The organism is Nocardia sp. 852002-51101_SCH5132738 (assembly GCF_001665695.1).
Lineage (GTDB): Bacteria > Actinomycetota > Actinomycetes > Mycobacteriales > Mycobacteriaceae > Nocardia > Nocardia nova.
On record NZ_LZML01000098.1, the window covers coordinates 1 to 56599 of the forward strand.

A 56599-nucleotide genomic window follows, 5' to 3' on the forward strand; every position below is an offset into this window, starting at 1 on the left:
CCCACCACCCCCCCCCCCCCGACCACGTCCGGCAGCGCGACCCTGCCCGGAGTATCGCCGCCCGGTTTCGACCTCGGGCCGAGCGTCGGCGGCTCCCTGGGCCTGTCCGAGAATCTGGACGCGAACATCGGTCCCGGTCAGGTCACCACCGCCACCACCGCGACGGCCACCCTGGACAACACGACCACGTTCCCCTACCACATCGCCTTCAACAACGCCGCGTTGAACGTCTCCCAATGCGCGTCCCCGGTTGCGGCCGTCCCGTTCGTCTCCACCACGGTGTCGACGGCGACGGGTCTGGTCCAAACCACCGCGTACGGCGATCAATTCACGTTCTGACACGCACTGCCCATCGATACAGCCTGGGCCGCCCGCAGTGCGGGCGGCCCAGGTGCATTCAGGTCAGGACATGGCCTCGCTCACCGCGTTCGGTCCGTCGAACATACGGTCGGGCATGCTCTCGAGCGCGTCGACGATCTCCGCGCCGGCGCCGTTGTTCCGCGCCGCGCGCACGATATCGCGGCGGTCACACGGATAGTCCACGCCGGAGAGATACTTCTGCACCTGAATGGGATTCACCTTCTGGCTCATCGTTTCTCCTCTCTCGGTACTGTCCGTTCGGGAATGGAACGACGGGGCGATACCACCGGAATCGGGGCCGAAACATCGCAGTTGCCGAATCGCTGCCGCGATGACCTGACCGGTCCCGATCTGCAGCAGTCCGGAGTCCGGTTCGGTGGCGTGCGGATCGCCGATATGCCCCGCCCCCGTCGCCGCGACCAGTCCGGACGCACCACCGGGGATGACGACATTGCCGAGCGGGCATGTCGGTTGATTCTCCGCGAGCGCCTCCTGATGTCAGCGAGCGGACGACGCGATGGCGCCCGCAGCGGCCGTGGCGGCGGTCCGCCGATAGGCCGCCGAGGTATCCCTGGAGATCCGATCCCACGAATAACGTCCGCGGGCTCGTTGCAGACCCGCCTCGCCCATCACCCGGCGCGCCTGCCGGGTGTCGAGCAAGCCCGACAGGACCTCGGCCAGAACGGCGGGGTCCCTCGAGGGGACCAAGTGTCCGGTCACCCCATCGAGAACGGTGTCGAGCATTCCGCCGACCGCGGTGGCGACCACGGGCTTCGCGCACGACATCGCTTCGAGGGGAACGATGCCGAACGGCTCGTACCACGGCGTGCACACCACGGCGTCGGCCGAGCGCAACAGCATCGGCATCTCCGCCCGCAGTACCGGCCCGCGCAGCCGGACTCGTTGCGACACACCGTATTCCGCGGCCACGGCCCGCAATCGCGCTTGCTCGGCTTCGTCCTCGGCGCTCGCCGAACCGCCGGCGATGACCAGTTCGGTATCGGGGACCTCCGACAGTGCCGCGATCGCGGTGTCGAACCCCTTGCGCCGCACCATGCGGCCGACCGAGACGATCCGCCGCGGCAGCTCGGGTTCCTCGGCGGGGCCGTCGGGAGTGAACAGCGACAGGTCGACACCGCAGGGCACCACCGATGTGCGCTCGCGCGGCACACCCATCCTGCCCAGCTCGCGGACCTCGTCGGAACAGGTCGCGACGATATGGGTCGCTCCCGCCGCCACCCGGCGCTCGGATTGGACACGGGAGCGTGGGCTGGTGTCGGCCAGCCCTTGAAAGCGCCGCTTCACGGTGCCCAGCGCGTGGAAGGTCAGAACGACCGGAACGGCGAGGTCGCATGCGGCGCGTTCGGCGGCGATCCCCGACATCCAGAAATGCGCGTGCACGACGTCAGGCCGATCGGCACTCCACTGGGCGCGCAGGAAGGCGGCGAACTCGCCGAGGAACGGCAGAATATCGTCTTTCGAGATGTGCTCCGGCGGACCGGCCGGAACGTGGATCACGCGATATCCCGCCCCCACCAGCACTTCGGGGGGAATGTCGGGGTCGTCTCGGCGGGTGTATACCCGCACATCGTGCCCCAACCGGGCCAGTCCCGCAGCGAGCTCGGACACGTGCACGTTCTGCCCGCCCGCGTCCACACCACCCAGGGGAGCCAACGGGCTCGCGTGCTCGGACACCATCGCAATCTTCACGCTTCCTCCGATCCGCGTCGCCGCCGGTGGATCTCGCGCTCTCGAACTGCGCCATAGCCGGCGGAAACCGTGCCATGGATGTTGGGACTCGCTGCGCCCGGCTCGATCGTCGACTTCTGAACCGGTTCGTGGTCGTCATGCCCTCGCAGCGGCGATGCAAACGGTCCGGAGCAGAACCATCGGGCAACCGGGCGGGCGGCGGATGTGACAGTCCAGCCGCACGGCGGCGGCTCCCGGCCGAATCCCCCTGTGCGCCATTAAATCCGTGGGCAAGCATCGGTTCGCGCGCCGCGGGCTCGTCGGCACTGGACCGCAACTCGCCCGGCCGCGCGCAGGTAGCCGGCCGTGTACAGGTAGGTTGTCTTCACTCCGCAGCGGCGCGGCGAATTGCGCAGGTGGGCGCCGTGCTCGTCGGCTCCGGCAAGCGGGACCAGCCACGCTTCGACGCCCAGGGCCGCGGTAGCGGCCGCCCCGCCCGGCAGGTGACTCGGCGTGTGCACGTCGACGACGGGGGCGGCACCTCTCGGCACAGTCGCTCCGAGCGCACCCACACCAGACGTCGGGGACCGCGTCCCGAGGACGACGACCGCGGCGCGCTCGTCATCGTCAGCCCTAGAACCGGGCCCAGTACCGGACTTCCCGGCACCGGCCCAGGAAGTCGGCCACCGATGCGCCCGCCGCGAGATCCATGACGCCGGCATCGAGTTCGCCGGTCAGTCCCGCGGCCGCGAACAGCGCGCCGGCATTGCGGTGGGCGATGAATTTGCCGTGCGCGTAAGCGTCGCTGACGAAGTCGCGCGCCGGCGGCACGGTGGCGAGTTCGGCGGCTCCGGCCTCGGACGCGAGAATCACGACCGCGTCGTAGAGCACCGAGGGTCCGCCGTCGATCTTCTGGTCCGCTTCGACAGTTTTGCCGTCCTCGGTAGTGACACCGCCGACCTTCGGCGCGACGATCTCGAGGATTGCCTTCTCCGCCTGCACCGCCTCACGGACCTCGGCCAATGCCTCGGCATCGACCCCGTCGGTGACCAGCACGCCGATCTTGCGCCCCGCGATGCTGTCCGGGCCGTTGCGCACGATACTCAGCGCGGGCGAGGGCGCCAGATCGGTGATCGGCTCGCGGGCACAGCGAGCCGGTTCCGGAAGCTCCGCGAGGCCGAGCCCGTCGGCGACCGCCGTGGCCAGATCCTCGTGAACATTGCGCAGCGCGGCGACGACCCGGGCACGGATCTCGACTCGATCGCATTTGCTCAGCTCGAAGACGAACGCCTCGACGATGTGCCGCTGCTCGATACTCGTCTGGCTCACATAGAACTGACGAGCCTGGCTGTAATGGTCGGCGAAGCTTTCCGCGCGCAGCCGGCGTTTGGGACCGGAAACAGTCTCGGGAACCGTCGTGAAGCCCCGTTCGGGGTCCTCGCGCGGGCCCTTGATCTCGTCGGGCCACGAATTGGGCTCGTAATTGGCCCGGCCCTTCGGATTGACCATAGCCATGTGGCCGTCCTGCTGGAACGTCGCGAACGGGCACTTCGGCGCGTTCACCGGCAGATGGGTGAAGTTGGGGCCGCCGAGCCGCTTCAGTTGGGTGTCGAGATACGAGAAGTTGCGGCCCTGCAGCAGTGGGTCGTTCGTGAAATCGATGCCCGGGATGATGTTCTGCGTGCAGAACGCCACCTGCTCGGTTTCGGCGAAGAAATTGTCGACGACCCGGTTCAGCACCAGCTTGCCGACCGGGCGCACCGGCACTTCCTCCTCCGGGATGATCTTCGTCGGATCGAGGATGTCGAAGGCGAAGCGATCGGCGAAGTCGTCGTCGAACAGCTGCATGCCCAATTCCCATTCCGGATAGTCACCGGACTGAATGGCATCCCAGAGATCGCGGCGGTGGAAATCGGGATCGGCGCCGTTGATCTTCAGCGCCTCGTTCCACACCACCGACTGCATGCCCTGCTTCGGCTTCCAATGGAATTTGACGAACGTGGAGCGGCCCTCGGCGTTCACCAGCCGGAAGGTGTGGACACCGAATCCCTCCATGAACCGGAACGAGCGCGGAATCGCTCGGTCGGACATGATCCACAGCAGCATGTGGGTCGATTCGGGAGTGAGCGAGACGAAGTCCCAGAAATTGTCGTGGGCCGTCTGAGCCTGCGGAAAGCCACGATCGGGCTCCTGTTTGGCGGCGTGGACCATATCCGGGAACTTGATGGGGTCCTGAATGAAGAAGACCGGGATATTGTTCCCGACCAGATCCCAATTGCCCTCGCGCGTATAGAGTTTCACCGCGAAACCACGGACGTCGCGAGCCAGATCGAACGAACCCTTGTTACCGGCCACCGTGGAGAATCGGACGAATGCCTCGGTCCGGCGACCGGCCTCCTGGAACGGATCGGCCCGGGTCAGATCGGACAGCGAATCGTAGTTCTCGAAATAGCCGTGCACGCCGAAACCGCGGGCATGAACCACCCGCTCCGGAATCCGCTCGTGGTCGAAGTGGAAGATCTTCTCGCGGAAGTGGAAGTCCTCCAGCAGCGCGGGCCCGCGCTCCCCCGCCCGCAATGTGTTCTGATCGTCTCCGACAACCACACCCTGCTGAGTGGTCAGCCGCACGTCCTCACCGGTTGCCTCCTGGTGAGTTTCGCCGCCGTTGCCCGGCCGACCTGCCACATCGTCCGTCATCTCCCGACCTCCTGCCGCTGTACGCCGAACCGCTCGGTCACCGAGCCGATACCCGCCCGGTCCGGAGACAAACGTTCGCTCGGCTACCGAAAGGGCCGTGCGGCGAACTTCGACGAGCAGACCCTCCGGCCCGCGACGGCGAGCGAAAGTCGTTGCAGTCCTCGAGATCCCGATCGCTCAACGAACGGCACAGCTTGGGCCGGTCCCGAGCAGGACAGCTGCGGGCGGCCTCGGCGTTCGATCCCGGTCTTCGGACGCGTTTTCCCTCCCCATCACGCGCACTACCCGAGCCGATCGCGACTATTCCTCGGCAAGTGACCGAAGACCCTATGAACGGCCGGCATCCTGTCCGTAGAAAAGGCTGCAGCGACATCGCAGGCGGTAGGGAGGAGTGACGCCGAGGGCGCCATGGCCGAGCAGATGAAGAGATCGATCATCGCAACCGCGCTGTTGGCCGGAGCCGTCGTCCTGGCGGCGCCGGCGGTGGCTCCCGCCGATTCGCCCGCCCGGGCGGTGGGGCCCGGCACCTCGCTCGGCCTCTGCACGATCACCGCGGCCGGACACGACGCAGGGGCAACGCGGTGGCGCTCACCGCCGGTCACTGCATGTTCAGCCCCGGGCAGAGCGTCGTCGCCCCCGCCATCGGCAGGATCGGGCACTACGCCAGCTGGACATCGAAATGGGCGCTGCTGCAATCGGATTCCACCAGCGACTGGGCCGTCATCGCACTGCGCCCCGGCATCGACATCTCGACCGTGGCCCCGAACGGCGCCGTGATCGATCACGTCGGTGCGGTCCCGGCCCCCGGCAGCCGCCTCGACAAATACGGCAGCACCACCCGCTCCACCAGCGGCCAGGTCGATTCGGTCACCGACAATGTGATCCACACCTCCGTCCCGGGCCTCAACGGCGACAGCGGCTCCCCCGCCTACCAGGGCACGGGTCTGGTGGGCATCGACTCGCAGATCAACCCCACGACACCGGCCGGCCCGTTCTGGTTCTCCGGCATCGAGGGTGTGCTGGCCGAGATCAACTCCCGTCCGGGGATCGTCGGCTACGGCTTCCGGATCGGCTGATCCGATGCGCCACTCATACAGATCAACGTCTGCTGGCCGGTCGCGATCAGTGTGCGCCGATCGTCGCGGACCCCGAACACCTCCAGCCTGCACACGGTCAGCGTGCGCCCCGATTTGAGGACGACACCGACCGCCTCGAGGTGATCCCCCTCGGCCGGGGCGAGCAGATTGATCTTGTACTCCACTGTCAGCACCGAGGAGTCGTCGGGGAACAGCGTGTATGCCGCATATCCGCCGGCGCTGTCCGCGATGGCACTGGTGGCGCCGGCATGCACATACCCGTGCTGCTGCGTCACCTCGGGCCGGTGCGGCAGTTCGATGTGCACCCGACCCGGACCGATATGGGCGAGCCGGGCGCCCAGATGACGCATCAGCCCCTGCCGCTCGAAACTCTCCCGGATGCGCGCCTGCACAGCGGGACTCGCCTGCTCGTATGCCGCCTCGTCCATCGATCTCCTCGTGAGCCCGTTCGCGGCGCACATCGTATCCCCGCGCCCTGCGACCGCCCGGCGGTGAGGATCCCGAATCGGACGGCCGGCGTTCGCCCAGGCCAGGGCTCTCAGAACGAGAACAGCCGCTGGTCTGTGGTACGTTCCCACAGGCCAGGGGCTGTTTTCTGCTCCCCCATCTGGACTCGAACCAGAAACCTGCCGATTAACAGTCGGCTGCTCTGCCAATTGAGCTATAGGGGATTGCTCCGGTCAGCCCGTGCGGGCCGGCCGAGCACAAACTTTAGCTTATGTCCGGTCCGCTCCCCAAATCGGCCCGGGAGCTGGGGAAATGCGGAACGGAGCGGCGTGTCGGGGGCGGGCGGCACGGCCCTGACCGCGGTCTCCAACCAAAGTGTGCCGGTGGGGAATTCGAGAGCCCGGCGGTAAGGATCGGAAATTGTCGGTGGGGTCTGGCAAGGTGGTGCCGGATCGACAGTCCGACTCGATGTCGGGCAGGATGTACGGCGCGGACAGCTACTGGGAGGAGCCCGAAAGAATGCTGCGGTTGATCATCGGCGTCGCAGCCGGTTATGTGCTGGGGGCCAAGGCGGGGCGGGCTCGCTACGAGCAGATCAGCAAGACCACCCGTGCTGTCGCCGCCAGCCCGGTCACCCGCAAACTGGTTCAGGCCAGCCGCCAGAAGCTGTCGGACCGCCTCAATACCCAGCCGCGGCTCGAACCCATGGAGCCGATCGACGAGCGCACCACCGTCCTCGTCCCCCAGGACCAGCTCCGCCGCTGAGCCACGATCCCGGTGACACGCTGCCCGACGTTTCCACCGGGCAGCGTGCCACCGGATCGCCCAACTACCGGCCGAGCCGATTTTTCCCGGGCTCCGCTTCGGCCGGCGAGCCCGCGCGTACCGCCGCGGCGATGTGGCGGGCGAGCAGGTGCGGCGCCTGCGCGTGCGCCAGATGCCCCTGCCCCGATAGCCGGTCGATGCGGGCCCGCGGCAGTGCGCCGGCGATGCGGTCGAATGCGGCGCCGTAGGGTGCGGCGTTCGCGTTGAGTTCGCCCAGCAGCAGGGTGACAGGGACGCTCAGCGCCCGATACCGCCGCAGGTCCACCCGGTAGGCCTCGATTGCCGCGAGTTCCGTCGGCAGCGGCGCCGCCAGCGGGCGCAGCACCGCCCACACCGGCGATTCCCGCAGGGCGGCAACATATTCCGTAGAGAAGCCCGATACATCGGTGTTGACCAGCCGGACGGCCGCATCCAGATCACCGCGGTCGACGGCGGCGCGCAGCGCGGGAATCGCGGCGGGGGCGAAGGGCGCCGATACCGGTTCGTAGGCGATCACCGACCGAAGATCCGACCGCTCACAGGCCGCCTCCAGGGCGATCAGTCCGCCGTAGCTCCATCCGAACAGCTCCACCGCCGCGCCGAGGGCGTCGAGGATGTGGTGCAAGTCGTCGATCTCGGTCCGTACGGAGTAGTCGGCTCCCAGCGGGCCGCTCGGCACCCGTCCGCGGCGATTGATCGTCACCACCGGATTGGACAGTCCGAGCCGCTCCACGACGGGCCGCCAGGTGGCGGCATCGGACATGACCCCCGGAACGATCACCAGCGGCGGGCCGTCACCGTCGACGATCTCGGCGGTCAGTTCGGTCCCGGAGCGATGGAAAGAGATCGATCTCATTCCGAATGGAACGATCAGGCCACGTTGAAATCATCCGAGTTGCCCATGGCCTGGGTGAGCAGGCTCTTGCGGTACTGCTCGAGGGCGACCAGATCGCCGAACAGGGCCATGTAGTCGTCCGGCTGTTCGGTCGACGAGACCCGCTGCAGTTTCGACTTGAGCGCGGCGACCTGGCGCCCGACCCACGCCTCCTGCACCCGCGCCAGCACGCCGGAGATGAACCGGGGGATGTCGTCCATCGATTTGACCGGGAGCGGCTCGGCGGCCAGTTCGGAGACCAGTGCGCGCAGCATCAGATCGTCGGTGTGATCGGCGACGCGCGAAACCCATTCCGCGCCACCGAGTCCCGCTGCCGTGCCACCGGCGGCGGCGAGGGCGGCGCGCACGGCGGTGTAAGCGGGGTGGGTGAACGCTTCGGGCTCGAGGCTGTCGAAGATCGGTCCCGCGGTCGCCGGATACTGCAGGGCGGCGGCGAGTACTTGCCGCTGCGGCAGCAGCACCGGATCACCCGGATTCGGGCGGGCGGCGGCCGACTCCGCGACCGCTGTCTCGGCGGCCGCTTCGCGGCCGGGCACGCCCTTCACCGGCTTACCGCGGCGGGCGTGGTCACCGACCCGTCGCACCACCAGCTGGATGTCGTCCCAGCCGACCCACCCGGCCAGTTTCGTGGCGTACGCCTTGCGCAGCGCGTTGTCCTTGATCTGCGCCACCACGGGCACCGCGCGCCGCAGCGCCTCCACCTGCCCCTCGGGGGTGTCGAGGTTGTGGTCGGCGAGCAGGCCGCGAATCACGAACTCGTACAACGGGACCCGCCGGGCCACCAGGTCGCGGACCGCACCGTCGCCGGAACGCTGACGCAATTCACACGGGTCCTGCCCGTCGGGGGCGACCGCGATATACGTCTGCCCGGCCAGTTTCTGGTCACCGGAAAAGGCCTTCAGCGCCGCTGCCTGGCCGGCGGCATCACCGTCGAAGGTGTAGATGATCTCACCGCGCCAGAAATTGTCGTCCATCAGCAACCGGCGCAGCATCGACAGGTGCTCGTCGCCGAAGGCGGTGCCACAGGAGGCGACCGCGGTCGTCACACCCGCCAGATGCATGGCCATCACATCGGTGTAGCCCTCGACGACCACCGCCTGGTGGCTCTTGGCGATCTCCCGCTTGGCGTGGTCGAGCCCGAACAGCACCTGAGACTTCTTGTACAACACCGTTTCCGGCGTATTGATGTACTTGGCGGTCATCTGGTCGTCGTCGAACAGGCGCCGGGCGCCGAATCCGATGACGTCGCCGCTCAGATTCCGGATCGGCCACAGCAGCCGACGGTGGAACCGGTCGATCGGGCCGTGCCGGCCGGGCTTGGACAGCCCCGCCGCCTCCAGCTCCTTGATGTCGAAACCCTTGCGCAGCAAGTATTTCGTCAGCGTGTCCCAACCGGCCGGGGCGTAACCGCAGCCGAAATGCCGCGCGGCGTTGGCATCGAAATTGCGGTCGGTGAGGTACTTGCGAGCCACCTCCGCGCCCGGTTCGCGCAGTTGCGCCTGATAGAACTCGTGCGCGGCCGCATTGGCGGCGACCAGCCGGGAACGGGTGCCGCGGTCGCGCTGCACCGAGGTTCCGCCGCCCTCGTAATTGATCTTGTAGCCGATCCGGTCGGCCAGCTGCTCGACCGCCTCGACGAATCCGACATGGTCGATCTTCTGCAGAAACGCGAACACGTCGCCGCTCTCGCCACAACCGAAGCAGTGGAAGTGGCTGTGGTTCGGCCGCACGTGGAACGACGGCGACTTCTCGTCGTGGAAGGGGCACAAGCCCTTCAGCGAGTCCGCACCGGCCCGCTTGAGCGACACATACTCACCGACGACATCCTCGATGCGTACGCGTTCACGTATTGCCGCGATATCGCGATCCGGAAGTCGACCTGCCACGGCATCCGAGTCTAAAGCGTGTCGAACGACCATGGTTGATCGGTCGGCACCGCCCTTCTCGGGCGTCGTCGGTCTCCACCGCGGCAAACGGCGTGAACGTCGGTTCCCACGTCTCTCGGGAAGGTTTCACCGGCATTCGACGGTGCTGGTCAGAGCCTTCCCGTCAGCGGGCGTTGATGACCCGGCCTCCTGCTTGGGGGTCCGGGGGTTCATGCTGGGCGGCCGCCCAGCGTGCGAGATTTATCGCGGCATTGAGGTCTCGATCGAGCCGGTAGCCACATCCGCAGGTAAAGACGCGGTCAGCCAGCGTCAGTTCTGCGTTGCGCCTCCCAAAGTCAGGGCCCACGCCGACGACCGGGGTCAGTGGGCCGCGATCCGTTCCAGCCTGCTCTCGGTGTAGGAGGCGATCTGGTCGACGATCACGCGCACGCGGGCGGTGTCGTCGGTGGCCGCCTCCCACCACGGCAGCAGGATCGGGTCGAGGCCCTGGGGGGCGCCGGCCAGCAGGCGGTCGGCCACGAATCGGATGCGCTCGCGCTGTTCGGCCTGGCGTTTGTGATGTTCGGGATCCGACATCACGTACCGCAGGGCGACCGTTTTCAACAGCGCGACCTCCGCGGCCACCACGGCCGGCACCTCGAGGTCGGCGGCGTAGCGGCACAGCGACTGCCCGGTCCATGCGGCACGGGTCGCCTCGACCGCCGCGGTCGCGAACCGGCCGACCAGATCGCTGGTCAGCCGCTTGAGCGCGACCGAGGCGCGCAGGGTGCCGTCGTAGCCGGCGGCCTCGGCGATCACTTGCAGCTGCGAGAGCCGCTGACCGGCCGCGATCAGATCGTCGGCGGACAGGTCGCGGTGCTGGCGCTGGCCCAGTTCGGCGAGGGCGGCCTGTTCGGCCGGATCGGCGAGCGCTCGCAGATCGATCCGGCCCGCGATGACCCCGTCCTCGACATCGTGCACCGAGTACGCCACATCATCGGACCAGTCCATGACCTGCGATTCCAGCGACTGCCGCCGCTCGGGCGCACCCTTGCGGACCCAGCTCAGCCGGTCCAGATCGGCGTCGTAGGCGCCGAACTTCGCACCGGAAGCCGTTCTGCCCCACGGATATTTGACGGTGGCGTCGAGGGCGGCGCGGGTCAGGTTGAGGCCGTAACTCTCCCCCGCCGCATCGAAGACCTTCGGCTCCAATCTCGTCAGAATCCGCAGATTCTGGGCGTTGCCCTCGAACCCGCCGTAGGCGTCGGCGAATTCGTCGAGGGCGCGTTCGCCGTTGTGGCCGTACGGCGGATGGCCGATGTCGTGAGCCAGCCCGGCCAGATCGACCAGGTCCGCGTCACAGCCCAGCCCCTCGGCGATGCTGCGCCCGATCTGGGCGACCTCCAGCGAGTGGGTCAGCCGGGTGCGCGGCGTGTCGCCGTCGCGGGGACCCATCACCTGGGTTTTGTCGGCAAGTCGCCGCAACGCCGCCGAATGCAGCACCCGCGCCCGGTCCCGCGCGAAGTCGCTGCGCCGCGCCGGTGCGGGCGACCACCGCAACCCCGCCGTGGGCGAGGTCTCGGACACCATGCGCTCGTGATCACTGTCGACATACGGGCATTCGGGCATCGCGTCGAAACTCATGGGAGATACCGCCTGGTACGTTTCTCACTGCTCCGCGGTGTATTTGAAATCCGCGGAGAAGTGAGTGAGCTGATACCACAGCAGCGCACCGGTTTCGCGGGCGATGCCGTGGAATTGGGACTCCCGGGTGTAGACCGCCGGGCCGGTGCGCGTCGGCGCGGTCCACGCGTCCAGACCGGCGTCGCGGGCCATGGTGCGGGTGCGCAGCGAATGCCACGGATCGCTGACCAGCACCGCCGAGGACAGGTCGCGAGCCCGCATCGCGGAGGCGACCGCCTCGATACTCTGCAGCGTGTCCGATCCGGTCTCCACGGCCACTACCCGGTCGGCGGGCACGCCGCGATTCTTCAGATAGTTCTTACCGGAGGCGGCCTCGGTGTAGTTGTCTCCCACCTGTTTGCCGCCGACCGTGATCACCAGCGGCGCAACACCTTTGGTGTACAGATGATAGGCCTGGCCGAGCCGGGCCTCGAAAACCGAGGACGGGGTGCCGTCGTATTGCGCGGCGCCCAGCACCACGATCGCGTCGGCGCGGCTGTAGTCGTCGATCCGAGCCACCTGCCAGACCCGGAAAGCGGTGCCGCCGACGAGCACGACCCCGATAAGGACGGTGCCGGCGATCACCCGGCGCACCCAGCGCGCGACCGCCGATCCGCGCGGACGGCGCGGCGCGACGGGCGTGCGGGTCGGGGCGGGATGGGTGAGGGCCGAGGGCATTCCCCGAGTGTGCCAGTGCTCGGTCACGCCACGATTGCGGAGCGCCGGATCCTCACCGCTGCCGGGCACCGGAACCGCTCACCAACCGCGTTGCCGCCACTGCGCGAGCTGCGGACGCTCGGCACCCAGGGTGGTGTCGTCGCCGTGGCCCGGGTAGACGACCGTATCGTCGCCGAAGCGGTCGAACACCTTGGTGGTGACGTCGCTGTAGAGGGAATCGAAATCCTCCGGGGAAGTGGTGCGCCCGACCCCCCCGGGGAACAGGCAGTCGCCGGTGAACAGATGGGTGCGCCCGGAGCCGTCGGTGAGCGCCAGCGCGACCGAACCCGGGGTGTGTCCGCGCAGGTGGACGACCTCGAATTCCAGTTCACCGATCGAGACGGTGTCACCGTCGGCCAGCAGCCGGTCCGGCCGCACCGGAAGCGGTTCGGCATCCAGGGCGTGGGCGGCGGTCGGTACGCCGGTGTCGGCGACCACCGCGCTCAAGGCCTGCCAGTGGTCGAAATGCTGATGGGTGGTGACGATCAGCCGCAGCCGCCCGGGCACCTCCTGGTCCAGCAGGGCCTGGATGCGTTCGGATTCGTTGGCGGCGTCGATCAGCACCGCGTCACCGGTGGCGGTGTCCTGCACCAGATAGACGTTGTTGTCCATACCGCCGACCGACATCTTGACGATCCGGGCGCCCGGCACATCGCGCTGCTGCGGATTCGAACCCGGCGCGACGTGGCCCGTATAGGGGATATCCAGCGTGATCACCCTGCCGATGGTAATCATCGGTTCCGACACGGGTCGGACGGATCAACGCCCTTTACGCCGTGTCGGCGGATACATTCGTGCTATGCCGCCGGACTCGCGTCTTCGCCGATCACAGCCGCCGACGCTGCTCGCGGTGCTGCTGTCGATCGTGTTCGGGTTCGTGCTCGGCTGCTGCGGCCCGGCCGTCGCCGACGAGCCGATGCGGCTCAACGAATACGTCACCGATTCCGCCCAGGTTCTCGACGGTCCGCAGCGCGACACCGTGCGCGCGTCGGTGGACGCGCTCTACACCGCGCACCGGGAGCGGCTGTGGGTGGTCTACGTCCGCGATTTCGGTGGCGTGGATCCGCAGACCTGGGGTCAGCGCACGGCGACCGCGTCCGGATTCGGCGAGCGCGATGTGCTGCTGTCGATCGCGACCAGCGACCGCTCCTATGCCTTCACCGGTGCGCTCCCGCCCTCGGTGAGCGATGCGGAACTGAATTCGCTGCTCACCGATCAGGTGGAGCCGCGGCTGCACAACGGCCAGTGGGCCGAGGCCGCGGTGGCCGCGGCCGACGGATTGTCCACTGCCATGGGCGATTCCGGTGGTGTCGGGATCTGGCCGCTGATCGTGATCACTTTGATCGTGCTGGGTGTGATCGGCCTGGTGCTGGGCTATTCGCAGTTGCGCCGGCGGGCACGGGGGCGCACCGAGGCCGACGCCGCCCGGGCGGTCGACCCGACCGACACCGCCGCGCTGGCCGGGCTCCGCCCGGATCTGCTCGAGGCTCGCTCGGCGCAGGTGCTGGTCGACACCGACAACGCGATCCGGGCCAGCGCCGAGGAACTGCGCCTGGCCACCGACGAATTCGGCACCACCGCGACCGCCCCGTTCGCCGCCGCGCTCGAGTCCGCGAAACAGGCGATGGCGCATGCCTTTTCGATTCGCCAGCGGCTCGACGACGAGATCCCGGAAGCTCCTGATCAGCGCCGCGATCTGCTGGTCGAGCTGATCACCACCTGTGGGCGGGCCGATGCCGAACTCGACGACAAGGTGGCCGAATTCGACGCCATGCGCAATCTGCTGATCGACGCCCCGCAACGGCTGGACGCGCTGACTCGCGATGTGGTCGATCTCACCGTGCGCCTGCCGCGCTCGGAGGAGACGCTGCGGCGGCTGCTGGCCGCACAACCGGAATCGGTCACCGCGCCGGTGCGCGACAACGTGACGATGGCGCGGGAGCGAATCGGCTTCGCCGAGAACACGATCGAACAGGGCAGGCAGGCCGCGGCCGAGCCGGTCGGACGCCAGGGTGGGGTGGTCGCGGCGATTCGCGGCGCGGAGGCCGCGGTGACCGCCGCCCGTACCCTGCTCGACGCCGTGGACACCGCCGAGACCGATATCACCCAGGCGCGGGCCGGTCTGCCGGCGGCGATCGACGAACTGGGTCGCGACCTCGAGACCGCGCGGGGGCTGACCGAACATGGCGGCCCGGAATTGGCGGACGCGATGTCCGGCGCCCGCACCGCATGGGAGGCGGCCCGGACCACCGGGGACCGCGACCCGCTCGGCACGTTCCACCGCGCGGTCGCGGCCGATACCGCACTGGATCGCGCGGTCGCGGCGGCCGGTGAGCGCAAACTCGCCGCCGAACAACTGCGGCGCCGCCTGGACCAGGCCGTGATCGCCGCACAGAGCCAGGTCCGGGCGGCCGCCGACTTCATCGACACGCGCCGCGGCGGTATCGACGCCGCGCCCCGCACGCGCCTGGCCGAGGCCCAGCGGAATCTGGATCGGGCGCAGCAGCTTTCGGCCACCGACCCGCAGGCGGCACTGGACAGTGCGCAACAGGCCGCCGATCTGGCCACCCGCGCACTGCACGCCGCCGAGGCCGATGTGCGGGAGTGGCAGGCGCGCCGGCCGGTGTCGGGGACCTCGCAGGCCGGCGCCGTATTGGGCGGAATTCTGATCGACAGTCTGCTGCGCGGCGCGGGCAGCGGCTATCGCGGCCGTTCGATGGGCGGATCCGGCTGGGGCCCGGCCTCTTTCGGGGGATCCGACAGTTCCCGCCGGATCAGCCGGGGCGGGCGGTTCTGATCCGGTCGTCTCACCGTACCGGTGGTACGGCATCACCGGTGCGGGTCGCGAGCCACTGCTGGAGTTCGATCAGGTTGCCCTCGGGGTCGCGCAGATAGGCGCAGCGGAGACGGCCGTCGTATTCGACCGGTTCGTCCGAGATTTCGGCGCCGCGCGCGGTGATCTCGGCGAGATAGGCGTCCAGATCGTCGACCCGCAGCGACACCATCGCCGCGTCGGCGGGCGGGACCGGCGCCACGTCGCTGCCCGACGGCGATCGCGGGCCGGCCTCGGACCGCAAGGTATCGCCCAGCGCCGCAGCCAGATTCGCGCGCTCGTGCAGAGCGAGCGTGCTACCCAGCTCGGGTTTGAAGGCCGCGTAGGGCGGGCGCGGGTCGTCGGTTTGCGGTGTGAGTCCGACAATGTCGCGATAGAACGTCACGCAGCGGTCGAATTCGGACACGATCAGGCGGATCTGCGTCAGGTGCACATCGGCGAATCTACGCCCGCGGCAACCTGGGCCGCTCACAACCAGCCGAGGCGTTCGGCGGCGCGGACGGCCTCGGCGCGGGTTCGGGTGCCGGTCTTGCCGATCGCGGCCGACAGATGGTTGCGGACGGTCCCCTCGGACAGATGCAGGCGGCCCGCGATGACCGCCGCCGTCGATCCGTCGGCCGCGGCGGCGAGCACCTCGCGCTCGCGTGCGGTGAGCGGTGAGGTTCCCGTGGTGAGGGTTTCGGTGGCCAGCGCCGGATCCACCACCCGCAGGCCCATGTGCACGCGCCGCACCGCATCCGCCAATTCCCGTGCGGGCGTGTCCTTGACGACGAATCCGCCGGCTCCGGCGTCGATGGCGCGGCGCAGATAGCCGGGCCGGCCGAACGTGGTCACCATCAGAATCCGGATGTCCGGGAATTCCGCATGCAGACGCGCCGCGACCGAAATACCGTCCATTCCGGGCATTTCCACATCGAGAAGCACCACATCCGGTGTGGTGCGCCGCACCGCGTCGAGAACCTCGTCACCCCGGCCCACCTCGGCCACCACCTCGAGGTCGGACTCCAGCCCCAGCAGTGCTGCCAATGCGCCCCGCACCAGCGCTTGGTCGTCGGCGAGCAGCAACCGGATCACCGCCGTCGCCCCCGCCGTGATTCACCGACCGACATCATCCATCGCACACCTGCGACCCTAATCCGGACGGCAGGCTCGCCGCCGCCCGACCGGCCGAACCTCGGCCGCGGTGGTGAAGTCCACGGCGATCACGGTTCCCCCGGAGGGAGGTGTGTCGACCGTGAACACACCGCCCGCGTCGCGCACCCGGTCGCGTAAGCCGCTCAGTCCCGAGCCGAAGACACTGCCGGACAGCCCTTTTCCGTCGTCGAAGATGTCGATCCGCGATTCGCTCGCCCGTACCCGGCAGTGGCGGGCGCCGCTGTGGCGCACCACGTTCGTCACCGCCTCGCGCAGGACCCATCCGAAGATCACCGCGTATCGCTCGGGGAGTTCGGCCGGGTCCGGGAGCTCCGCCTCGATACCGGCGGCGCGCAGGGCCGTACGCGCGTTGACCAGTTCACTCGCGAGCGACACCTCGCGCAGGCCGCCCACCGTATCGCGCACCCCGGCCAGCGCCTCCCGGGCGAGTCGCTCCACATCGGCCATCTCCTGCCGGGCCCGGGACGGATCCGAATCGAGCAGCCGTTGCGCCAATTCGGTTTTGACGGTGATGACGGTCAGCGAGTGCCCCAGGATGTCGTGCACGTCGCGCGCCACCCGGTTGCGTTCCTGCACGATCGCGAGCTCGCCCTGCTGGCGGCGAGTCAGTTCCCGCAACTGGCCACGCCGCCGGCCGATTTCGCGACCGGTCCACATCACCACCGGAATGAAGGCGAAATACAGCGGGGCGCTGCCGTAATGCAGCGACAGGCCGATCAGCAGCGCGGCCGTACCCGCCACCACCGCACCGGATTTCGCGGTCGGAAGGACGAAGACGGCGGCGGCCGCGACGTAGATGGCGGTGCCCAGGCCGGTGACACCCAGCAGTACGGTCATCGCGGCGGCGAGCGCCGCCAGCGCGCCCACCACGAGCCAGCGCGGCCACTCGTACGAGACCGGCAGCACCGCCTGTGCGTGTCCCTCGTCCCAGTCCGGTTGCCGGAATGGACCGAAGCACGAGGCCGTCAGCACCCAGAAGACCGCGAGGCATACCGCCGCCGCGACGGCCCGCATCCTATGCCCGTCCTGCCATTGCGAGACGATCGGCGCGATCAGATAGAGCAGCCAGATCAAAGCCAGCACCGCGCCGAAGAACAGGCGTCGATGCTGGATGGCGGTATGCGGGGCGGGTTCGCGGTCCATCCTGCGGGCGATCCGGTCCAGCGCTCCGGATATCGGCCGATCGACCGGAGGTACCCGCATCCGCACGCTCCGTCTCCTGCCCTGGCCGCCGCCGGATTCCGACGCTACCGCACCGTCCACCGAGGCGGACGGTGCGGCGCGGCGGTCAGCGAGCGGTGTCACGCCGGAACAGAACCGCGGCTCCCAGGGCGAATACCGACGCCCACACCGCGATATTCAGCACGGCCAGTGCGGCGGAACCGGCACCGGTGTCGCCGAGCGGCAATCGGGCCAGGGTCGCGACGCCGTTGGTCGGGAAGACCTTCGACACCGTCTCGAACCAGCCGTGCAGCGGCATGAACAAGCCACCGGCGAACGACAGCAGCGCCAGGACCGGGCCGAGGATCTGCATCACATTCTCCGAGGGCAGCACATAGCCCATGAACAATCCGAAGGCCGCGAAGACCACCGAGGTCAGCCAGGCGATCAGGAAACAGCCCACCCAGGCCGCCGTGGTCAGATGCGCGCCGGTCACCGCGCCGGCGACGAAAACGACGACGACCGAACACAATCCGAGCACCATCGCGCCGGCCACTTTGGTGGCGACGTAGGCGGCCGGGCGCAGCGGCGTGAGTCGGAGCTGGCGTACCCAGCCGGCGGCGCGCTCCACCGCGACCATGGCGCCGCCGCTGGTGGTGGCCAGCATCGCCCCGTAGACGGCCATCGACACCATCACGTAGGCCGTGACATTCGCCGAGCCGTAGGTTTCGTTGCGGGAGGAGTTCTGGGCGCCGAAGATCACGAAGAACACCACGGGCATCACCAGCGCGAAGATGACGGTGCGGCGGTTGCGCAGCATACGGCGCAGTTCGAGCAGCAGGAATCCCCAGCTGAATCCGCCCGCGCCCGGGCGGGCGGCATGCGATGCGGGCACGATCGATGTAGTCATCTCAGTGGTCTCCGGTCAGTGCGAGGAAGGCGTCTTCGAGATTGCGGCCGGTGATTTCGATGTCGACGGCCGGTGTCCTGGTCAGCAGATAGCGGGCGACCGCGTCGGAGTCGTTGCCGTGCACCAGCACTCGATCACCGCGCTGTTCGACCCGGTCCACGCCGGCGAGGGCGAGCAGGCTCGCGGGATCGGCGTCGGGCAGCGTCGCCGAGACGGTGCGGCCGGAGGCCAGATTCTTCACCGACGCGGCACTGCCGTCGGCCACGACCCGCCCGCCCCGCACCAGCACGATCCGGTCGGCGTAGGCGTCGGCCTCGTCCAGGTAGTGGGTGGCGAAGACGACGGTGCGGCCGAGATCCGCGTCGGCGCGAATGGCGTTCCAGAAATCGCGGCGGCCCTCGACGTCCATACCGGTGGTCGGCTCGTCGAGGATCAGCAGATCCGGATCGGGCAGCAGCGCGAGCGCGAACCGCAGGCGCTGCTGCTGACCGCCGGAGCATTTGCCCACCATGCGGTCGGCGATGCCGTCGATTCCGGCACGGACGAGCACCTCCCGGGCGGGGCGCGGATTCCGATGCAGGGCCGCGACGACCCGCACCGTTTCGCCGACGGTGAGATCCGGGAGCAGACCCCCCGACTGCAGAACGGCCGAAATCCGGCCCGCCGCAACCGCTTCCGCCGGCGTTGCGCCCAGAATGCGGACGGTTCCGGCGTCGGGCCGCAGCAGGCCGAGCATCATGTCGATACTGGTGGACTTCCCGGCACCGTTGGGTCCCAGGAAGGCGACCACCTCACCCGCGGTGACGGTCAGATCGAGTCCGTCGACCGCGCGGACGGGACCGGCGGAGCTGCGGAAGGTTTTGGTCAATCCGCGAAGCTCGATCACCGGTGCGGCGGCGACCCGTTCCGCCGAACCGGATGTCATTGCTGATGTCATGGTTCCACTGTCGCGGGGAACCCGGCGCCGTACCTGGCCCGAGCGTCACGACTGTGCCATGACAGATGTCATGGCAGCAGGACGATCTTGCCCCGGGTGTGGCCGCGCTCGAGTTCGGTGAACGCCGCGCGTACCTCGCCGAGCGGATAGGTGGCGGCGATCGGAATCCGGACGGTCCCCGCGGCGGCCAGTTCGGCCAGCTGGGCGAGCACGTCGATGGTGTCGGCGGCCGCATTGCCCTCCGCCTTGACGCCGTACTTCTCCACGGCGGCGAAATCGATGATCGTATCGATGCGCTCGGGCTTCACGCCGAGATCGAGGGCGAGTTCGACGTAGCCGTTGCCGTGCGTATCGATGAAAGCGTCGATACCGCCCGGCGCCGCCTCCCGGATGCGCTCGGCGAGACCGTCACCGTATTCCACCGCGACCGCCCCCAGCTCGCGCAGATAGTCCTGGTTGTCCGGCCCGGCGATGCCGATCACCGTCACCTCGCGGGCCCGAAGCAGTTGCACCACAATGGATCCGACTCCACCGGCCGCGCCGGACACCGCGATGGTGTCGCCGGCCTCCGGGCTCACGGCCCGCACGGCGGCGAAGGCGGTGGTGCCCGCGACGTACAGCGATCCGGCCACCTCCCACGACAGGCCCACCGGCTTGGGGGTGACCTGCTGGGCCGGCACCACCACCCGGGTGGCGTGGCTGGACCGTTTGTCGCTGAATCCGAGCACCTCGTCGCCGACGACGATCCCGCTCACCCCGTCGCCGAGCGCGACGATGCGCCCGGCGAAATCGGTGCCCTCCCCCTCGGGAAAAGTGGCCGGCCACAGCTCGTGCAGCGAGCCGTTGCGGATCTTGGCCTCGCCCGGATTGATGCCCGCGGCCACCACCTCGACCGCGACCTGGCCGGGTCCGGGCTGCGGATCCGGCACCTCACGAACCTCGAGCACATCGATATCGCCGTAACGATCGAACTTGACCGCCTGCGCCATGATCAGGACCTTTCGTCGCACCTGTGGGCCGGGCCCGGCCGGACCGCACTCGGCCCGCCGAATCCCGGATTCTCAGTGCCCGGAACGACTCGGACCACCGCGTTATTTCCGCCGCTCCCACTTTTGCGCGGGATCAACCCCGATGACGCCCGGGTCTTCGGTTATGTCCGAATTCGGTATACCCGGGCGCGGTGAACTCAGGCGCCGAGCAGGCGCTGGGCCAGGTAACCCTCCACCTGGTCGAGCGCGATCCGCTCCTGTGTCATCGAGTCCCGCTCGCGCACGGTGACCGCCTGATCCTCGAGCGTGTCGAAGTCGACGGTGATGCAGAACGGGGTGCCGATCTCGTCCTGGCGGCGGTAGCGGCGGCCGATCGCACCGGCGTCGTCGAAGTCGACGTTCCAGTTCTTCCGCAGTTGCGCGGCAAGGTCTTTCGCCTTCGGCGACAGATCGGCGTTGCGCGACAACGGAAGTACGGCGGCCTTCACCGGCGCGAGCCGGCGATCCAGGCGCAGCACGGTCCGCTTCTCCATGACGCCCTTGGCATTCGGCGCCTCGTCCTCGGTGTAGGCGTCGATCAGGAAGGCCATCAGCGAGCGGGTCAGGCCGGCCGCCGGTTCGATCACGTACGGCGTGTAGCGCTCGTTGGTGTTCTGGTCGAAGTAGCTCAGATCGGTGCCGGAATGCTTGGAGTGGGTCGACAGGTCGAAGTCGGTGCGGTTGGCGACACCCTCGAGCTCACCCCATTCGCTGCCCTGGAAGTGGAAGCGGTACTCGATATCGACCGTGCGGGTCGAATAGTGCGAGAGCTTCTCCTTCGGGTGCTCGTAGAGCCGCAGATTCTCCGCGTCGATGCCGAGGTCGGTGTACCAGGCCAACCGCGTGTCGATCCAGTACTGGTGCCACTGCTCGTCCTCACCCGGCTTGACGAAGAATTCCATCTCCATCTGCTCGAATTCGCGGGTGCGGAAGATGAAGTTGCCGGGGGTGATCTCGTTGCGGAAGCTCTTGCCGATCTGCGCGATACCGAACGGCGGCTTCTTGCGCGCGGTGGTCATCACGTTCGCGAAATTCACGAAGATGCCCTGCGCGGTCTCCGGGCGCAGGTAGTGCAGGCCCTCCTCGGACTCGATCGGCCCGAGGTAGGTCTTGAGCATCATGTTGAAATCGCGCGGTTCGGTCCACTGGCCGACCGTGCCGCAGTCCGGGCAGCCGACCAGATCCATGGACACCGAGTCCGGATCGTCGATCTTGTGCTTCTCGGCGTACGCCTCCTGCAGATGGTCCTGCCGGTGCCGCTTGTGGCAGTTCAGGCATTCGACCAGCGGGTCGTTGAAGACGCTGACGTGTCCGGAGGCCACCCACACCGGCCGCGGCAGGATGATCGCGGAGTCCAGGCCGACCACATCGTCGCGGCTGGTGACCATGGCCCGCCACCACTGCTTCTTGATGTTCTCCTTGAGCTCCACGCCCAGCGGGCCGTAATCCCACGCCGACCGGGTCCCTCCGTAGATCTCGCCGCTGGGGTATACCAAGCCACGACGCTTGGCGAGGTTCGCGACGGTGTCGATCTTCGACTTGGGTGCCACGGTACGAGCTCTCCCTCTGGATGATGGGTGGAACGATTCGCCCCAGCCTAGCGACACCCCCGGGCGCACCGCGAAGCAGTATCGACGGCCTGCCTCCTTGACATGCGCACTTATGCATATCAATAATGGCATCGGTTTCCAATAAGGAGTTGGTTCGATGACCGCCGACAGCGGTGTCCCCGCGCGTCGAAGCCGCGTCGCCGTCGAGGCGCCCGCGCCGATCCCGCACGACCCGTATCCCTATCGCGCCCCGACCGCCCCCGCGGTCCCCGCCCGCACCACCCTCGACAACGCGGGTGAACTGCTGCGCGCGCTGGCCGCGCCGGTGCGGATCGCGATCGTGCTGCAGCTGCGGGAATCGCCGCGCTGTGTGCACGAGCTGGTGGACACGCTGGGCGTCACACAGCCCCTGGTCAGCCAGCATCTGCGCATTCTGAAGTCCGCGGGCGTGGTGCGCGGTGAACGCACCGGCCGTGAGGTGATCTACGAACTGGTCGACGACCATCTGGCACGCATCGTCGTCGACGCCGTCGCACACGCCGAGGAAGGATGACCGTGCCGGAGAAGACGGGCACCGCCGAGAAGACTGTCGGAATTCGCAGCACCCGCCAGCGCAGTGCGATCACCGCCCTGCTGGGCGATATCGAGGAATTCCGTTCGGCCCAGGAGCTGCACGACGAACTACGCCGCCGCGGTGAGGGCATCGGCCTGACCACCGTGTATCGCACCCTGCAGTCGCTCGCCGACGCCGGCAAGGTCGACGTATTGCGCACGGACACAGGCGAATCCGTGTACCGGCAGTGCTCCAAGGGCCACCATCACCACCTGGTCTGCCGCCAGTGCGGACGCACCGTCGAGGTGGAGGGTCCCACCGTGGAGGCCTGGGCCGCGGCCATCGCGGGCGAGCACGGCTTCACCGACATCAGCCACACCATGGAGGTGTTCGGCACCTGCCGCGACTGCGCCCACATCGGGCGCTGATCCGGTCGCCCCCGCCGGTCAGGGCACCAGACCCTGGCGGGCGCGGCCCGCGCCGGAGAGGACCAGCAGCAGCATCGTCGCCAGCGCGTCGTCGTCGAGGCCCGCCGCGGGGAAGGTGTAGCGCAGCAGCACGTCGGCCAGTTTTTCGTGGGCGATGATGGTCAGCGAGCCGAACTGCAGCGCGTTGTTGCGATCGGCTACCCGCTTGTGCAGTTGTGGCTTCAAGGGACGATCCCAGGCGAGGACGCAGGTCAGCGTGAGAACGTCCAGGCCGGGCGCCAGTGTGACGCCGCGCAGCGAGCACAGCGCGCCCTCGAATTCGAACCCGAGGGCGCCGCCGTCCTCCTCCCGCACGGCGACATCGCATTTCCGCAGGCAGGCGGCGGCTTGGGCCTGCAATTCCCGGGCGACGGTCAGATCGTTGCTCACTTCACGCCACCGAACCGGCGATCGCGCTTGGCGTACTCCACACAGGCCTCCCACAGGTCGCGGCGGTCGAAGTCGGGGAACAGGGTGTGCTGGAAGACGAATTCCGCATAGGCGGACTGCCAGATCAGAAAGTTCGAGCTGCGCAGCTCACCGGATGGCCGCAGGAACAGATCCACATCCGGCATATCCGGTTCGTCGAGATACTTCGCGAAGGTCGATTCGGTGATCTTCTCCGGATCCAGCTGTCCGGCCGCGACCTTCCGCGCGATTTCCCGTGCCGCGTCGGCGATTTCGGCGCGGCCGCCGTAGTTGACGCACATGGTCAGCGTCATCACGGTGTTGTCCTTGGTGAGCTCCTCGGCGATCTCCAACTCCTTGATCACGCTGCGCCACAGGCGCGGGCGGCGGCCCGCCCAGCGCACCCGCACCCCCATCTCGTGCATCTCGTCGCGGCGGCGCCGGATCACGTCGCGGTTGAAGCCCATCAGGAACTTGACCTCGTCCGGGCTGCGCCGCCAGTTCTCGGTCGAAAAGGCATAGGCGGAAAGCCATTTCACGCCGATCTCGATACACCCCTCGACGGTGTCCATCAGCACCGCCTCGCCGCGCTCGTGCCCGGCGGTGCGCGGCAGCCCGCGATCCTGCGCCCACCGGCCGTTGCCGTCCATCACCAGCGCCACATGCCTGGGCACGAACTCCGGCGGCAGCGCGGGCGGAGTGGCGCCCGACGGGTGCGGTGACGGCGGACGAATCGTGCGGGTGGTCTGGGAGCGGTTACCGATCACGCCACCTATCCTGCATCACCGCGCATCGCACGTGACCGGGGCCGTGGGAAATCAGCGCTTGACGCCGACCGCGGCCCAGATGCCGAACGCCTCGTCGGCCCACGCGAGCCGCTCCTCCGGGATGTAGAAGTCCGGATTCGGCTGCCAGCGGTGCATCGGAACCACGCCGGGCTCGACGATCTCCAGTCCGTCGAAGAAGCGGGTGACCTCGGCCTTGTTGCGCAGGGCGACCTTCATTCCGGCCTGGGCGTAGACCGCCGCCACCTTCGCGAGCCGTTCCGGATTCACATCGCTGGAGGCGTGGGTGATGCTGAGGTACGACCCGGGCGCGAACGCGTCCATATAGGTGCGCACGATGTCGTAGGCGCCCTCCTCGTCGGTGACGAAATGCATGATCGCGGCGAGGTTGAGCGCCACCGGCCGGGACAGATCGATCACCGCGCGGAACGCCTCGGAGCCGAGGATCACGTCCGGATCGCGCACATCGGAGGGAATGTATTCGGTACGCCCCTCCTCCGAGCCGATCATCAGCGCGCGGGCATGCGCCAGCACCAGGGGGTCGTGATCGACGTACACCACGCGACAGTGCGGGTCGACCGCCTGCACGGCGTTGTGCAGATTCGGTTCGGTCGGAATTCCGGTACCGATGTCGAGGAATTGCCGCACGCCGTTGCGCGCCGCGAAACGCGCTGCCCGATAGACGAATTCGCGATTGGCGCGCGCCGCCTGCGCGGTCTCGGGAAATAGCTCCATCACCTTCGACGCGGCCTCGCGATCGGCCGGATAGTTGTCCTTGCCGCCGAGGTAGTAGTCGTACATCCGCGCCGAATGCGCCTTCTCCGTATCGAACTCGACCAGTTCGTGAGACATCGAAGCTTTCTCCGTAAGGTTGGGTGGGACCTTCGAGTGAAGTTACCTCGTCCGAGCCGCACGTAGGGCCCGCATTCCGGGAAACCTCTTGACCTGGAGTGCGCTCCAGGGCATAGCGTTCTCTTCGGGAAGTCAGTCACTGACGAGGAGAACTCCATGGAGCTCGGGTTTCACATTCCTATCTTCGATATCGACGGCGGCACCCCCGCGATCGCGGGTGAGCTGGCGCGAGTGGGGCAGGCCGCGGAGGCGGCGGGCGCCACCTGGTTGTCGTTCATGGATCACTACTTCCAGATCGAGCCGACCGGCCTACCGGCCGAGGCGAACATGCTGGAGGGATACACCACGCTGGGATACCTTGCGGCACATACCAGCTCGATCGACCTCGGGCTGCTGGTCACCGGCGTGACCTATCGGCATCCGGGTCTGCTCGCCAAGATCGTCACCACCCTCGACGTGCTGTCGGGCGGCCGGGCCACGCTGGGTATCGGCGCCGCCTGGTTCGAGCGGGAGCATCGCGGGCTCGGCGTCGAGTTCCCGCCGCTGGCCGAACGGTTCGAGCGGCTGGAGGAGACGCTGCGGATCTGCGCGCAGATGTGGGATCCGGACAACAACGGGCCGTTCGAGGGCAAGTACTACCAGCTGGCCGAGACGCTGTGCTCACCGCAGCCGATCCATCGCCCGAACGTGCTGATCGGTGGCGGCGGCGAGAAGAAGACGCTGCGATTGGTCGCACAGTACGGCGACGCCTGCAATCTGTTCGGCACGTCGCCGGAGGATGTCGCCCACAAGCTGGACGTGCTGCGCCGCCACTGCGACGATGTCGGCCGCGATTTCGACACCATCCGCACCACGATCATGGCCAACAATCCGCGCCCGAATCCGGACGTTCGCAACGAATTCGTCCGCAGCATGGCCGATTACGCGAAATTGGGCATCGACGCCGTGCTGATCACCCCGACCACGAGCTCGCCCGCGGCATGGATCGAGGGCATGGCGCCGGCGGTCCCGCAGCTGGCCGACCTCGGGTAGGCGGCCGGGTTATCCCACCCGTGAGGCCGGCGGCTCCGCCGCCTCGTGCGGACGAGAGCGCTCGATCAACGGCAAGGTCCGCAGCTGCCGTTCCAGATGCCACTGCAAATGGGCGGCGGTGAGCCCGCTGGCCTGGCGGCGGACGGACTCGGCGACCGCGTCGAGTCCGGTCCAGTCCCCGCGATTGAGCGCACTCATCAATTCCAGGACTCCGACCGAGGGCGTGGCCGAGCCGGGCGGGCGGCAGTGGACGCAGACCGCTCCCCCGGCGGCCACATGGAAGGCGCGGTGCGGGCCGGGGGTCGCGCACCGGGCACATTCGTCGAGGGCGGGCGCCCAGCCCGCGAAACCCATGGCGCGCAACAGGAATGCGTCGAGGATCAGTTCGTGCGGGCGCCGGCCGGCGGCGATCGCGCGCAGGGCGCCGGCGGTCAGAGTGTGCAGGCGGGGGGCGGGGGCGCGCTCCTCGCCGGCGAGGCGTTCGGCGGTTTCCAGCACCGCGCAGGCGGTGGTGTAGCGACCGTAGTCGGCGACGATATCGGCGGCGAACGCCTCCACGGTATGCACCTGCGTCACGGTGTCGAGGTTGCGTCCGGGATACAGCTGCACGTCGATATAGGCGAACGGTTCCAGCCGGGCGCCGAACTTCGACCGGGTGCGGCGCACACCCTTCGCCACTGCCCGGACCAGCCCGTGCTGACGGGTGAGCAGCGTGACGATGCGATCGGCCTCACCCAGTTTGTGCTGGCGCAGCACAATCGCCTGGTCCCGATACAACAACACGCTGACAGTCTCCCACGCCGCTCCGACGTGCCCGCGCCCCCACGCCACTCGGCCGCCGATCGCGCGACGCTTTCCGACGTCACACCCGCGACGTCTCACACGCTGCGCGGCAGCCCCTCCGCGTACAGCTGCGCGATGCGCGGGGCGTGAATCGTGCGCAGCAGCAACGTGGTCCAGCCGGTGCGAATCGGATCGATCGCGCCCCGGTCGGCCTCGACGAGCATGCGTTCGGACCCCTGCAGTTCCATGGTGACGGCGGGATGGCCCAGCCAGACGTCGACCAACGCCTCCCGATTCCCCCAGATGACCAGGCGTTTTCTGCTCATCCCGATGGTTCCGCCGACGATATTCTCCCAACTGGAAGAACCGTAGTGCAGTGGTGTCCGATAATTGCGTCTGGCCAGCGATCCACTCACCGGGCCGAATACGACGATCCCTTCCGATTCCAGATCCGAACGCACTTGCGGCGGCAGCTCTTTCGAGCCGAACGCCCGGGACATCCACTTCACGCCAGGATCGTAGGCCCGTCTCACAATGTGCGTGCGCACACAGTTCGCGGGCTCCTGCGGAAATACCGGAAACGCACATCACAATTCGACTACGGCCGACCTGGGACTCCGATATGGACGGGTGAACAGCTTCGCGCCGGGTTTCGCGCGCGCCCCCGAGACGGAGATCACAGATGACGACGTCATCGATCGGAGCCGCACCGGTCGGACCGATCCCTCGTGGGAACGACGATCAGAATCCCAGCTTGCGCAGCTGTTTGGGGTCGCGCTGCCAGTCCTTGGCGACCTTCACGTGAAGATGCAGATAGATCCGGGTGCCCAGAATGTGCTCGATCTGCTTGCGCGCCGCGGTGCCGACCTCTTTGAGCCGGGCGCCGCGCTTGCCGATGATGATCGCCTTCTGACTCGGCCGCTCCACGTACAGCAGGGCATGCACGTCGAGCATGTCCTCGTGTTCCTCGCGCGGCATGATCTCCTCGATCACCACCGCCAGCGAATGCGGCAGTTCGTCGCGCACACCCTCCAGCGCCGCCTCGCGAATGAGTTCGGCCATCAGGGTTTCCTCGGGCTCGTCGGTCAGCTCCCCGTCGGGGTAGAACGCCGGGCCCTCCGGCATCTTGGAGGCGATCACATCGACGAGCAGTTCGACCTGCTCACCCTTGGCCGCCGACACCGGAACCACCTCGGCCTCGGGGCCCAGCAGTTGCGAGACCGCGAGCAGTTGCTCGGCGACCTGCGGCTTGTCCACCTTGTCGATCTTGGTGACCACGCCGAGCAGCGTCGTCTTCGGCGCCATCTGCTTGACCTGCTGGACGATCCAGCGGTCACCCGGGCCGATCTTCTCGTCGGCCGGAATGCACAGCGCGATCACATCGACCTCGGAGTAGGTATCGCGCACCAGATCGTTGAGGCGCTGCCCCAGCAGGGTGCGCGGGCGGTGCAGCCCGGGAGTGTCGACCAGGATCAGCTGGGCGTGGTCGCGGTGGACGATGCCGCGGATGGTGTGGCGGGTGGTCTGCGGCCGCGAGGACGTGATCGCGATCTTCTGGCCGACCACGGCGTTGGTGAGCGTGGATTTGCCGGTGTTGGGCCGGCCCACGAAACACACGAAGCCGGAACGGAATTCGCCCTCGCCGGGCTGCTGGACGCTCATCGCGCCGACTCGGTTCCGGCGGCGACGGTGCGGTAGCCGGCGCCCTTGCGATCGGTGACGATGACGACCGCCGACGCGCTCACCTCACGCACCGCGGCCACGCCTGGATCGGAATCCTGACCACCGACCAGCACCGCCGCCTCGAACCCCTCCGCACCGCTGGAGATCGCGGCCGCGACCGCCGCCTGCAGCGCGGACAGCGACAGCGCGTTCAGCTCCACCGTGCCCGCGGCGTAGGTGCGGCCGTCGGTATCGCGGATCGCCGCGCCCGCCACCCCGCCGGTGCGTCCCATCGCGCCGCGCGCCAGCACCAGCAGTTTGCCGTCCTCGGCGTTCAAATCGGCGGTGTTCACATCGGCGGTTTCACCCTCGGTCATCGCCATCTCCGTTCTCGTATCTCGACGTCTCTTCCCGCCCCTGACGGTCGCCGCGCACCGCATCCGCGAGCGCGCCCGACATTTCGTCCGGTTCCTCCGCGCGGCGCGCGACGACGGTGTGCACCCGCACCCGGCCGCGGGTATCGGCGCCGCCCTCCCCCTGCAGCAGCAGCCCGTGCACGACGACCTCCGATCCCGGCAGCGGCACCCGGCCCAGCGTGTGCGCCAGCAGGCCGCCGACGGTGTCGACGTCCTCCTCCTCGATCTCCAGGCCGAACAGCTCGCCCAGATCCTCGACCGGCAGCCGGGTGGAGACGCGGTAGACGCCCTCGCCCAACTCCTCCACCGGCGCGATCTCGTCGGTGTCGTATTCGTCGGCGATCTCACCGACGATCTCCTCGAGCACATCCTCGATGGTGACCAGCCCGGCGATTCCGCCGTATTCGTCGACCAGCAGCGCCATATGGTTACGGCGACGCTGCATCTCGTCGAGCAAGGCGTCGAGCGGTTTCGAATCGGGCACGAACACGGCCGGCCGCATCACCGCCCGCACCTGCACGCTGCGGCCCCGATCCGCATACGGCACAAGATCTTTCAGATAGACCACGCCGAGGATGTCGTCGACGTTCTCACCGATCACGGGAATGCGCGAGTGCCCGGACCGCACGGCCAGCGACATCGCCTGCGCCACCGCCTTGTCCGCCTCGATCCACACCATCTCGGTGCGCGGCACCATCACAGCGCGGGCCGCGGTGTCGCCGAGTTCGAACACCGACTGGATCATGCGGCGTTCCTCGGAGTCGACCACACCGCTCTGCTGCGCCATATCGACGATTTCACGCAGTTCCACTTCGGAAGCGAAGGGGCCGTTGCGAAATCCGCGACCGGGGGTGATGGCGTTACCGATCATGATCAGCAACCGGCTCACCGGTCCGAGCAGCGCCCCGATCGCCTGCAGCGGCAGCGCGGCCGCCAGCGAGATCGAATACGCGTGCTGGCGGCCCAGGGTGCGCGGGCCGACACCGATGACGACATAGTCGACCACGACCATGATCACCGCGGTCACAGCCAGCGCCCACCCCCAGCTGAGCACCTCGCTCAGCGCGGCGGCCAGCAGGACCGTCGCCGCGATCTCACAGGTCAGCCGCAGCAACACCATGAGGTTCACATAGCGCGGCCGGTCGATCGTGATCCGGGCCAGCCGGCGGGCGCCCGGACGGTCGGCGCGGACCAGATCGTCGACCCGCGCCGGCGAAACGGTCATCAACGCGGAATCGATCGCCGCGAAGACACCGCCGACCGGCACCAGCAGAATCGCCAGCAACAGTGGGATCAGCCAGTTCACGCTCTGCCCTCGGCCGCATGAGCTCGGGCCTGCATGGTGACGCTGCGCTGCCGCCTCCGGCCCCGACCGCTCATGCTGTGTTCAACCGCCGCATGAGCTCGGGCCTGCATGGTGACGCTGCGCTGCCGCCTCCGGCCCCGACCGCTCATGCGGGGTCCAAGGGGTCGCCCGGGGCTGTGAAACCGGTCTTCCCCAGCAGGCGGCGGTCGCGTTCGGCCAGTTCGGCGCGGCGGGCGGCCTCGCGCAGGCTTTCGTACCATTCGGCGAGCAGGCGGTTCTGCAGGCCGAACATCACCTTCTCCTCTTCCGGCTCGGCGTGGTCGTAGCCGAGCAGATGCAGCACCCCGTGGACGGTGAGCAGCGCCAGTTCGTGGTCGAGGGAATGGCCGGCCTTACCGGCCTGGGCGGCGGCGAATTCCGGGCAGAGCACGATGTCGCCGAGCATCGAGGGGCCCGGTTCGGCGCCGTCGGGACGGCCGCCGGGTTCGAGTTCGTCCATCGGGAACGACATCACGTCGGTGGGACCCGGCAGGTCCATCCACCGCATGTGCAGGTCGGCCATGGTGTCGAGATCGACGAGCACCATCGACAATTCGGCCGCCGGATGCACGTCCATCCGCTCGATCGCGAACCGCGCGACGCTGACCAGATCCGGTTCCGATACGTCGATGCCCGACTCGTTGGCGATCTCGATACTCACCCTGCCAGCCTAATGGGGGCCGCGCATGGCCTCACCACCACACCAGCGGCGAGCCGCTCCGATGGCTCAGCGGCGAGCCGCCTTGTCCGCCGCGCGGCGCTGGGCTCGGTTGCCGCCCGGGTAGTGCCGCGCCACCTGCGGCCGGGCGTCGGACTCGTAGCGGTCGTAGGCGTCGACGATGTCCGAGACCAGCCGGTGGCGTACCACGTCGCTGGAGGTGAGCTCCGCGAAATGGATGTCGTCGATATCGGTGAGGATGTCGCTGACCACCCGCAGCCCGGATCGGGTGCCGCCCGGCAGGTCGACCTGGGTGACGTCGCCGGTGACGACGATCTTCGAGCCGAAACCGAGCCGGGTCAGGAACATCTTCATCTGTTCCGGCGTGGTGTTCTGCGCCTCGTCCAGGATGATGAACGAGTCGTTGAGGCTGCGTCCGCGCATATACGCCAGCGGCGCGACCTCGATCACTCCGGACGCCATCAGCTTCGGAATCGCCTCGGGGTCCATCATGTCGTGCAGGGCGTCGTAGAGCGGACGCAGATACGGGTCGATCTTCTCGTTCAGCGTGCCCGGCAGAAAGCCCAGCCGCTCCCCTGCCTCCACCGCCGGACGGGTGAGGATGATGCGGGTGACCTGCTTGCTCTGCAGCGCCTGCACGGCCTTGGCGACCGCCAGATAGGTCTTACCGGTACCGGCCGGGCCGATGCCGAAGACGATCGTGTGCTCGTCGATGGCGTCGACATAGCGCTTCTGGTTCAGCGTCTTCGGGCGGATGGTCTTGCCGCGCCGGGCGATGATGTCCAGACTCAGCACCTCGGCCGGGGAATCGGAGGATCCCTCGGTCAGCATGGACACCGTATGCCGGACCGCTTCCGGGGTGACGACGCGATTGTGCGCGGTCAACGCCACAAGCTGCTCGACCACCCGCTCGGCCAGCGCCACGTCGGCGGCCTTACCGGTGAGGGTGACCGAATTCCCGCGCACGTGGATGTCGGCATCGAGCAGACCTTCGAGTTCACGCAGGTTCGCATCGGCGGAACCGAGGAATCCGAATACGGACTCCGGGGCCAGTTCGATGCTGGACCGCACCGTCCGGGCCGCTGGACCCGAACCGTTACCATTGCCGGGGGCGCCGGCTCCGATGCCGGTCGTGGGTGTTGTCGGGTCGCCGATATCGCCTGATGTTCGCAAAAGGGGCTATGGCCTGCTTTCCGGTCTCGAACGGATCCTCTCCTTTCCTCAAAGTCTATCGCGCGGCACCGACACCGCCCACTTATTTGATCTCCAGCCCCAGCTCAGAGGCCGCTCACCCGGAAGATGAGCGGTCGTCACCGTTCGTTCACCGCCCGCTCCCGCGCGACCATTCGACGGCGAACTCGCGAAAGGTGCGCACCGCATCGCCCGGCACCGCGTCCGCCGACCAAATCAATCCGACCGCGCGGGCGGCACCCGGATCCGACAGCGGAACCAGCACCGGCCCGGGCTGCGGCCCCCGCACCGCGGGCTCCTCCAACGGCAGCAGCGCCACTCCGAGTCCCGCCGCCACGAGACCCGACACGGTCACCAGATCACTGGACTCCAGCGCGATCCGTGGCCGGAAATCCGCTGCGGCACAGAGCTCGTCGAGAATTCTGCGCATCCCGTAGCCGGTGGGCATGGCGATGAATTCGGCCTCCGCGGCCTCCGCCAGCCGAATCTGCCGCCGGCCCGCCAGCCGATGATCGACCGGAACCCCGAGGGCGAGGCGCTGCCGGAACAGCGTGCGCCAGCCCAGCCCGGGCAGCGCCGGTTCGGGCGAGGTCAGACCGAGATCGGCCGTACCGTCGAGCACCTCGGCGGCCACCACGTTGGCAGGTCCCTGATCGAGCCGGAACGTGATCCGCCCCGACACGCGCCGGAAGCCGGCGATCAGCTCCGGCACGACCCGCCCGCCGAAGGAATGGACGAACGCCAGCCGCACCGACCCCCGGGCCGGATTCGCCAGATCCGCGAGCGCCCGGCTCGCGGCGTCCAGTTCGGCCTGGGCGCGGCGGGCGTGTTCGTAGAAGATGCGCCCGGATTCGTTGAGCATCAGCCGCTTACCGTGCCGATCGAACAACTGCGTGCCGAGTCGCTGTTCCAGCCGGGCGAGCATGCGCGACAGCGTGGGCTGGGCCAGATGCAGCCGATCGGCCGCCGCACCCACGCGTTCGAGTTCGGCGAGGGTCAGAAACCAGTGCAAATCGTCACTCGCCATCGGCAGGCTCCCCGCGCTCAGCTCAGCTAATGCCGCAATTGCATCAACTTACCGATCATTATGCATTTCCTTTTCCAGCCCTGTGGAGCCACGGTGGAGGCATGACCAGCGCGACCGTGACCACCGCTCTCGTCCGGACGGCCGAGGACGCGCGGCACGAGCGGCGGATCACCCTCGCGCTGTTCGCGGCCGGACTCACCACCTTCGGGTCGATGTACAGCGCGCAGGCGCTGCTGCCGAGCCTGTCGACGGCCTTCGGCGCCACGCCCGCGCACGCCGCACTGGCGGTATCGCTGACGACGGGTCTGCTGGCGGTGGCGATCGTGCCGGTGAGCGTGCTGTCGGGGCGGTACGGCCGCACCCGGGTGATGATCGCGTCCGCGGTGGCGACCAGCGTCATCGGTCTGCTGTTGCCCTTCAGCCCGAATCTGGACCTGATGCTGGCGGGGCGGGCCGTGCAGGGCATCGCCGTGGCCGGCGTGCCCGCGGTCGCGATGGCGTATCTCGCCGAGGAGATCGGTTCGGCCGGATTGGGCACCGCGATGGGCATCTACGTCTCGGGCACCACCATCGGCGGCCTGGCCGGCCGGCTGATTCCCGCCTTCACCTTGGAGGTGGCGTCCTGGCGTTGGGGCGCAGCGATTTTCGCGGTGGGCGCCGCGCTGTGCACGGTGTGGTTCGTGCGGATGCTGCCACCCTCCCGATACTTCGTCGCGCGGCCCCTCGGCGTCGGCGCGCTGCTCGGCGACCTCGCCACGCATCTGCGCAACCGCGCGCTGCTGCCGCTGTTCGGGTTGGCCTTCCTGCTGATGGGCGGATTCGTCTCGGTGTACAACTTTCTGGGCTACCGGCTCATCCAGTCGCCGTTCGGTTTGTCCGCGGCCACCGCGGGTGCGGTCTTCCTGATGTATCTGTCGGGCACGGTCTCGTCCACCGCGGCGGGCCGGTTCGCCGATCGGCTCGGCCGTTTCCCGGTGGTGGCGATCTCTCTCGCGACGATGAGTATCGGCCTGCTGCTGACCATTCCGGATCATCTGGCGATCCTGTTGCCGGGTCTGCTGTTGTTCACCGCGGGCTTCTTCGGCGCGCACGCCGTGGCCAGCGCGTGGGTCGGTGCCACGGCGACAGGCAATCGCGCGGCCGCGTCCTCGCTGTACCTGTTCGCCTATTACGTCGGCAGTTCGATCGTCGGCGCGTTGGCCGGGCTGGCCTACAGCTGGCACGGGTGGGCCGGATTGGCGCTGTACGTGGGAGTGCTGATCGTCGTGGCGGCGGGTCTGGTGGCTTGCCTCGGATTGCGGTTGCGAGCCGAGAGCTTCCGGTCCCGGCCCACCGCCGGCCCGTCCGAGATCGGAACTTCTGGCCCCGCCTGACGACCGCGCCGCACCGTCGGGCGCGGATGCCGGCCGGATCCGGGACCTACCAGCGCGGAGTCAAAGCCCCCAGCGCACCGAGCGCGACCGCCGCGGCGGTGGAGGTGCGCAACACCGTCGGCCCCAGGAGCGCGACGGTGGCGCCCGCCGCGGTGAGCGCACCCAATTCCGAGTCGTCCAGACCGCCTTCGGGGCCCACGATCAGCACGATCGGCGCGGTCTGCGGGAACGCCAGCTCGGCGAATCGCGCCGTCGCGGATTCGTGCAGCGCGATCGCTATGCCGTTGTCCGCGAGGGTTTTCCGGACCAGCTCGGCCACATCCGCGGTGCGATGCAGATCGGCGACCTCGGGGATGTAGGCCCGCCGCGACTGCCGGGCCGCCGTCCGGGCCGCCGCACGCCACTTGTCGACGCCCTTGCGCGCCTTGGCTTCCCAGTTCGCGACACACCGGGCGGCCTGCCACGGGACGATCGCGTCGGCGCCCGCCTCGGTCATCAATTCGACCGCGAGTTCGGAACGATCCGATTTGGGCAGTGCCTGCACGACCGTCACCGCCGGCGACACGGGCGGGGCGACCGCGCGGTCGAGCACCTTCAGATCCAGGCGATCCCGCCCGGTGGCCACGACCTCGGATTCGGCGAGCAGTCCCGCACCGTCGGAGAGCGTGATCGGCTCGCCGACCCGGATGCGGCGCACGGTCGCGGCGTGCCGGCCCTCGGGACCGTCGAGCACCGCGACCGCGCCGACCGGCGGTATCTCGTCGAGATAGAAAACCGTTGCGGCCACGGCGTTTTCAGCGACCGCTGAAGGAGGCCCGCAACCGTGCGAACAATCCGCTGTTGTGTTCGGATTGGGCCGAGAGCACCTCGGTGTGTTCGCCGTTGCGCATCGCCTGGTACTTGCGCAGCAGGTCGAACTGCTTGTTGTCCAGTTTGGTCGGGATCACGATGTCCAGGTGCGCGACCAGATCACCGCGCGCACTGGAACGCAGCTTGGGCATGCCGTGGGCGCGCAGCACCGACACCTCACCCGGCTGGGTGCCCGGCGGAATGGTCAGTTCGGTGGGCCCGTCCAGGATGGTGTCGATGACCACCGTGGTGCCGAGCGCGGCATCGACCATCGGTACCCGGATCGTGCAGTGCAGATCGTCGCCGTCGCGGACGAAGGTGTCGTGCGGCTGCTCCACGATCTCGACGTACAGATCACCGGCCGGTCCGCCGCCTGGGCCGATCTCGCCCTGTGCGGCCAGCCGCACCCGCATGCCGTTGGCCACACCCGCCGGAATCGGCGCGGCGATCTCGCGGCGGGCACGCACCCGGCCGTCGCCACCGCATTTGCGGCAGGGGTCGGGAATGGTCTCGCCCGTACCGCGACAGGTCGGGCACGGCCGGGACGTCATCACCTGTCCCAGGAAGGACCGCTGCACGGTCTGCACCTCACCCGCGCCGCCACAGGTTTCACAGCGCACCGGCTTGGAATTGCCGTTGGTGCCCGAGCCCTGACACAGATCACAGAGCACCGCGGTGTCGACGGTGAGGTGTTTGGTGACACCGACCGCGCATTCGGCCAGCGACAACCGGGTCCGCAGCAGCGAATCCGCGCCCGGCTGCACCCGGCCGCGCGGTTTGCGCGAACTGGTGGCGTTCATACCGCCGAAGAAGGCCTCGAACACATCGCCCAGACCACCGAAACCGGCGCCGGAGAAGCCGCCGCCCGCGCCCGCCGATTCCATCGGGTCGCCGCCCATATCGACGATGCGGCGCTTCTCGGGGTCGGTGAGAACCTCGTAAGCGGTGGATACCTCGCGGAACCGCTCCTGCGCGTCCGGATCCGGGTTGACGTCGGGGTGCAGTTCCCGGGCCAGCTTGCGGTAGGCGCGTTTGATCTCCTGGTCGGACGCGTTGCGCCCGACGCCGAGGATTCCGTAGTAGTCCCGTGCCACTTGAGTCTCTAGTCCTGTTCCGAATGGGTGTCGTCCAGCATCCCTGCTCACAGCCGATGCTGCCATGTTCACTGTGGCCGACCGGCGAACCAGGTTGCCGACCGGCGCGGATCCCGGTTACCGGGGCGGGCTCATCGTTCCGCGAGCACCTCACCGATATAACGGGCGACCGCGGCGACCGAGGCGATCGTGCCGGGGTAGTCCATCCGGGTCGGGCCGACCACTCCCATACCTCCCAGCACGGTACCCGGCATACCGTACCCGGTGGATACCACCGAGGTGCCGCGCATCTGCTCGACGCGGGTCTCCTCGCCGATCTGCACCGTCACCGTGCCGGGCTGCTGCGCGGCGGCCAGAAGTTTCAACACCACCACCTGCTCCTCGAGCGCCTCGAGCACGGCACGCAGCGAACCCGGGAAACCGAAATCGCCGGCATTGCGGGTCAGGTTGGCCGTGCCGCCCAGCACCAGCCGCTCCTCCGGATGCTCCACCAGGGTTTCGACCAGAACGGTCGACACCCGGACCAGAACGTCGCGTAGCCGGGCGGGGGCGTTCTCCGGCAACGCCGCGACGGCGCTCGAGGCAGCGGACAGACGCTTACCGTCCATCGCCTTGCCGAGCATGCCGCGCAGTGCGGCGAGATCCTCCTCGTCGATCACCGCACCCAGATCGACGAGCCGCTGATCGACCCGCCCGGTATCGGTGATCACGACCAGCAGCAGCCGGGCCGGATTGAGCGCCACGACCTCCAGGTGACGCACGGTCGACGCCGAGACCGTCGGGTACTGCACCATCGCGACCTGCCGGGTCAGCTGCGCCAGCAGCCGCACCCCGCGTCGCAGGACGTCGTCGAGATCGACGCCGCTTTCCAGGAATTCCATGATCGCGCGGCGCTCGGCATTGGACAGCGGCTTGACCTCGGCGATGTTGTCCACGAACTGGCGATAGCCCTTGTCGGTCGGGATGCGACCGGAGCTCGTGTGCGGCTGAGTGATGTATCCCTCGGCCTCGAGGACCGCCATGTCATTGCGCACGGTTGCGCTGGAGACGCCCAGATTGTGCTTGTCCACCAGCGTTTTCGACCCGATCGGCTCCTTGGTCGCGATGTAGTCCGCGACGATCGCGCGCAGGACCTCCAGCCGCCGCTTCTCGGTGCTCGACATCGGCCCCACCTCCTCGTTCGCCTTCGGGGTCCACGCGGCCGCACACGGGCAGCATCGACCACGCGGATTCCCGGTTGATCCGACACCAGTTTAGTTCCTGTGCTCACGAGTTCCCGCGTGTGAGGTCGCACAGTGATGCCGGGCCGGCGCCGGGGACCCGGTCGCGCAGCGGAACGGAGGTGGAGCCACGGAAGGCGCGGGCGAAGATGTCCGTCTTGCGCCCGCGGCGCGAACTCAGTCCGATTCGGCGACGAGTTTGCCTGCCGCCGCATCCAATCCGAGCATCGTCAGCAGCGACTGGCAGTCGTCGACTCCGGTCGAATGACTGGCCACCGCCCGCGCGGCGAGCGCGCCGCGCCGTGCGGCCTCGGCCTTCTCTGCGGCACGCGTTTCGGCGAACTCGCTCTGCTCGTGGACAAGTGTGATGTGGCGTGCCTGTGACATGGATCTCCTCAAGTTGCCTCGAACCCTACGCTGTCCGGACTCCCGCCCGGGCCGCAGCGCCGAATTCGGGGCGAAATAGACCGATTCACCGGGCCGCTACCGACCGACAGCCGGTCAGCCCAGCAGATCGCGGACCACTCCGTCGGCGAGCAGACGCCCACGGTCGGTCAACACCAACCGATCACGGTCGACAACGGCCAGTCCGTCGGCGACCACACGCTCACATGCCGCGCGGCCGTCGGTATCCAATTCCTCGACCGGGAGTCCGGAGCGCAGGCGTACGCCGAGCATCACGCGCTCGGTGTACCGCTCCGCGTCGGTCAGCGCCTCCCAGCCCGCGGCGGGCAGTCCGGCGCGGGCCGCGACGCGCTCGGCGTAGCGGCCCGGATGCTTCACGTTCCACCAGCGCACGCCGCCGAGGTGGCTGTGCGCGCCGGGGCCGGCGCCGAGCCAGTCGCCGCCGTCCCAGTAGCCGAGGTTGTGCCGGCAGCGAGCGGAAGGCGTTGTGGCCCAGTTGGATACCTCGTACCAGCCGAATCCCGCGGCGGCAAGGCGGGCGTCGATGCGTTCGTAGCGGGCGGCGAGGGTGTCTTCGTCGGGGGCGGGGAGTTCGCCGCGGCGGACCTTGCGGGCCATGGCGGTGCCGTCCTCGACGATCAGGGAGTAGGCGGAGACGTGGTCGACGCCGGCGGAGAGGACCGCGTCGAGGCTGGCGTCGAGGTCGGCGTCGGATTCACCGGGCGTGCCGTAGATGAGGTCGAGGTTGACGTGGTCGAAACCGGCTACCCGGGCCTCGCGGGCGGCCGCTACGGCACGTCCGGGGGTGTGGGTGCGGTCGAGAATGCGCAGAACGTGGCTCGCGGCCGATTGCATGCCGAGGGAGACGCGGGTGTAGCCGGCGGTTCGGATGCGCTCGAAGAACTGCGGGGAGGTGGACTCCGGATTCGATTCCGTGGTCACCTCCGCATCGGCGGCGAGGGAGAACTCGGCACGGATGGCGTCGAGGACATCGGCCAGGCCGTCGCCGCCCAGCAGCGACGGGGTGCCGCCGCCGACGAAGACCGTCGACACCGGCGGTTGCGCGCTCGGCAGTTCCGCGAAAGCCGCTGCCGCGGTGGCCAATTCGCCACGCAGGGCATCGAGCCACGACTCCGGCGAGGCGGAGGAACCCAGCTCGCCCGCCGTATACGTGTTGAAATCGCAGTAGCCGCAGCGCGTCGCGCAGAACGGGACGTGCACGTAGATCCCGAACGGCCCGCCGCCGAAATCGCGCAGCGTCGGCGCGGCGGTGGTGTGTTCGGGAGCGGGTGCGGTCACCCCACCAGTGTGCCCGGTGCGGCGCAGTGACCGGCGGCACACCGGCTAGTCGATCGCTTCCGGCGCCGGTAGCCCGCGAGTTCGGTGCGAACGGGCGTATTTTCCGGGAGTGGTGCCGACGATGTCGGCGAACGCCGCGATGAAGCCGCTCGGATTCGCCCACCCGCAGGCGTGCGCGACATATGTCGCGTCGTGCCCCTCGGCGAGCAGGACGAGCGCGTGCGAGATGCGCAGTTGGGTGCGCCACTCGTAGAAGGTCATGCCGAGCTCGTCGTGGAACAGCCGGCTCAGCGTTCGCGCTCCCGCGCCGACCCTGCGCCCGAGTTCGGCCAGCGCGGTGTTGTCGCCGGGGTCGTCGTACAGAATCCGCGCGAGGGCTCGCAATCGGTCGTCGCGGGGTTGGGGCAGTTGCAGCGGCTGCTCGTGCGCTTCCCGCAGTTCGTCGACGAGCACCCGATGCAGCCGGGCGCGCGCACCACGGTCGTGGTCGCGGGGCCCGGTGAGAGTGAGGAACACCTCGCGGGCCAGATCGGTGGCCCTGAATACCGCGGGGCGGTCCGGTAGCAGCCGGGCCGGTGCCACCGGGAGAAAGACGATCCGCATGTCGGTTCGCCCGTGGGCGCGGTGCTGGTGCGTGAATCCGGCTGGGGTCCAGCCGATTCGGCTGGCCGGCACGATCGACGTCCCGCGTTCGGTGTGCACCGAGAGCACCCCGCGGGCGGCGTACACCAGATGCCCGCGCGCATGCGCGTGGACCGAACTCGACGCTCCCGGCGCCCACTGGTGAACGCCCCCGGACGGCCACAGCCGCGACGTAGAAGCCGTCGCGGCAGGTTGGCGGCGAACGGGCATGAATCGGCATTCTATCGGTGGTCGGCCGCCCCGGTCGCCCACGACAGTGAACGCATGAGTGAGACGACGATGCGTGCGGCGCGCTGGCGGCCTCGGGCGTCCTGTCCGGGGTGCGGCAGCGCGCGGCGCGGCTGCTGATTCGGGGCGGGACCTCGTCGGTGGGCATGGCGGCGATCGCCATCGCGGCAGCCGAGGGTATCGAGACCGCGGCCACGACCCGGCAGCCCGCGAAGGTGGACGCGCTCATCGCCGCCGTGGTCGCGGCCCACCGCCGGATGCAGAACGACGAGGCGACCGGAAAGCTCGTCATCGTGCCCTAGCCGACCCGTCGGCGTCCCGTGGGAAGGCCCCTGCGGCATCGCCATCGGCGAATCCGCTTGATCTATGACGCATCTCACAAATTAGGACGGCCGTCCAGGGAATTTCCCGCTTTTTTGCGGAGAATATGACCCACCGGTCGGAAAGACCCACCTGACATGGCACAATAACTTCCATGACCGGACTTGGAGTACGACTCGTGGCGCGCCGCCATGTCGACTTCAAGCGCGTCTGCAGCGCCAGTTGTCTGCCGGATCGCCTCCGGTAGCTCGGCCTCCCCTCTCCCCGGTTCCCGGCATCCGTCGCGATGCCCATCGGTCCGATTCGCTGAACTCCGAAGGCGCGAGCCAGCCCCTCCCGCCTGCCGCAAGGCCTGATCCATCTTCTTCAGGAGCGACCCTATGACGTCGAGTACCGACGCCGGTCCCAGCCCCGAGTCCGTTCGCGCGGATCGTGAACGCCTCGCCCGTGAGCGTCGTGCCCGGCCCCGCCCGGAGGCTTCCGGCCCGCGCGAACGCACCGGCAAGCCGGTCCGCCGCAAGTCCGAGGGCCAGTGGGCCCTCGGTTACCGGGAACCGCTGAACGCGAACGAGCAGAGCAAGAAGGACGACAATCCGCTCAACGTCCGTGCGCGCATCGAGAACATCTACGCCAAGGGCGGATTCGACTCGATCGACAAGAGCGATCTGCGCGGCCGCTTCCGCTGGTGGGGCCTCTACACCCAGCGTGAGCAGGGCTACGACGGCACCTGGACCGGTGACGAGAACATCGACCTGCTCGAGGCCAAGTACTTCATGATGCGCATCCGCTGCGATGGCGGCGCGCTCAACGTCGAGCAGGTGCGCACCCTCGGCCAGATCTCCACCGAGTTCGCCCGGGACACCGCCGATCTGTCCGACCGCGAGAATCTGCAGTACCACTGGATCGAGATCGAGAACGTCCCGGAGATCTGGCGGCGCATCGAGGCGGTCGGATTGCAGACCACCGAGGCCTGCGGCGACTGCCCGCGCGTGGTCCTCGGCTCCCCCCTGGCCGGTGAGTCGCTGGACGAGGTCGTCGACGGCAGCTGGGCGGTCGAGGAGATCACCCGGCGCTACATCGGCAAGAAGGAGTACTCGAACCTCCCCCGCAAGTTCAAGACGGCGATCTCCGGCCAGCAGGATGTGGTCCACGAGATCAACGACGTGGCGTTCGTCGGCGTCGAACATCCCGAGCACGGCCCCGGTTTCGACCTGTGGGTCGGCGGCGGCCTGTCCACCAACCCCATGCTCGCGCAGCGAGTCGGTGCGTGGGTGCCGCTGGAGGAGGTGCCGGATGTGTGGGAAGCCGTCGTCTCGCTGTTCCGTGACTACGGTTACCGCCGGCTGCGGACCAAGGCGCGGTTGAAGTTCCTCATCAAGGACTGGGGCATCGAGAAATTCAGAGAAGTTCTCGAGGAGAAGTACCTGCAGCGCAAGCTCATCGACGGCCCCGCGCCCGAGAAGCCGGCCCGGCCCATCGACCATGTGGGCGTGCAGCGGCTGCGCAACGGCCTCAACGCGATCGGCTTCTCCCCGATCGCCGGCCGTGTCTCGGGCACGATCCTGACCCAGGTCGCCGACGCCGTCGAACGGGTCGGCGCGGACCGGATCCGGTTCACTCCGTACCAGAAGGTCGTCGTACTCGACGTCCCCGACGACAAGGTCGAGGAACTGATCGCCGAACTGGAGCCGCTGGGCCTGCAGGCCCGGCCGTCGGCCTGGCGGCGAAACCTGCTGGCCTGCAGTGGTATCGAGTTCTGCAAACTCTCGTTCGTGGAGACGCGCAAGCGTTCGCAGGTCCTGGCGCCCGAACTCGACCAGCGCCTGGCCGATATCAACGCCCAGTTGGACGTGCCGGTCACGATCAACATCAACGGCTGCCCCAACTCCTGCGGCCGTTCGCAGATCGCCGATATCGGTTTCAAGGGCCAGCTCGTCGACGACGGCGACGGGAATCAGGTGGAGGGCTATCAGGTTCACCTCGGTGGCAGCCTCGGGCTCGACAGCGGCTTCGGCCGCAAGCTGCGCCAGCACAAGGTGACCAGCGAGGAGCTCGGCGACTACATCGAGCGTGTCGTCCGCAATTTCGTCAAGAACCGCAACGACGGTGAGCGGTTCGCGCAATGGGCTGTCCGCGCCGACGAGGCCGACCTTCGGTAACGGGAGATTCAGTATGGCAACCACTTTGGAAAAGCTGAGCGAAGCCGAGCTGCGCAGGATCGCCGAGGACGGCGCGGCGCAGCTGGGTCCGGACGCCTCGGCCACCGAGCTGCTGCAGTGGACCGAGGACACCTTCGGCTCGAGCTACATCGTCGCCTCGAATATGCAGGATGCGGTGCTGGTGCAACTGGCCGCGCAGGTGCGGCCCGGCGTCGAGGTGCTGTTCCTCGACACCGGCTACCACTTCGCCGAAACCATCGGCACCCGGGACGCGGTCGAAACCGTCTACGGCGTGAACATCCTCGACGTGCGGCCCGAACACACTGTCGCCGAACAGGATCAACTGCTGGGCAAGGATCTGTTCGCGCGCGATGCGGGTGAATGCTGCCGGCTGCGCAAGGTGGTGCCGCTGCAGAATTCGCTGGCCCCCTACAACGCGTGGGTGACCGGCATCCGGCGCGTGGAGGCCCCCACCCGGGCCAACGCCCCCCTGATCTCCTTCGACGAGGGCTTCGGCCTGGTGAAGATCAATCCGATCGCCGCCTGGTCCGACGACGAGATGGCCGCGTATATCGACCAGCACGGCATTCTCGTCAATCCCCTTGTCGAGGAGGGATATCCGTCCATCGGTTGCGCTCCGTGCACGCGGAAGCCGGAACCGGGATCCGATCCGCGAAGCGGCCGCTGGGCCGGCCTCGCCAAGACCGAATGCGGGTTGCACGCCTCATGACTTCAACGGTGACCGAGACACAATTCGATACCCTTGCCGCCCTCGAGAGCGAAGCCATCCACATTTTCCGTGAGGTGGCAGGCGAATTCGAGCGTCCGGTGATCCTGTTCTCCGGCGGGAAGGACTCCACGGTCCTGCTGCATCTGGCGCTCAAGGCCTTCTGGCCCGCGCCGCTGCCGTTCTCGCTGCTGCACGTGGACACCGGCCACAACCTCGACGAGGTGCTGGCCTTCCGCGACCACGTGGTCGAGAAGTACGGGCTGCGGCTGCACGTCGCCAGCGTCGAGGAGTATCTGGCCGACGGCCGGCTCACCGAGCGGCCCGACGGTATCCGCAACCCGCTGCAGACCGTGCCGCTGCTGGACGCCATCACCGAGAACCGCTTCGACGCGGTCTTCGGCGGCGGGCGGCGCGACGAGGAGCGGTCGCGGGCCAAGGAGCGGATCTTCTCGCTGCGCGACGCCTTCGGCCGCTGGGACCCGAAGCGGCAGCGCCCGGAACTGTGGAACCTGTACAACGGCCGGCACGCGCCCGGTGAGCACGTGCGGGTGTTCCCGCTGAGCAACTGGACCGAACTCGACATCTGGCGCTACATCGCGCGCGAGAACGTCGAGCTCGCGACCATCTACTACGCGCACGAGCGGCCCGTGTACCAGCGCGACGGCATGTGGATGACCCCGGGCTCCTGGGGTGGTCCGCGCGAGGACGAGGAGCTGGTCGTCAAGTCGGTGCGGTACCGCACCGTCGGTGACGGATCCACCACCGGCGCAATACTTTCCGATGCCGCGACCAACGACGACATCCTCGCCGAGGTCGCCGCGTCGCGACTCACCGAACGTGGCGCGACCCGCGGCGACGACCGCGTCTCCGAGGCCGCCATGGAAGACCGCAAGCGAGAGGGTTACTTCTGATGAGCGAGTGGAGCTTGCGGAACGAGCAGACAACACAGCCCGACCTCCTCCGTCTCGCCACCGCCGGCAGTGTCGACGACGGCAAGTCCACACTGGTCGGACGCCTGCTCTACGACACGAAATCGGTACTGGCCGACCAGATCGACGCCGTCACCCGGGCCTCGGTCGACAAGGGCCTGGCCACCCCCGATCTCTCGCTGCTGGTCGACGGGCTGCGCGCCGAACGCGAACAGGGCATCACCATCGATGTGGCCTACCGGTACTTCGCGACGCCGAAGCGGTCCTTCGTGCTCGCCGACACCCCGGGCCATGTGCAGTACACCCGCAACACCGTCTCGGGCGCGTCGACGGCACAGTTGGTGATCCTGCTGGTCGATGCCCGCAAGGGCGTCATCGAGCAGACCCGGCGCCACGCCGCCGTGATGGCCCTGCTGGGTGTGCCGAAGCTGGTGCTGGCGGTGAACAAGATCGATCTCGTCGACGACGCGGAAGCGGTCTTCGCGCAGATCGTGGCCGAGTTCACCGAGCTCACGAGCAAACTCGGCTGGGCCGCCGAGGACATCGTGGAGATCCCGGTCTCGGCGCTGCACGGTGACAACATCGCGTCGCGCTCGGAGAACACCCCGTTCTACGACGGCCCCTCCCTGATCGAGCATCTGGAGTCGGTGCCGGTCGATGCCGACAGCACCGGCCGCCATCAGGTGGGCCTGCGCTTCCCGGTCCAGTACGTGATCCGCCCGCGGACCGCGGAGTACCCGGACTACCGCGGGTATGCCGGACAGGTCGCCGCGGGCGTGGTGTCGAAGGGTGACGAGGTCGTGGTGCTGCCCTCCGGCATCCGGACCACGGTCGAGCGCATCGACACCGCCGACGGCGAACTGCCCTCCGCCCAGCCCGGTCGCAGTGTGACCCTGCTGCTCACCGATGATGTCGACATCTCCCGCGGCGACACCATCGTCGCGGCCGCCGATGCGCCCGAACCGATCGATGCGTTCGACGCCACCGTCTGCTGGCTCGGCGACAAGCCGCTGCGGCCCGGCGCCCGCCTGCTGCTCAAGCACGGCACCCGGACCACGCAGGCCATCGTCGGCGCGCTGATCGAGCGGTTCGACGAGCAGAACCTGGCCGCCGATCCGAATCCGGAGTCGTTGGCGCTCAACGATATCGGCCGCATCTCGGTGCGCGTCGCAGAGCCGATCGCGGCCGACGACTATCGGGTCAACCGGTACACGGGCAGCTTCCTGCTCATCGACCCGGCGGGCGGTAACACGCTGGCCGCGGGCTTGGTGGGCGACGTACTGACCTCGGTCGAGGTCGGCAGCTGAGATGGGTTCGGCCGGTGGGATGTTCGTGAACGGCGAGCGGTCGCTCGCCGGTGTCACCACCGGCCGCGCCCCGGCATTGATCGCGGTCGCACACGGCAGCCGTGATCCGCGGTCCGCCGCGACGATGTCGGCCGTGGTCGCCGAGATCGCCGGACAACGTCCGGATGTCGACGTGCGCCTGGCATTCCTGGACCTGAACACCCCTTCGGTGGAACAGGTCATCGATGCCGTTGCGGCACAGGGACATACCGAGGCCGTTGTCGTCCCGTTGCTGCTGGGCAGTGCGTTTCACGCCCGGGTGGATCTGCCCGGCATGCTCGCGGCTGCCCGCCGTCGGCATCCGCTGCTGCGGATCACGCAGGCCGATGTGCTCGGAACCGACGAACGACTGGTGGCGGCGCTGCGGGACCGAGCGCTGCACGCGGGCGCCGACCGCGACGATGCCGAGCTGGGTATCGCGGTCGCAGCCGTCGGATCCTCGTCCGCGGCCGCCAACCGGATCACGGCCGAGGTCGCGGTGGCGCTCACGCACGGCACCCGCTGGCGGTCCGCGATCTGCTTCGCGACCACGCAGCCGTCGCTGAGCCGAGCGGTCTCGGATCTGCGCAGCCGGGGAGCCCGCCGGGTGATGGTCGCCCCGTGGTTCCTGGCCCCGGGGTTGCTCATCGATCGTCTCGCCGTCGCCGAACCCGGCCTCGTGCACGCACCTGCGATCGGGCCGCACCGGTTCCTCACCGAGGTGGCGCTCGAGCGTTATCGGGCCGCCGACCGGATGTCCCTCGATCTCACGGCCTGATTCCGCCTGTCCTTCCGGCAGTCTCGGTCACCCTGGTCCCGCCCGGTCCCGACCCACGTGGGTCGTGCCGGCTTCGCGGTTCATCCCGCGAACCAGCGCTCCAGCACCAGGGCCGCCCCGTCCTCACTGATATCGGCGGTCGTTTCGTCGGCGAGCTCGCGGACCGGGGGCACCGCGTTGCCCATGGCGACGGAATGCCCTGCCCAGGTGAGCATGTCGATATCGTTGTAGCCGTCGCCGATGGCCAGGGTCTGCTCGAGCGGGATGTCGAGTGTCAGGCGAAGTTGTTCCAGCGCCCAGCCTTTGGACACCCCCTGTTTGGAGGCCACCAGCCACGGTTCGTCCTCGCCGTGCACCCAGCCGGCGCCGGGGAGGTCGAGTTCGCCGACGGCGTCGATCATTTCGTCGAGGCTGCCGCCGGGCCACCAGCCGTTCAGCCGCGTGGTGGGCTCGAGGCTCAGTTCGGCATCGTCGACGAAGCGGAATTCGCCGAGCCGGAAGCTGCCGGGGTAGTAGCCGGTGGCCCAGGTCCCCACTCCCACCTTCTCCACCGACAGCACCATATCGGGCAGCAGTGAACGCAGTGTCGCGACCGCGGGCTCCGGGTCGAAAGTGTGGACCGCCAGTGGTTCCCAGTTCGAAATGTCCACGTGCACAGCGCCGTTCGAGCACAGCGCCTGGCCCTCCTCGAGTCCCAGCTCCTCCATCACGAGCCGGGTGGCGAGCAGGGTGCGGCCGGTCGTGATCACCACATGGGCGCCCGCGTCGACCGCGGCGCGCACCGCCGCACGCACCCGCGGGCTCATCGGTGCGCCCGCCTGCAGAATGGTCCCGTCCACATCCAGGGCAATCAGTCGAGGACTGTTCACCCGGTCATTGTCACCGATCGTGCATCTGCGCTTACAGCCCCGCCGCCGTTACCCGGCGGTATGCCACTCCGACGACTAGATGACACATCAACTACAGGTCCGAATCCCGCCAGCTTTGCCGGTTTCGCGCGACTTGACTGGCACCTGTCACGAGATCGCGTGGCAGACAACGGATATGGAGAGGCAGCAGAGATGGACACGACAGTGCACCACCGCTTCGAATCGAAGGTCGTACTGATCACCGGCGCCAGCAGCGGGGTCGGCGCGGCCGTGGCCCGGCGAGTGGCGGCGGAGGGCGCCGCGGTGGTGCTGGGCGCCCGGGGCAAGGAGGCCGGGGACCGGATCGCCGCGGATATCCGCGCCCAGGGCGGCCGGGCCGTCTTCGTCCCGACCGACGTCACCGTGGCCGAGGACGTGGATCGGCTCACCCACGCCGCGATCGACGAATTCGGCCGGCTGGACGCGGCCTTCAACAACGCCGGCGCGGTCAACTCCTTCGGACCGGTGCAGGACATCGACGAAGCCGGTTGGCGCGCAGATCTGGAACTCAACCTCACCGGCGTGTACTTCGGCCTGCGGTCCCAGGTGCCGGCGCTGCTGGAGTCCGGCGGCGGGGCGATCCTCAACAACGCCTCCAACCTCGGCGTGGTCGGTATGGGCTCGGTCGCCCCCTACGTCGCTGCCAAACACGGCGTGGTCGGCCTGACCCGCGCGGTCGCGCTGGAGACGGCCACCGCGGGTGTGCGGGTCAACGCGCTGGTTTCGGGCGCGGTGGATACCCCGGCGTTCCGCGCGTCGATGGGTGCGACACCCGAAGGCGAGGCGGCGATCGCGGCGCTGCATCCGCTCGGCCGAATCGCCCGCGCGGAGGAAATCGCCTCGCTGTGCGCCTACCTCCTCTCCGACGAGGCGAGCTTCGTCACCGGCGCGGCGGTCGCGGTCGACGGCGGGTTCACCGCTCGGTAACGCGGATCAGCGGTAGATGGCGGTGAGCTCGGCCGCCAGCGCGGCCAGCTCACGCCGAATCGATTCGGGGGCAACGACTTCGAGGCGTCCCCCGAATCCGGCGAGCTGTTCGGCGATCGCGCGCGGCAGATGGGCGCTGATCCGCAGCCGCACCCGGCCGCCGTCGACCGGACCGTCCTCGGCGCAGTGCCGGCCCAGCCGATCGCGCAGGACCGGCACGATCTCGGGATCGGCGTGCACGATCGCCGACACGTCGCCGCGGCGATGTTCCATCTGTTCGACGATCTCCGACCACGCCTGCGCCAGATCGAAATCCGCCGGGACGTCGGCGACGCCGTCCCCGACGGTCACCTCGCTCATCCGGTCGACGCGATAGGTCCGGCGCCCCCGGTCGGTCCCGGCGATCAGATACCACACGGCGTCCTTGTCGACGACGCCCCAGGGATCGACGGCTCGCTCACGACCGGCCGGGCCGTAGCGAAATCGGACCGTCCGTCGCCGCGCGACGGCCTGTTGCAGCAACTCGACCTCCGCCGGTTCGGATCGCGGCCGCCGGCCCCAGCCGACCGGATCGATCAGCGTCGCCGCCGAGGCGGCCAGGGCTTGTTCGCGGAACGTCTCCGGCAAGGCTCGCAACAACTTTCGCAGCGCCGAGCGGGTGGCGGGCGAGCCCGAGGCCGCCGGACCGAGCAGCAGGAACAGCGCCCGCGCCTCGTCGGCCGTCATTCCGCTGAGGTCGGTCCGGGCACCACCGATCAGCGCCCAGCCCCCGCCCCGGCCGGGCTGCGGGTAGACGGGAACGCCTGCCGACGACAGCGCCTCGAGGTCGCGGCGCGCGGTCGCCACGGACACCTCGAGTTCCCTGGCGAGCTCGGCGGCGGTCACCCGGCCCCTCGCCTGCATGAGGAGCAGCGTGGCAATCAGACGGTCGGCGCGCATACGGCAATTCTGCCGAACAAAGTGCTCATTCGGTGAGCACTTTGACCGCGAGGATCGTATCGAAGACCGCAACGACCGAGGAGAGACCGATGCTGCGCGGAATGACGACCGTGTCCTACTATGCCGACGACCTGGCGGCCGCCAAGCGCTGGTACGTCGAATTGCTCGATACCGCACCGTATTTCGAGGTTCCCGGCTATATCGAGTTCCGGATCGGCGACTACCGGCACGAACTCGGCATCATCGATCGCCGCTACTGCCCGGACCCCGCCCACGAACCCGGCGGCGCACTGCTGTACTGGCACGTCGACGATCTCGACGCCGCACTGCAGCGGCTCCGCGAACTCGGCGCGGCCGAACACCAACCCGTCACCGAACGCGGTCCGGGCTTCGTCACCGCCTCGGTGGTCGACCCCTTCGGCAATCTGCTCGGCATCATGTCCAACCAGCACTACCTCGACGTCCTGGACAGCCGTCGGGACTCGTCATCGCCGGCTCGGCGCGATATCGGGGCCGAACCCTGTCGGTGAACCCGGTCAGTGCCCGAAACCGCCGAAACCACCGCTGTGGAAGCCGCCGCCCAGGCCACCCCCATGGAAGCCGCCACCGGGGGTGGCGCCGAGGCCGGGGTGGCTCGGCGCGACGGCTCCGGGGTGAGCGGGAGCGACCGGTGCGGGGTTCGTCCCGCCGGGGCGGGTAGCGCCGCCGGGAGGTGTGGCCGTGCTGCCCCCGAGGCCGGGAGGACGGGCGGTTCCCGCACCCGGGGCGGTATCGGAAGACGTTGTGCCCGGGGCAGACTGGGCACCACCGGTCGGTGCGGAATCGGTGCCGCCACCGGCGGGGGCGGAGGTGCCGGGCTTCGCGTTGTCCCCGGCGTTCGCAGTGCCGTTCGAATTGGCAGTGCCGTTCGAATTCGCGGAGTCGCTCGAATTCGCGGAGTCGCTCGAGTGGGAACCGTCGCCCGAATTCGTCGTACCACCGGCATCGGGTCCGGTGTCGGAGTTCGTGGCGTCGCCGGAGTGCGCCGGGCCCGAGTTCGCCGCCCCCGGTTTCGCCGGATCCGATTTCGTACCACTGGAGTTCGCGGAGTCGTCGGCGTGCGAGCCGTGCGTATCGGCGCTGTCGGAGTCCGAGCCCTGGGAGGATGCACTCGACCCACCGGTCGCACCGGCCGAATTCGACTCGGCGGACGTGGTACCCGAGCCGTCACCGCTGTCCGCGGTGCCGCTCGAGTGCCCGGGCCGCGGAGTGGACGCGGCATCGCCGGTATGCGAATTCCCGGACGACGCACCGGGAGTCGCGGTCGTCTTGTCGGCGGGGACGGGGTTCGTGCCGGATGCGGGTGTACTCGAACCGTCCGGTTTCGGCGCCGGATTTCCGGGCTTCGACGAGTCCCCGGGTGTGGAGCCCCCGCCGGGCGGGGTGCCCTGATCACCGGATCCCGGCTGACCCGGATGTCCCGTGCCGGGCAGGTTGCCGGCCGCGGCGCCGGCGGCCAGGAGCGCCGCCGCGCCCGAGTTCACGAACGGCATGGGGTTGGTGAAACGCGCCGGATCGGAGTAGGTCCGGGCGCGAGGCGGCACGCAGGGCGTGACGGCGCCGTAGTCGCGCAGCGCGTTTTCGACCCGATCGGTCATGGCATGCGAAAAGTCGTGCGCCGCACCGGCGTAGCCGCGCATTCCGGACAGCGAGGTGCCCATCAAAGTGTCGGTGCGGGCCGCCAGCGCAGTGAATCCGACACCGAAGCCGGGTGTCTGCGGCAGGTCGCCGACCTGTTCGCGCAACGCATCCGCCGGGCCGGCCAACGCGGGGGCGAATTCCATGATCGGGCCGTCGGTACCGAGCGGGCCACCGCCGATCATGGTCGCCGCCGACATGGCGAGAGCGGACACGACCGCGGCGGAGGATACGACCGCGGCGCCCCGGGCGTATCGCCCGGCGTTGCTGTTGCTCGTGGCAAATCGAGCCGAGGCGATGGCGGCTCCGGTCGCGACCGTATGCGCCGGATCCGGCGGGACGATCACCGGAGGACCCAACTCGGCCAGCACCTCCGCCACCTCGACCGGTCGCGCGGCGCCACCGATCAGTAGCACGCGATCGACGTCGTCGATGGTCACCCGCGCACGTTGCAGGCAATCGCGCACCACCCGGAGCGAATTGCGGACATGCCAGGCGCGCAGGCGGCGGGTGTCCTCGGCCGGCACCACCGTCGACACCGGTGCCGGCACGTCCGGAGCCAGCGTCCGTGCGTAGCGCGCCAGGACGGCGCCCAGCGGCCGGCCGCCGAAGGCATCGGATCGCAGGGCCGAGCCGAGCACTCCGCGCTGATTCCATTCGGCCTCGGTCCGGACCACCGCGACGTCCAGGTTGTTGGCGCCCAGGTCGTAGACGAGCGTGGAACAGCTTGCGGAAACACCGTATTCGCCGTCCAGCCATTCCACCGCGGCCACGGGTTCGGGCATCAGAATCACGTCGAAGGCGCCGCAGCGGTGCAGCGCGTACTGCAGCGAGGCGATCTGCCGGTCGGTGTAGCAGGCGGGATAGGTGAGGACCGGCCCGGCTTCGGGATCGCTGCCCTCGATCAGGCAGGTGGCGACCGAGGCGACCAGGTCGGCCGAGGACCGGATCCGGCCGCCCAGCGATACCGGCTCGCGCACGCGGGTGAGGTCGGCGAAATCCGTGACCACCGGCGCGAATCGAGGCACTCCGCCGACTCGGACATCGCCGGAGCGGTCGAAGGTGACCGCGGTGCGACGCACGCGGACCGCCGGCCGGCCGCGATCACCGGCAGTTGCCGCCCACACGGAATTCACTGTGCCGATGCTCATGCCGAAGCCAACCGTCATTGCCATCCCGTCAACGCACCGAGACCACGGCCCCAGGTGGTTCAACCATGTGGTCGCGGTCGTTTACCAAATAGCGAACACAGGTTAGCTGGTCGGTCTCGATCACGGAAACCGAATGGGCGGAAAAGCTTTCACACCCACCGCTCGATCGAGCAAAACACCTGATAGGGCGTGATCTTCGGCAAAATCGGAAGTTCGAATTCGGCTACCGCACGAGAATAGCTGGCAAAACTGGCCATTTCACAGTTGATCGCGCAGAATACCGACCGGTTTTCTGTGGAATTGCGGCAATGACATTCACGAGACCGAAATCCGTGCGGCCGTTCCGAATGACTGGATGGTTGCCGAAACGACGAATGCCCCGATCCGGGCGGATCGGGGCATTCGGTCGAAAGATCCGGCTCAGGCGCGAGCGAGCAGCTTTCGCTTCCACCACGGCTGGGCCGTGGCGCCGCCGCGCACCGCATCGGGGCGGCGGCGCTGGACCAGCCGATCGAAATCGGTGGCGTCGGCGGTGGGCCGGCGCAGACGCCCGGCGTTGAAGTCGTCGACCAACTGTCGCACCGTCTGCTGCGCGCAGGACTTGTTGGTGCCGATGAAGCCCGTCGGACCGCGCTTGATCCAGCCGGTCACATAGGTTCCCGGAACCACCGCGCCGCCGGCGGATTCGAGCACCCGGCCGTCGGCGTTCGGGATGACACCGGCGCGCTCGTCGAACGGCACCCCCGGCACGGCCACGCCGCGGTAACCCACCGAAGCCAGAACCAGTGCGGTATCCAGGGTTTCGGTGTCGTCCGTCGCGACAGCGCGGGTGATACCGGCCTCGTCGGTCACGAGTTCGTTGCGCACCAGCTCGATTCCGGTCACTCGGTCGGTGCCGACCAGCGCCACGGGCGAGGAGAGATAGCGGAAGACGATGCGCTTGCGCGCGCCCACCGGACGGTCGGCCACGCTGCGCAGCAGCTTCAGTTTCTGCTCGACCTTCTGCGGCATATCCGGAGTCGGTTCCGGCACATCACCTTCCACGACGATGTCGAGATCGGATCCGAGCAGGCCCACGAATTCGGGGACGGTGAAGGCGGATTCGGCGGGACCACGGCGGCCCACGATCACCACTTCCTCGATCTTGCTGTGCCGCAGTGCCGCCAGCGCCGCCGGCGACACCTCGGTGGCATCGAGCAGTTCGGGATCCATGGTGAGAATCCGGGCCACGTCGAGCGCGACATTGCCGTTGCCGACGATCACCGCGCGCCGCTGCGACAGATCGAAACTGCGCTGCGCGAAGTCGGGATGACCGTTGTACCACGCCACGAACTCGGTCGCGGACAGGCTGCCGGGCAGACCCTCGCCGGGGATACCGAGCTTGCGGTCGGAGGAGGCGCCCACGGCGTAGATCACCGCATCGAAATGGTCCAGCAGTTCGGCGTGCGAGATGTCCGCGCCCACCGCCACATTCAGGTACGACCCGAATCCGGGCTGCGCGGAGATCACATCGAACAACCGGCTCACCTGCCGGGTCAGGGTGTGGTCGGGCGCGACGCCGTGGCGGGCGAGGCCGTAGGGCACCGGCAACCGGTCGAAGACCGTCACCGTCACCTCGGGCTGGGTGAGCAGCTCGTCGGCGGCGTACATCGCCGAGGGACCCGAACCCACGATCGCGACGCGCATCGGGCCGCGATCGGTGTCCACCTCGGCGGCCGGCACCGGCTTGGCCAGCAGTGGACGCGGCCGCGCCTGGCGATAGAAATCGGCGTTGATCTCGATGAACGGCTTCTGCTCCGCGGTGAGCTTCTTCGAGGAGGTGATGGCGTCCACCGGACAGGCCGTGGCACAGGCGCCGCAGTCCACGCATGCCGCGGGGTCGACGTACAGCATCTCCGCCGTCAGAAAATCCGGTTCGTCGGGCGTGGGATGGATGCAGTTGACCGGGCATGCGTAGACGCAGGAGGCGTCGCTGCAGCACGACTGGGTGACTACATACGGCACTGTATGGCTACCCTTCAGGCGGCTTTGGTCTTGGCGCGCTGCGGCTCGGAGCGGTACCGGCTGGCCGGGCCGTCGATCTTCAGCAGCTTCCAGACGTTCTTCGAGATCGGGTTCATCAGGCCCAGCTCCTTGGCCAGGGCCCGCACGTCGATGAAGTAGTCGGCGAAGGTCTGCTGCGCCTCGGCGGAGCCGTAGAACAGTTCCTTGCGCACCTCCTCCGGGATGTCGAATTCCTTGAAGAAGGACTTCGGCGGGGTCGCGATGGACCGGCCGAGGATCCACATCACGATCGGCATGGCCAGCGACAGCACGAACTTCGCGGCCGGATTCGACTCCGGCACATGCTTCTTCAGGAATTCGTGCGCGAAGGAGATGTGGCGCGCTTCCTCGGCGACGTGAATCGCCATGACGCCGCGCATGATCGGATGCACTTCCTCGCCGGAGCGCAGGATCTGCTTCTGGATGTGGTCGATCGGCTCCTCACCGGCGAGCACCGCCATGAAGAACAGATTCGGGAACCGGGCGGCGACCGGCGCGGCGATGTAGCGAAGCTTACGGACCAGCGGGCCCATCCCCGGCACATCGATGCCGATCCGGTTGACCATCTCCTGGAACATCAGGGTGTGGTTGTGCTCCTCGATCATCTCGTGGGAGCAGTACCGGAATTCGGGCGAGCCGTTGGGCAGGCTGAAGTTGTGCGTGACCATGCCGCTGATCAGGATCGACTCGAACTGCAAGCCGACCTTGGCGACATTGGCCTGGCGGTACTTGCCGATGGCGATCTTCTGCTCGTCCGACAGCGCCTGGTACCAGGGGTGACGTCCCAGCGGGTCGGCGGATTCCGGAAGGATCCACCGCTTCTCGCCAGCGGTCGCGGCGAAGTCGGGGTTGTCCCAATCGATGTCGGTGAACGGATCGAAGTGCTTGTTGACCGAACCCTCGGACAGCAGGAGCAGCTTCTGGGCGTATTCCATGGCCTCGGCGACCACAGGGTCTACTTCCGGCGTCGCGGCAACGGACATCGTCGTCACAGCCTCTCCATCTCGCATGGGTAACTGTTTCCCATAGTTACACCTATAGCGGCGGAGGTCAACACCGGCGATCGGCCGTGCCGGGCACCATCGCGCAACCTCGCCGATAGTCCGCCGAATTCCCAGCTCAGTGGCAACCGAAACAGCATTACCGGGAAGTACTGTGCGGGGCGTCACATCGAAGGGAAGGCCGTCACCACCCACGCTCGAGGCGGGTCGGACGTGTCGGCACCCACATGGCAATTCATCCCATGTCCCCGCTAAGCTACAACTTGTGTCTAAGACGTATTCAGCCGCGGAGCGCGCCTATCGGGAGATCAAGGAGCGCATCCTGACCGGGGCACTGCCCGGCGGAGAGCTGATCAGCGAGGGTGAGATCGCGACCGATCTGGGCACCTCGCGCACTCCGGTCCGGGAGGCGTTCCTGCGGTTGGAGACCGAGGGCTGGATGCGGCTGTATCCCAAACGCGGCGCGCTGGTGGTACCTATTCCCGCACACGAGGCCGAACACGTCGCACATGCCCGCTATGTCGTGGAGACCGCGGCGGTGCGCGCCCTCACCGCCGACGAGCGGCCGGCGCTGATCGACGCCCTGCGCGAATCACTGACCCGCCAGCGCGAACTCGTCGCGAGCCTCGCCGCGTCCGACGGCCGGGCGCTGTCGCACTTCGCCACCGAGGACACCGACTTCCATCGCGGCTATGTGGTCGCCGCGGGCAACCCGCTGCTCACCGGGTTCTACGACTCGCTGCGCGAACGCCAGCGGCGGATGAACAGCGTCGCCCTACACCGCGCGCCGATGAATACCGCCCGCATCGTGGAACAGCATGCGCAGCTGACCGATCTGATCGCCGCCGGCGATACCGCGGGCTTCGATACCGCACTGGCCGAACACCTTTCGGGTGTGCACCAGCTCGAACTGAGAGGACTGTGATGACCGCGCCGACCGCCGTCGACATCCGCCCGGCACGGGTCGCCACCACCCCGCGCGCGTGGTGGGGCGTGGCCGCGGCGGTCTTCGCGATCGCCTGGGGCGGAAACGAATTCACCCCGCTGCTGGTGATGTACAAGAACGACGGCCTGCCGGTCACCACGGTCGATCTGTTGCTGTTCGAATACGTCCTGGGCATCGTGCCGGCGCTGCTGATCGGCGGGCCGCTGTCGGACCGCTACGGCAGGCAGCGGCTGATGCGGCCCGCACCGCTGATCACCGCGGTCGGATCGACGCTGCTGGCCTTCGGTTCCGGCGTGGTGCCGATGTTGTCGATCGGGCGCGTGCTGTGCGGAGTCGGTCTCGGGCTGGCGATGGCCGTGGGCAGCAGTTGGTTGAAGGAGCTGTCGCAGCCGCCGTTCGGGCCCGTGTCGGCTCCCGGCACCGGCGCTCGCCGCTCGGCGATGAGCCTCACCGGCGGTTTCGCCATCGGAGCCGGCGTGGCCGGGGTGCTGGCGCAGTGGGGGCCGTGGCCCGCGACCCTGGCCTATCTCATCAATGTGGCACTGTGCGTGATCGCGGCCGTCTGGGTGCAGCGCGCACCGGAAACAGTGGCACCGCAACCGATTCGCAAGCCACTGCGTGAGGATC

59 protein-coding genes and 1 tRNA gene (1 of these 60 cut by a window edge) are annotated in these 56599 nt (G+C 68.4%); 19 read left to right on the top strand and 41 right to left on the bottom strand.

All coding sequences use genetic code 11. The features are described from left to right. The coding region (locus tag A5789_RS12920) for an MspA family porin (RefSeq protein WP_197516603.1) at nt 1-339 on the top strand (339 nt) is incomplete at its 5' end. Nucleotides 340-402: 63 nt separating this feature from the next. On the opposite strand, the gene A5789_RS12925 is transcribed toward A5789_RS12920, so the two are convergent. The 4 genes from A5789_RS12925 to A5789_RS12935 form a co-directional block, all read right to left on the bottom strand. Continuing rightward, nucleotides 403-591, bottom strand: coding sequence for a DUF2795 domain-containing protein (locus tag A5789_RS12925; RefSeq protein WP_030512889.1), 189 nt, complete (start codon nt 589-591; stop codon nt 403-405). Nucleotides 592-858: 267 nt separating this feature from the next. Beyond that, nucleotides 859-2070: a glycosyltransferase gene (locus A5789_RS12930; RefSeq protein WP_064902723.1), complete on the bottom strand. Its 1212-nt coding sequence runs from the start codon at nt 2068-2070 to the stop codon at nt 859-861. Nucleotides 2071-2327: 257 nt separating this feature from the next. Further along, nucleotides 2328-2600, bottom strand: a complete 273-nt coding sequence (locus A5789_RS36545) for a hypothetical protein (protein ID WP_146100992.1) — start codon at nt 2598-2600, stop codon at nt 2328-2330. A gap of 82 nt (nt 2601-2682) precedes the next feature. Continuing rightward, entirely contained in the window at nt 2683-4746 is a 2064-nt protein-coding gene (locus A5789_RS12935) for a catalase (RefSeq protein ID WP_064902722.1), read from the bottom strand. A gap of 581 nt (nt 4747-5327) precedes the next feature. On the opposite strand from A5789_RS12935, the gene A5789_RS12945 reads away from it, so the two are divergent. Further along, nucleotides 5328-5822: a hypothetical protein gene (locus A5789_RS12945; protein WP_064902720.1), complete on the top strand. Its 495-nt coding sequence runs from the start codon at nt 5328-5330 to the stop codon at nt 5820-5822. Here the strand turns inward: A5789_RS12945 and A5789_RS12950 are convergent. After that, nucleotides 5801-6271, bottom strand: a complete 471-nt coding sequence (locus A5789_RS12950; protein ID WP_064902719.1) for a PaaI family thioesterase — start codon at nt 6269-6271, stop codon at nt 5801-5803. The genes A5789_RS12945 and A5789_RS12950 overlap by 22 nt on opposite strands. A gap of 170 nt (nt 6272-6441) precedes the next feature. Beyond that, nucleotides 6442-6514, bottom strand: a tRNA-Asn gene (locus tag A5789_RS12955). Between the two features lie 295 nt (nt 6515-6809). On the opposite strand from A5789_RS12955, the gene A5789_RS12960 reads away from it, so the two are divergent. Next, nucleotides 6810-7055 (top strand): hypothetical protein, encoded by a 246-nt coding sequence (locus A5789_RS12960; RefSeq protein ID WP_036499775.1) that lies wholly within the window; start codon nt 6810-6812, stop codon nt 7053-7055. Nucleotides 7056-7119: 64 nt separating this feature from the next. Here A5789_RS12960 and A5789_RS12965 read toward each other — a convergent pair whose 3' ends face one another. From A5789_RS12965 to A5789_RS12985, 6 genes are all read right to left on the bottom strand, one after another. After that, the gene (locus A5789_RS12965; RefSeq protein ID WP_064902718.1) at nt 7120-7950 is read right to left on the bottom strand and encodes an alpha/beta fold hydrolase; all 831 of its coding nucleotides are present in this window, start codon (nt 7948-7950) and stop codon (nt 7120-7122) included. Between the two features lie 14 nt (nt 7951-7964). Continuing rightward, on the bottom strand, nt 7965-9875 hold the full coding sequence (gene dnaG / locus A5789_RS12970) for a DNA primase (protein ID WP_063014637.1): 1911 nt from the start codon (nt 9873-9875) through the stop codon (nt 7965-7967). Nucleotides 9876-10038: 163 nt separating this feature from the next. Next, complete coding sequence (locus A5789_RS37815; protein WP_227462940.1) at nt 10039-10338, bottom strand: transposase; 300 nt, start codon at nt 10336-10338, stop codon at nt 10039-10041. After that, entirely contained in the window at nt 10236-11498 is a 1263-nt protein-coding gene (locus A5789_RS12975) for a deoxyguanosinetriphosphate triphosphohydrolase (RefSeq protein WP_227462941.1), read from the bottom strand. The genes A5789_RS37815 and A5789_RS12975 overlap by 103 nt, the downstream gene beginning before the upstream one ends. Before the next feature lie 24 nt (nt 11499-11522). After that, nucleotides 11523-12215, bottom strand: a complete 693-nt coding sequence (locus tag A5789_RS12980; protein WP_030512880.1) for a YdcF family protein — start codon at nt 12213-12215, stop codon at nt 11523-11525. Between the two features lie 78 nt (nt 12216-12293). Beyond that, nucleotides 12294-12989, bottom strand: a complete 696-nt coding sequence (locus tag A5789_RS12985; RefSeq protein WP_030512879.1) for an MBL fold metallo-hydrolase — start codon at nt 12987-12989, stop codon at nt 12294-12296. A 64-nt stretch (nt 12990-13053) separates the two neighbouring features. Between A5789_RS12985 and A5789_RS12990 the strand changes: the two genes are divergently transcribed. Then, nucleotides 13054-15051, top strand: a complete 1998-nt coding sequence (locus A5789_RS12990; protein ID WP_064902717.1) for a TPM domain-containing protein — start codon at nt 13054-13056, stop codon at nt 15049-15051. Nucleotides 15052-15061: 10 nt separating this feature from the next. On the opposite strand, the gene A5789_RS12995 is transcribed toward A5789_RS12990, so the two are convergent. From A5789_RS12995 to A5789_RS13025, 7 genes are all read right to left on the bottom strand, one after another. After that, a complete protein-coding gene (locus A5789_RS12995) occupies nt 15062-15520 on the bottom strand; it encodes a VOC family protein (protein ID WP_064902716.1) in 459 nt (152 codons plus the stop codon). Between the two features lie 35 nt (nt 15521-15555). Further along, nucleotides 15556-16161 (bottom strand): response regulator transcription factor, encoded by a 606-nt coding sequence (locus A5789_RS13000; protein WP_064902715.1) that lies wholly within the window; start codon nt 16159-16161, stop codon nt 15556-15558. Between the two features lie 57 nt (nt 16162-16218). Beyond that, nucleotides 16219-17445, bottom strand: a complete 1227-nt coding sequence (locus A5789_RS13005; RefSeq protein ID WP_064902714.1) for a sensor histidine kinase — start codon at nt 17443-17445, stop codon at nt 16219-16221. Nucleotides 17446-17530: 85 nt separating this feature from the next. Continuing rightward, the gene (locus tag A5789_RS13010) at nt 17531-18313 is read right to left on the bottom strand and encodes an ABC transporter permease (protein WP_063014627.1); all 783 of its coding nucleotides are present in this window, start codon (nt 18311-18313) and stop codon (nt 17531-17533) included. Nucleotide 18314: 1 nt separating this feature from the next. Then, nucleotides 18315-19250 (bottom strand): ABC transporter ATP-binding protein, encoded by a 936-nt coding sequence (locus A5789_RS13015; RefSeq protein ID WP_064902713.1) that lies wholly within the window; start codon nt 19248-19250, stop codon nt 18315-18317. 68 nt (nt 19251-19318) lie between these two features. Next, nucleotides 19319-20239 (bottom strand): NADP-dependent oxidoreductase, encoded by a 921-nt coding sequence (locus A5789_RS13020; protein WP_064902732.1) that lies wholly within the window; start codon nt 20237-20239, stop codon nt 19319-19321. 197 nt (nt 20240-20436) lie between these two features. Further along, nucleotides 20437-21828, bottom strand: coding sequence for a glycine--tRNA ligase (locus tag A5789_RS13025; RefSeq protein WP_064902712.1), 1392 nt, complete (start codon nt 21826-21828; stop codon nt 20437-20439). 157 nt (nt 21829-21985) lie between these two features. Between A5789_RS13025 and A5789_RS13030 the strand changes: the two genes are divergently transcribed. Both A5789_RS13030 and A5789_RS13035 read left to right on the top strand, forming a co-directional pair. Further along, on the top strand, nt 21986-22381 hold the full coding sequence (locus A5789_RS13030; RefSeq protein ID WP_227462942.1) for a helix-turn-helix transcriptional regulator: 396 nt from the start codon (nt 21986-21988) through the stop codon (nt 22379-22381). Beyond that, nucleotides 22378-22809, top strand: a complete 432-nt coding sequence (locus A5789_RS13035) for a Fur family transcriptional regulator (RefSeq protein WP_104364756.1) — start codon at nt 22378-22380, stop codon at nt 22807-22809. Before A5789_RS13030 ends, A5789_RS13035 begins: the two co-directional genes overlap by 4 nt. Nucleotides 22810-22827: 18 nt before the next feature. Here A5789_RS13035 and A5789_RS13040 read toward each other — a convergent pair whose 3' ends face one another. The 3 genes from A5789_RS13040 to A5789_RS13050 are packed head-to-tail and all read right to left on the bottom strand — an operon-like array spanning nt 22828 to nt 24893. Next, nucleotides 22828-23226 carry a hypothetical protein gene (locus tag A5789_RS13040; protein WP_082857032.1) on the bottom strand — a complete coding sequence of 133 codons (399 nt, stop codon included), beginning with the start codon at nt 23224-23226 and terminating at the stop codon, nt 22828-22830. Between the two features lie 8 nt (nt 23227-23234). Next, a complete protein-coding gene (locus A5789_RS13045; RefSeq protein ID WP_051755092.1) occupies nt 23235-24032 on the bottom strand; it encodes an isoprenyl transferase in 798 nt (265 codons plus the stop codon). 42 nt (nt 24033-24074) lie between these two features. Further along, nucleotides 24075-24893, bottom strand: a complete 819-nt coding sequence (locus A5789_RS13050; RefSeq protein WP_064902711.1) for an SAM-dependent methyltransferase — start codon at nt 24891-24893, stop codon at nt 24075-24077. A gap of 156 nt (nt 24894-25049) precedes the next feature. Here A5789_RS13050 and A5789_RS13055 point away from each other — a divergent pair, with 156 nt between their 5' ends. Further along, nucleotides 25050-25925 (top strand): LLM class F420-dependent oxidoreductase, encoded by an 876-nt coding sequence (locus A5789_RS13055; protein ID WP_064902710.1) that lies wholly within the window; start codon nt 25050-25052, stop codon nt 25923-25925. A 9-nt stretch (nt 25926-25934) separates the two neighbouring features. Here the strand turns inward: A5789_RS13055 and recO are convergent, their stop codons facing one another. From recO to A5789_RS13095, 8 genes are all read right to left on the bottom strand, one after another. Beyond that, complete coding sequence (gene recO / locus A5789_RS13060; protein ID WP_063014617.1) at nt 25935-26708, bottom strand: DNA repair protein RecO; 774 nt, start codon at nt 26706-26708, stop codon at nt 25935-25937. 95 nt (nt 26709-26803) lie between these two features. Next, a complete protein-coding gene (locus A5789_RS13065; RefSeq protein WP_146098627.1) occupies nt 26804-27217 on the bottom strand; it encodes a hypothetical protein in 414 nt (137 codons plus the stop codon). A 232-nt stretch (nt 27218-27449) separates the two neighbouring features. Then, nucleotides 27450-28370 carry a GTPase Era gene (era, locus tag A5789_RS13070; protein ID WP_064902709.1) on the bottom strand — a complete coding sequence of 307 codons (921 nt, stop codon included), beginning with the start codon at nt 28368-28370 and terminating at the stop codon, nt 27450-27452. After that, nucleotides 28367-28747 (bottom strand): hypothetical protein, encoded by a 381-nt coding sequence (locus tag A5789_RS13075; protein ID WP_063014714.1) that lies wholly within the window; start codon nt 28745-28747, stop codon nt 28367-28369. The genes era and A5789_RS13075 overlap by 4 nt, the downstream gene beginning before the upstream one ends. After that, nucleotides 28734-30092 carry a hemolysin family protein gene (locus tag A5789_RS13080; protein WP_064902708.1) on the bottom strand — a complete coding sequence of 453 codons (1359 nt, stop codon included), beginning with the start codon at nt 30090-30092 and terminating at the stop codon, nt 28734-28736. The genes A5789_RS13075 and A5789_RS13080 overlap by 14 nt, the downstream gene beginning before the upstream one ends. A 145-nt stretch (nt 30093-30237) precedes the next feature. After that, nucleotides 30238-30792: an rRNA maturation RNase YbeY gene (ybeY, locus tag A5789_RS13085; protein WP_030512859.1), complete on the bottom strand. Its 555-nt coding sequence runs from the start codon at nt 30790-30792 to the stop codon at nt 30238-30240. A gap of 66 nt (nt 30793-30858) precedes the next feature. Next, nucleotides 30859-31935, bottom strand: coding sequence for a PhoH family protein (locus A5789_RS13090; protein ID WP_063014712.1), 1077 nt, complete (start codon nt 31933-31935; stop codon nt 30859-30861). 196 nt (nt 31936-32131) lie between these two features. Beyond that, nucleotides 32132-33028 carry a LysR family transcriptional regulator gene (locus A5789_RS13095; protein WP_064902707.1) on the bottom strand — a complete coding sequence of 299 codons (897 nt, stop codon included), beginning with the start codon at nt 33026-33028 and terminating at the stop codon, nt 32132-32134. A 101-nt stretch (nt 33029-33129) separates the two neighbouring features. On the opposite strand from A5789_RS13095, the gene A5789_RS13100 reads away from it, so the two are divergent. After that, nucleotides 33130-34401 carry an MFS transporter gene (locus A5789_RS13100; protein ID WP_064902706.1) on the top strand — a complete coding sequence of 424 codons (1272 nt, stop codon included), beginning with the start codon at nt 33130-33132 and terminating at the stop codon, nt 34399-34401. Between the two features lie 46 nt (nt 34402-34447). Here the strand turns inward: A5789_RS13100 and A5789_RS13105 are convergent, their stop codons facing one another. The 6 genes from A5789_RS13105 to A5789_RS13130 all read right to left on the bottom strand — a co-directional run bounded on the left by A5789_RS13105 (nt 34448) and on the right by A5789_RS13130 (nt 40120). Next, the gene (locus A5789_RS13105) at nt 34448-35188 is read right to left on the bottom strand and encodes a 16S rRNA (uracil(1498)-N(3))-methyltransferase (RefSeq protein WP_064902705.1); all 741 of its coding nucleotides are present in this window, start codon (nt 35186-35188) and stop codon (nt 34448-34450) included. Between the two features lie 7 nt (nt 35189-35195). Beyond that, nucleotides 35196-36344: a molecular chaperone DnaJ gene (dnaJ, locus tag A5789_RS13110; protein ID WP_063014603.1), complete on the bottom strand. Its 1149-nt coding sequence runs from the start codon at nt 36342-36344 to the stop codon at nt 35196-35198. A gap of 131 nt (nt 36345-36475) precedes the next feature. After that, nucleotides 36476-37507 (bottom strand): heat-inducible transcriptional repressor HrcA, encoded by a 1032-nt coding sequence (gene hrcA, locus A5789_RS13115; RefSeq protein ID WP_063014601.1) that lies wholly within the window; start codon nt 37505-37507, stop codon nt 36476-36478. Between the two features lie 234 nt (nt 37508-37741). Continuing rightward, a complete protein-coding gene (locus A5789_RS13120) occupies nt 37742-37951 on the bottom strand; it encodes a hypothetical protein (protein WP_030512852.1) in 210 nt (69 codons plus the stop codon). A 114-nt stretch (nt 37952-38065) separates the two neighbouring features. Then, the gene (hemW, locus tag A5789_RS13125; protein ID WP_082940682.1) at nt 38066-39268 is read right to left on the bottom strand and encodes a radical SAM family heme chaperone HemW; all 1203 of its coding nucleotides are present in this window, start codon (nt 39266-39268) and stop codon (nt 38066-38068) included. 45 nt (nt 39269-39313) lie between these two features. Continuing rightward, a complete protein-coding gene (locus tag A5789_RS13130) occupies nt 39314-40120 on the bottom strand; it encodes a helix-turn-helix domain-containing protein (RefSeq protein ID WP_082940683.1) in 807 nt (268 codons plus the stop codon). A 110-nt stretch (nt 40121-40230) separates the two neighbouring features. Here A5789_RS13130 and A5789_RS37320 point away from each other — a divergent pair, with 110 nt between their 5' ends. From A5789_RS37320 to A5789_RS13160, 7 genes are all read left to right on the top strand, one after another. Then, a complete protein-coding gene (locus A5789_RS37320; RefSeq protein ID WP_064902704.1) occupies nt 40231-40440 on the top strand; it encodes a hypothetical protein in 210 nt (69 codons plus the stop codon). Nucleotides 40441-40613: 173 nt separating this feature from the next. Continuing rightward, entirely contained in the window at nt 40614-40706 is a 93-nt protein-coding gene (locus A5789_RS38540) for an Ms4527A family Cys-rich leader peptide (RefSeq protein ID WP_368854180.1), read from the top strand. Nucleotides 40707-40839: 133 nt separating this feature from the next. Continuing rightward, nucleotides 40840-42618: a nitrite/sulfite reductase gene (locus tag A5789_RS13140; protein WP_030512848.1), complete on the top strand. Its 1779-nt coding sequence runs from the start codon at nt 40840-40842 to the stop codon at nt 42616-42618. A 13-nt stretch (nt 42619-42631) separates the two neighbouring features. Continuing rightward, the gene (locus tag A5789_RS13145) at nt 42632-43348 is read left to right on the top strand and encodes a phosphoadenylyl-sulfate reductase (RefSeq protein ID WP_064902703.1); all 717 of its coding nucleotides are present in this window, start codon (nt 42632-42634) and stop codon (nt 43346-43348) included. Next, nucleotides 43327-44259: a sulfate adenylyltransferase subunit CysD gene (gene cysD, locus A5789_RS13150; protein WP_104364755.1), complete on the top strand. Its 933-nt coding sequence runs from the start codon at nt 43327-43329 to the stop codon at nt 44257-44259. The genes A5789_RS13145 and cysD overlap by 22 nt, the downstream gene beginning before the upstream one ends. Beyond that, nucleotides 44259-45584 carry a sulfate adenylyltransferase subunit 1 gene (locus A5789_RS13155; protein ID WP_064902702.1) on the top strand — a complete coding sequence of 442 codons (1326 nt, stop codon included), beginning with the start codon at nt 44259-44261 and terminating at the stop codon, nt 45582-45584. The genes cysD and A5789_RS13155 overlap by 1 nt, the downstream gene beginning before the upstream one ends. Before the next feature lie 19 nt (nt 45585-45603). After that, nucleotides 45604-46380, top strand: coding sequence for a sirohydrochlorin chelatase (locus tag A5789_RS13160; RefSeq protein WP_064902729.1), 777 nt, complete (start codon nt 45604-45606; stop codon nt 46378-46380). 80 nt (nt 46381-46460) lie between these two features. Here the strand turns inward: A5789_RS13160 and A5789_RS13165 are convergent, their stop codons facing one another. Beyond that, nucleotides 46461-47249 (bottom strand): HAD family hydrolase, encoded by a 789-nt coding sequence (locus tag A5789_RS13165; protein ID WP_063910784.1) that lies wholly within the window; start codon nt 47247-47249, stop codon nt 46461-46463. A gap of 192 nt (nt 47250-47441) precedes the next feature. Between A5789_RS13165 and A5789_RS13170 the strand changes: the two genes are divergently transcribed. Beyond that, nucleotides 47442-48215: an SDR family NAD(P)-dependent oxidoreductase gene (locus tag A5789_RS13170; RefSeq protein WP_064902701.1), complete on the top strand. Its 774-nt coding sequence runs from the start codon at nt 47442-47444 to the stop codon at nt 48213-48215. A 6-nt stretch (nt 48216-48221) separates the two neighbouring features. Here A5789_RS13170 and A5789_RS13175 read toward each other — a convergent pair whose 3' ends face one another. Further along, nucleotides 48222-49154, bottom strand: coding sequence for a YafY family protein (locus A5789_RS13175; RefSeq protein WP_064902700.1), 933 nt, complete (start codon nt 49152-49154; stop codon nt 48222-48224). A gap of 89 nt (nt 49155-49243) precedes the next feature. Between A5789_RS13175 and A5789_RS13180 the strand changes: the two genes are divergently transcribed. Then, the gene (locus A5789_RS13180; protein WP_064902699.1) at nt 49244-49684 is read left to right on the top strand and encodes a VOC family protein; all 441 of its coding nucleotides are present in this window, start codon (nt 49244-49246) and stop codon (nt 49682-49684) included. Between the two features lie 6 nt (nt 49685-49690). Here the strand turns inward: A5789_RS13180 and A5789_RS13185 are convergent, their stop codons facing one another. From A5789_RS13185 to A5789_RS13195, 3 genes are all read right to left on the bottom strand, one after another. Further along, on the bottom strand, nt 49691-51982 hold the full coding sequence (locus A5789_RS13185; protein WP_064902698.1) for an Hsp70 family protein: 2292 nt from the start codon (nt 51980-51982) through the stop codon (nt 49691-49693). A 420-nt stretch (nt 51983-52402) separates the two neighbouring features. Then, a complete protein-coding gene (locus tag A5789_RS13190; protein WP_064902697.1) occupies nt 52403-53986 on the bottom strand; it encodes an FAD-dependent oxidoreductase in 1584 nt (527 codons plus the stop codon). Between the two features lie 14 nt (nt 53987-54000). Further along, the gene (locus tag A5789_RS13195) at nt 54001-55008 is read right to left on the bottom strand and encodes a diiron oxygenase (RefSeq protein WP_064902696.1); all 1008 of its coding nucleotides are present in this window, start codon (nt 55006-55008) and stop codon (nt 54001-54003) included. A 283-nt stretch (nt 55009-55291) separates the two neighbouring features. On the opposite strand from A5789_RS13195, the gene A5789_RS13200 reads away from it, so the two are divergent. Together A5789_RS13200 and A5789_RS13205 are read left to right on the top strand one after the other, a co-directional pair. Next, nucleotides 55292-55951: a GntR family transcriptional regulator gene (locus tag A5789_RS13200; protein ID WP_063014583.1), complete on the top strand. Its 660-nt coding sequence runs from the start codon at nt 55292-55294 to the stop codon at nt 55949-55951. After that, on the top strand, nt 55951-56599 hold the 5' portion of the coding sequence (locus tag A5789_RS13205) for an MFS transporter (protein WP_064902695.1). 617 nt of this gene lie beyond the right edge of the window; 649 of the gene's 1266 nt are visible here — the first part of the coding sequence; its start codon is at nt 55951-55953; its stop codon lies beyond the right edge, outside the window. The genes A5789_RS13200 and A5789_RS13205 overlap by 1 nt, the downstream gene beginning before the upstream one ends.

Excerpts from the sequence above, each read along its gene's own strand:
- A5789_RS13155 (WP_064902702.1), top strand. The coding sequence starts at position 44,259 with ATGAGCGAGTGGAGCTTGCGGAACGAGCAGACAACACAGCCCGACCTC.
- A5789_RS13100 (WP_064902706.1), top strand. The coding sequence starts at position 33,130 with ATGACCAGCGCGACCGTGACCACCGCTCTCGTCCGGACGGCCGAGGAC.
- A5789_RS13130 (WP_082940683.1), bottom strand. The coding sequence starts at position 40,120 with ATGCCCGTTCGCCGCCAACCTGCCGCGACGGCTTCTACGTCGCGGCTG.
- A5789_RS13170 (WP_064902701.1), top strand. The coding sequence starts at position 47,442 with ATGGACACGACAGTGCACCACCGCTTCGAATCGAAGGTCGTACTGATC.
- A5789_RS13145 (WP_064902703.1), top strand. The coding sequence starts at position 42,632 with ATGGCAACCACTTTGGAAAAGCTGAGCGAAGCCGAGCTGCGCAGGATC.
- A5789_RS12935 (WP_064902722.1), bottom strand. The coding sequence starts at position 4,746 with ATGACGGACGATGTGGCAGGTCGGCCGGGCAACGGCGGCGAAACTCAC.
- hrcA (WP_063014601.1), bottom strand. The coding sequence starts at position 37,507 with ATGTCGAGCACCGAGAAGCGGCGGCTGGAGGTCCTGCGCGCGATCGTC.
- A5789_RS13075 (WP_063014714.1), bottom strand. The coding sequence starts at position 28,747 with ATGACCGAGGGTGAAACCGCCGATGTGAACACCGCCGATTTGAACGCC.
- A5789_RS12925 (WP_030512889.1), bottom strand. The coding sequence starts at position 591 with ATGAGCCAGAAGGTGAATCCCATTCAGGTGCAGAAGTATCTCTCCGGC.
- A5789_RS12980 (WP_030512880.1), bottom strand. The coding sequence starts at position 12,215 with ATGCCCTCGGCCCTCACCCATCCCGCCCCGACCCGCACGCCCGTCGCG.
- cysD (WP_104364755.1), top strand. The coding sequence starts at position 43,327 with ATGCGGGTTGCACGCCTCATGACTTCAACGGTGACCGAGACACAATTC.
- A5789_RS12975 (WP_227462941.1), bottom strand. The coding sequence starts at position 11,498 with ATGAGTTTCGACGCGATGCCCGAATGCCCGTATGTCGACAGTGATCAC.
- A5789_RS13055 (WP_064902710.1), top strand. The coding sequence starts at position 25,050 with ATGGAGCTCGGGTTTCACATTCCTATCTTCGATATCGACGGCGGCACC.
- A5789_RS13030 (WP_227462942.1), top strand. The coding sequence starts at position 21,986 with ATGACCGCCGACAGCGGTGTCCCCGCGCGTCGAAGCCGCGTCGCCGTC.
- A5789_RS12985 (WP_030512879.1), bottom strand. The coding sequence starts at position 12,989 with ATGATTACCATCGGCAGGGTGATCACGCTGGATATCCCCTATACGGGC.
- A5789_RS13035 (WP_104364756.1), top strand. The coding sequence starts at position 22,378 with ATGACCGTGCCGGAGAAGACGGGCACCGCCGAGAAGACTGTCGGAATT.
- A5789_RS13185 (WP_064902698.1), bottom strand. The coding sequence starts at position 51,982 with ATGAGCATCGGCACAGTGAATTCCGTGTGGGCGGCAACTGCCGGTGAT.
- A5789_RS13120 (WP_030512852.1), bottom strand. The coding sequence starts at position 37,951 with ATGTCACAGGCACGCCACATCACACTTGTCCACGAGCAGAGCGAGTTC.
- A5789_RS13095 (WP_064902707.1), bottom strand. The coding sequence starts at position 33,028 with ATGGCGAGTGACGATTTGCACTGGTTTCTGACCCTCGCCGAACTCGAA.
- A5789_RS13005 (WP_064902714.1), bottom strand. The coding sequence starts at position 17,445 with ATGCGGGTACCTCCGGTCGATCGGCCGATATCCGGAGCGCTGGACCGG.
- A5789_RS13020 (WP_064902732.1), bottom strand. The coding sequence starts at position 20,239 with ATGGCGCAGGCGGTCAAGTTCGATCGTTACGGCGATATCGATGTGCTC.
- era (WP_064902709.1), bottom strand. The coding sequence starts at position 28,370 with ATGAGCGTCCAGCAGCCCGGCGAGGGCGAATTCCGTTCCGGCTTCGTG.
- A5789_RS38540 (WP_368854180.1), top strand. The coding sequence starts at position 40,614 with ATGACCGGACTTGGAGTACGACTCGTGGCGCGCCGCCATGTCGACTTC.
- A5789_RS13140 (WP_030512848.1), top strand. The coding sequence starts at position 40,840 with ATGACGTCGAGTACCGACGCCGGTCCCAGCCCCGAGTCCGTTCGCGCG.
- A5789_RS12960 (WP_036499775.1), top strand. The coding sequence starts at position 6,810 with ATGCTGCGGTTGATCATCGGCGTCGCAGCCGGTTATGTGCTGGGGGCC.
- A5789_RS13175 (WP_064902700.1), bottom strand. The coding sequence starts at position 49,154 with ATGCGCGCCGACCGTCTGATTGCCACGCTGCTCCTCATGCAGGCGAGG.
- A5789_RS12990 (WP_064902717.1), top strand. The coding sequence starts at position 13,054 with ATGCCGCCGGACTCGCGTCTTCGCCGATCACAGCCGCCGACGCTGCTC.
- A5789_RS12965 (WP_064902718.1), bottom strand. The coding sequence starts at position 7,950 with ATGAGATCGATCTCTTTCCATCGCTCCGGGACCGAACTGACCGCCGAG.
- A5789_RS13195 (WP_064902696.1), bottom strand. The coding sequence starts at position 55,008 with ATGTCCGTTGCCGCGACGCCGGAAGTAGACCCTGTGGTCGCCGAGGCC.
- A5789_RS12950 (WP_064902719.1), bottom strand. The coding sequence starts at position 6,271 with ATGGACGAGGCGGCATACGAGCAGGCGAGTCCCGCTGTGCAGGCGCGC.
- A5789_RS13050 (WP_064902711.1), bottom strand. The coding sequence starts at position 24,893 with ATGTCTCACGAACTGGTCGAGTTCGATACGGAGAAGGCGCATTCGGCG.
- A5789_RS13015 (WP_064902713.1), bottom strand. The coding sequence starts at position 19,250 with ATGACATCAGCAATGACATCCGGTTCGGCGGAACGGGTCGCCGCCGCA.
- A5789_RS13160 (WP_064902729.1), top strand. The coding sequence starts at position 45,604 with ATGTTCGTGAACGGCGAGCGGTCGCTCGCCGGTGTCACCACCGGCCGC.
- A5789_RS13180 (WP_064902699.1), top strand. The coding sequence starts at position 49,244 with ATGCTGCGCGGAATGACGACCGTGTCCTACTATGCCGACGACCTGGCG.
- A5789_RS13010 (WP_063014627.1), bottom strand. The coding sequence starts at position 18,313 with ATGACTACATCGATCGTGCCCGCATCGCATGCCGCCCGCCCGGGCGCG.